Below are 57,671 nucleotides of genomic sequence, written 5' to 3'. Positions count from 1 at the left end.
GCTGGCAGGCGCCCTGTTGTACATCGCGCAGAGCGGCAATGCGGTTGAAGGTGGCCTGGTGCTATTTGTGATGGGTGTCGGGATTGGCATGCCGTTGTTGTTGCTGGTCACAGTGGGCAGCCGCTTTTTGCCCAAGCCGGGCGCCTGGATGGATCTGACCAAAGGGCTGTTTGGCTTCCTGTTCCTCGCTACGGCCCTGCTGTTGCTGCGCCCGGTGGTCAGTGAAACCCTGTGGCTGGGGTTGTGGGGGGTGTTGCTGATTATTTTTGCCAGCAGCCTGTGGCAACAAGCGCAGCACTTCGCCCGCGCCAAGCCGCTGTTTAACCCCTTGAGCCTGCTGGCCGGGATTTGGGGTGGTTTGATGCTGATAGGGGCCGCCGGTGGCGGCACCGACCTGGGGCAACCGTTGCAGGTGTACACCGCTAAAACCGTGATCGGCACTACGGTCAGCAATGACCACGGCGACTTCATTACTCTCAACGATCCGGCCAGCCTCGACCGTGAACTGGCCAGCGCCAAGGCCGAGGGGCAATGGGTGTTGCTCGACTACTACGCCGACTGGTGCGTGTCGTGCAAAGTCATGGAAAAACAGGTGTTCGCCAAACCTGAGGTGCAATCGGCTTTGCAGGGCGTGCGACTGTTGCGTCTTGATGTGACCGCCGATAATGTCGCCAGCCGCGAATTGCTCAGCCGTTACCAGGTACCCGGCCCGCCCAGTTTTGTCTGGATAGGTCCCAATGGGGTTGAGCGTCGTGGGCAGCGGATCACCGGCGAAGTCAACGCCGAGACTTTTTTGAAAAACTGGAATGCCACTCGGGAAACCCCATAAATGCTCACCCTGACCATCGGTTCGTTTGCCTTGGCAATTAACCACCTGCTGCTGATCCTGGCCCTCGCCCTGGCGACGCTGGTCGGTTGGCGGGTGGCCAAACGTGGTGGCGAGAACCCTGAGTCAGTGTTGTTTGCCCTGTTTTTGCTGGGCTTGCTCGTGGCGCGTATCGGTTTTGTGCTCGCTTTCTGGCCGCACTTCCAGAACAGCCCGTTGAAAATGCTCGATTTGCGTGACGGCGGGTTTATGGTCTGGCCCGGCCTGGTGGCCGTGGTGGCGGGTGCGGTGCTCTGGGGTTGGCGCCGTGCGGGCTTGCGCCGCCCATTAGCTTGGGGGTTGAGTACTGGCCTGACCTTCTGGATTTTGGCCAGCCTGTCTTCCAGCCTCTATGAGCAGGGTTCGCGCCTGCCTGAACTCACCTTGCGCACAGCCAATGGCGAATCGGTGCAACTGAGCAGTTACCAGGGCGGCCCGCTGGTCATCAACTTGTGGGCCACGTGGTGCCCGCCGTGCCGCCGGGAAATGCCGGTGCTGCAGAACGCGCAAAAACAGCATCAAGACGTGACGTTTTTATTCGTCAATCAGGGCGAAAGCATGCAGAGCGTCAGTACGTTCCTCGAAACCCAGGGGCTGAGCCTGAGCAACATCTTGTTCGACAGCAGCGGGCAACTGGCCCAGAAGGTCGGCTCCATGGCGCTGCCGACTACGCTCTTCTACAGCGCTGACGGGCGTTTGCTGCGCAGCCATTTGGGCGAACTGTCCGATGCCAGCCTGGCGCAGGCCATGCAAGGCTTTACCAAAGAACATTCAAAGTCGGCCCAACAGGTCGACCCTGCAAGGAATACGCAAACATGCTTAACCGCAAACTGTTAACCCTTAGCCTGACCTCTCTGTTTGGCGCTGCCCTGCTGCAGTCGCCTGTGCTGCAAGCTGAAGAACTGCCTCCAGCCATCAAGAAAATCGAAGCCAAGGGCGCGAAAATCGTCGGCAGCTTTGATGCCCCCAGCGGTTTGAAAGGCTATGCCGCGCAGTACCAGAACCGTGGCATGGCCTTGTACCTGACCGCCGACGGCAATGTGCTGGTCGGTAACCTGTATGACGCCGACGGCAAAGACCTGAGCCTGGCGCCGTTGCAAAAGCTGGTGTATGCGCCGATGGCCAAAGAGGTCTGGGCCAACATGGAGAAGAGCAACTGGATCCAGGATGGTAAAAAGGATGCGCCGCGCACCGTTTACCTGTTCAGCGACCCGAACTGCCCGTACTGCAACATGTTCTGGGAACAGGCCCGCCCGTGGGTTGACTCCGGCAAAGTGCAATTGCGCCACATCATGGTGGGCATTATCCGCGAAGACAGCCCGGGCAAGTCTGCCGCCCTGCTGTCCGCCAAAGACCCGCAGCAAGCCCTGCTGGCTCACGAAAAAGCCGGCAAGGCCAGCACCCTCAAGGCCTTGAGCAAAATCCCGGCGGACGTACAGGCCAAGCTCGATGCCAACGCCCAGCTCATGAACGACCTGGAACTGTCAGCGACCCCGGCGATTTTCTACCTGGACGACCAAGGCAACCTGCAACAACAGCAAGGTGCGCCGTCGCCAGACAAGCTGGTGCAGATTTTGGGGCCCAAGTAACTACCGCAGCCTCGTACCTCGACAGCGACTACGGGGTTAATGGCGTCAAACACCACCAGCGTGGTCGGATGTCCTCAAACGAGTGGTACAACGGCGCCAGCTCGGCGCCGTTATTGTCATCAAAACCGCCAATCAGCAATGCAATCGTCGGCTCATCATCGATTGCGCCAATCGAGCTTCCGCACGTTGGGCAAAAGGCCCTGCTGGAGTAATCCGAGGTTCTGAAGACCGAAGGAGCCCCCCCGGCCCCTACCCACTTGACCCGTTCTTGCGCAAACTCAACCCACACGACGGTCGGTGAGCCTGTATGCCGCTGACAAGTTTTGCATGAGCAGGTATGAGCGTTTTCTGCAGAGCCCAAGGCTTTATAACGGATCGAGCCACAAACGCATCCGCCACTGTAATGAGTGTGTTCCATGCACAATTCCATTGGCTTGCTGTCGAGATGCCAAGCGTAGCGAGAAGCGAACAACTTGCAACGTGCAGTTCACCCTGGAGCTGCCGCAGGCTGCGATCTGTTGATGGTTAAGATCAACAGATCGCGAGGCAAGCCCGGCTCCTACAGGGGGTGTTGTTACAGCCCTTCGAGTTCGGCCATCAGGTCGCTCAGGCGGTCGACTTTTTCCTCGTTGATTTCGCTGTTTTCCAGCCCTTCGATGTACACCGCCAACTCGGCCACGCAACTGCATTCAAACATCGCCCGTAACGGCACGTTGCGTTGCAGTACTTTCTGCACCCGCGAGGCGATTTGTGTCGCCAGCAAGGAGTGGCCGCCCAGCTCGAAGAAGTTGTCGTTGACCCCTACCCGCTCGACGCTCAGGACTTCACTCCAGATGGCCGCCAAGGTGTGTTCAAGCTCAGTGCGTGGCGCCAGGTAGTCCTCACGCTGCAACTGGCCGATGTCTACAGCAGGCAGTGCCTTGCGGTCGAGTTTGCCATTGGCGTTGAGGGGCAGTCGCTCCAGCCACAGCCAATGCAGCGGCACCATGTAGTCCGGCAGTTCAGCGCGCAGGCGCTGTTTGACCCGGTCCAGCCGCTCGCTCAGGCCGAGGGCCGTTTGCGCGGCCACCAGATAGCCGACCAGGTATTTGCCATTGGGCCCTTCCTGTACGCTGACCGCCGCATCACGCAGTTCTGGTTGCTCGTGCAGGCGCGCTTCGATTTCGCCCAGTTCGATCCGATAACCGCGAATTTTCACTTGATGGTCGATGCGCCCGACGTACTCCAGCACCCCGTCGCTGCGCCGCCGTGCCAGGTCGCCGGTGCGGTACAAACGCTCACCCGGTGCGCCGAACGGGTTCGGCACAAAGGCCAGCGCGGTGCGCAGCGGGTCACTGACATAACCCCGGCCCACGCCGGTGCCTGCCACGCACAACTCACCCACCGCGCCGAGTGCGACCAGTTGCAGCGCGTCGTCGAGCAGGTACAGACGGTTGTTGTCGGTCGGCGTGCCAATCGGCAAGTAGCTGCCTTGAGTCGCCCCATGATCAACGCGGAAGAACGCCACGTCATCCGAACATTCGGCCGGGCCATAGGCATTGACCAGGCCAATCTCGGGGTAACGCAACAGCCATTGCTGCGCCAGTTCTGGCGGCATGGCCTCGCCGGTGGGCAGCATCCAGCGTAAACCCTTCAGTTCAACAGGGGCCTCGGCCAGCATCCCTTGAATCAACGACGGCACGCTTTCCAGCACGCTGATGCCTTGGGCATTGACCTGCGCCAGCAGGGCTTGCGGGTCGTGGGCGATGGCGTCCGGAACGATCTCGACACGCGCACCGAACAAGGGGGCCGCGAGGAACTGCCACACTGAAATATCGAAGCTTTGCGAAGCAGTCTGCGCGATCACATCCGCCTTGCTCAGTTGCAGGTACGGCACTTTGCTCAACTGGTTGTTGAGCATGCCGCGTTGCTCGACCATCACGCCTTTGGGCAACCCGGTGGAACCCGAGGTGTAGATGACGTAGGCGAGGTTGTCCGGGCCGCTGTAGACCTGCGGGTTGTGATCCGCCCACGTCCCGGCTTGCACGTCTTCCCATACCAGTAGCCGTGGACGCACGGCGCAACCTGACTCATCGAGCAAGGCTTGCGCCTGCTCGCGACAGGCCTGGGTGCAGACCAGCAACGGCGTACGGCTTAATTCCAAGATGCGGCTCAGACGCGGCCCTGGCAGCGCCGGATCCAGCGGCAAATAGCCCGCACCGGCCTTGAAGCTGCCGATGATCATGCCCAGCAAGTCCAGCCCGCGCTCCGCCAGCAGCGCCACCGGCTGGTCCATACGCACACCGCCTGCGATCAAGGCATGGCCCAGGCGGTTACTGCGCTGGTTCAGCTCGCGGTAACTCCACTGCTGCTCCAGGCAACCGGCCGCGATGCGCTGCGGATGCGCTGCCACTTGGGCTTCGAACAGTTCGGCATAGCTGTGCTGCAACGGGTACTCGCGCTGACTTTGGTTGCAGCCTTTTATAAGGAACTGCTGCTCGGCCTCGCCCAGCAAGGGCAAGTCGGCCATGTCGCCATTGACGCCGTCCATCAAGGCCAGCAACAAGCGCTTGAACTCACTGAGCAGGCGCTCAACGCTGCTGCGCTCAAAAAAGCGCTGGTCGTAAGACAGGTGCAAGCCCAAGTCATCGCCGGGGTAGCACACGGCGGTGAGCGGGAAGTTGGTATGGGTGCGGCCTGAGTCCGAGGTGGCATTCAGACTCTGGGCCCGGTCCAGCACCGACATATCGACCGGCGCGTTCTCGAACACAAACAGGCTGTCGAACAACGGCTGGCCTTTGGGCAGCTCGCTGCGCTCCTGAATCGTCACCAGCGGCAAGTATTCATACTCGCGCAGCTCCATATTGTGTTCGAGCAAGGCGCTCAACCATTGCCGAACGCTCAGCACCTGACCGTCTTCGGGCATCTGCACACGCAGGGCCACACTGTTGATAAACAGCCCGACTGTCTGCTGCATTTGCGGCAGTTGCACCGGGCGCCCGGCCACGGTAACGCCAAACACCACGTCGCGCTCACCGCTTAAGCGTCGCAGCACCAACGCCCATGCCGCTTGGGCAAAGGTGTTGATGGTCAATTGGTGCTGCTGCGCCAGTTCACGCAACCGCACGCCATCTTTGACCTCAAGCCGGGTGTAGCAGTCGCCCACCAGCATGCCGCCGCTAGCGCCCGCATGCTCGCGCAGCAAAGGCCGGTCGGTGGGGATGTAAGTGGTCCGTTCAAAGCCTTGCAGGTTGCGCTGCCACCAGACGTTGGCCTGCTGCAGGTCTTGCTGTTGCAGCCAACTGATGTACTCGCGATAGCGCGGTGGCGTGGTCAGTTGCGGGGCGCGACCTTCGCCCAGCGCACTGTAGATTTCAAAAAAGTCGCTCATCAGCAGCGAACGGCACCAGGCATCGATGAGGATGTGGTGATTGCTCATCATGAACCAGTAACGCGACTCACCCACACGGATCAGGCGCAGGTGGAATGGCGCCTGATTGAGCAGATCAAAACCGGCTTCGCGCTCGCGCTTGAGCAGCGCCTGCAGACGCTCTTCATGGCTGTCTTGCGGCTCGCGACTCCAGTCGAGGTAATCAACTTCGGTGTTGCCGGGACGATGGATGATTTGCAGCATGCCTTCGCCCGCGTTCCAGCAGAACGACGCACGCAAGGCCTCATGCCGCGCCACCACTGACTGCCAGGCCTGGGCGAAACGTTGCGGGTCGAGGGCGCTGTCAATCCGGTAGCGGTCCTGCATGTAGTACAGCCCGGTGCCCGGTTCGAGCAAGGTGTGCAGCAACATGCCCTCTTGCATCGGGGTCATGGGGTACACGTCTTCAATCAGGCCTGCCGCCACCGGCAAGCTGTCGAGTTGTACCTGACTGAGTTTGGCCAGCGGGAAGTCGGATGGCGTCAAGCCGCCCGCATCGCTGCTCAGGCAGTGGGCAATCAGGCTTTCAAGCTCCGCGAGGTAATCCTGGGCCAGCGCTTCAATGGCTTGGGGCTGATAGCGCTCGACGCTGAAGGTCCAACGCAAAACCAACTCGCCGCCATACACCTGGCTGTCGATGCTCAACTCGTTGGGCAACGGCGCCTGCGGGTCGTGGGCTGCGCCGGTCGGCTCGTCCAGCGGGTGGAACAGCGCATCGCTGGCAAAGCTCTGGTCAAACTGGCCAAGGTAGTTAAAGGTGATCGGTGCCTCGGGTAGCGCGGCCAGGGTTTGCCCCGTAGCCGGGTCGCTCAGGTAGCGCAACACGCCGTAACCCAGGCCTTTGTGCGGGACGTGTCGCAGTTGCTCCTTGATGGCCTTGATCGAAGCGCCCTGCCCCAGGTGGCTGCTCGGCGTCAGGCGCAGCGGGTAAGCGCTGGTAAACCAACCCACGGTGCGACTCAAGTCGATGTCATCGAACAGGGTTTCGCGGCCGTGACCTTCAAGTTGCAACAGGGTCGACGGTTGGCCGGTCCAGCGACAGATCACCCGCGCCAGCGCGGTCAGAAGCACATCGTTGATCTGCGTGCGATAGGCGCTGGGCACCTGTTGCAGCAGTTGCTGGGTGCGTGCCTCGTCGAGCCGCACACTGAGCGTTTGCCCGTGCAGATGTTGCCGCCCGCCATGACGGTTAACGCCCGGCAGCTCCACCGCTGGCCCCTTGAGGTGCTCTTGCCACAGGCCCAGCTCTTCACGCAGCGAATCACTGCTGGCATAAGCGTGCAAACGATTGGCCCACGCCCTGAATGCGCTGGTTTTCGCGGGCAGTGGCTGTTGGCGATACAGCGCCTGTATGTCTTCCAGCAAGACCCGCCAGGACACCCCGTCGACCGCCAAATGGTGGACCGCCAGCAACAGGCGTTGCTCCCCTTGCGGGCCATCGACCAGTACCGCGCGCAGCAGCGGCCCTGCTTGCAGATCGAGGCTGCGTTGCGCGTCGTTAAACAGCCCGGCGCAGTCTTGCAGGTCCGCCACGCTGGCTCGCCAAAGCAACGGTTGCTGCGCAGCGCCCAGGTAACGCGCCTGCCATTGCCCGTTGCGGTGCTCGAAGCTTAGGCGCAAGGCGTCGTGATGCATCACCAGGGCCAGTAGCGCCCGCTCCAGCAAGGCCGGCTCAAGAGGTTCGGCAGGTTGCAACAGCACGCACTGGTTCCAGTGCCCGCGTTGCGGCATGTCGGTATCAAAGAACCACTGTTGAATCGGCGTCAGCGCCGATTCGCCAGTGAGTACGCCCTGTTCGGCGGTCAGTTGCTCGGTCTGGGTCGCAACGCTCGCCAACGCTTGCACGGTTTGATGCTGGAACAGGTCACGGGGGCTGAAGTGAATCCCCAATTGCCGGGCGCGGCTGACCACTTGAATCGACAGAATCGAGTCACCGCCCAGCTCGAAAAAGTTGTCATTGAGACCGACATGCTCAAGGTTCAGCACCTCGCCCCAAACCTTGGCCAAACTGGCTTGCAGTGCATTGCGCGGGGCCACGTAGAGTTGGCGATTGAGCTCAACATCGGGCTCTGGCAAGGCGCGGCGGTCGAGTTTGCCGTTGGCGGTCAGCGGCATGTTGTCCAGCAGCATCAAGTGCGCGGGCACCATGTAATCTGGCAGTTGCGCCTTGAGCCGGGCCTTGAGCGCTTCGCGCAACGCACCCGCCTCAGCCTGTTCATCACACACCAGCCAGGCCGCCAGTTGCTTGCCACCCGGCATGTCCAGCGCCAGCACCACGGCTTCACGTACCGCCGGATGCCCGAGCAAGTGACTTTCGATCTCGCCCAGCTCAATGCGGAAACCCCGGATTTTGACCTGATGATCGACTCGCCCCAGGTATTCCACCAGACCGTCAGCGCGCTGGCGCACCAAGTCGCCGGTGCGGTACAAGCGTCCGCCATTGCGCGCAAACGGGTCTGCCACAAAGCGTTCGGCCGTCAGCCCGGGACGCTGGTGATACCCCTGCGCCAGCCCAGCACCGCCGATGTACAGTTCGCCGGTGGCGCCTTGGGGGACCAGCGCCAGATGGCTGTCGAGAATGTAGGCCACCCGCGAACCAATGACCTCACCGATTGGCACAGAGGCGGCACCATCGGCCAGCTGTTCCGGTGCCAGGCTGGCCAGCGGCATGACCACGGTTTCGGTCGGGCCGTAGGCATTGAAAAACACGCTCGGCTGGAAGGCCGAACGGATGCGCTGCAAGTGCTCGCCGGTCAGTGCCTCGCCGCCGGTGATGCACATGCGCACCGGCAATGTCTGCCCGCGGCTGGCCAGCCACTGGGCCAATTGGCTGCCGTAGCTGGGGGTGAAGCCCAGAATACTGACCTGTTGCTCACGAATGAGTTGGCAGATTGCTTCGGCGTCCCACTGCCCTTGCGCCCGCAGCACCAGCCGCGCACCACTGAGCAGCGGCGCCAGCAAACGCTCGGTGGCAGCGTCGAAGTTAATCGAATAAAAGTGCAGTTCACAGTCATCCGCACGCATGCCAAACCGTTCAATCACCGCCTGACAATGCATGGCGATCTCGCCGTGGGACACCACCACGCCCTTGGGCTGGCCGGTGGAGCCCGAGGTGTAGATCAAATACGCCTGATGCTGTGGCAGGTTGAGGAACGGCAGTGCGCTGGACGGGTACCCGGCCAGTTGCGGGCCGTCGTCTTCGAGACTCCAGCGCACGACGCTTGAGGGCAATTCACCCAGCGCGACAAACAGACTGCGATGGCTCAATAACACGCTGATGCCGCTGTCTTCGATCATGTACTGCAAGCGTTCCAGCGGGTATTCCGGGTCGAGCGGCACATAGGCGCCGCTCGCCTTGAGGATCGCCAGCAGGCCGACGACCATGTCCAGCGAACGTTCCAGTGCCAGCCCCACCCGCACCTGCGGGCCTACGCCCAGCTCGCGCAGCTTCCAGGCCAGTTGATTGGCGCGGCCTTCAAGTTCGGCGTAGCTCAAGTGCTGCCCGCCGAAGGTCAAGGCGATGGCCTCAGGACGCATTCGGGCTTGCTCCGCAAACAGAACATGCACGCAGTGATCGAGACGCTGCTCACCCGCTACAGGTGCCAGCCCGTCCAGCAAGCGCTGTTGTTCAGCGCTATCCAACAGCGGCAACTCGCTCAGCCGTTGTTGCGGGTCGGCCAGTAGCGCTTGCAGCAGATTGCGCCAGTGCTCGGCCATGCTGGCGATGCGCGGCTCATCAAACAAATCAGTGCTGTAGGTCAGGCAGCAGCCCAAGCGGTGGTCGAGGTCAGTGACTTCCAGGTTGAGGTCGAACTTGGTCGCCCGCGCATCGTTGGGCAAAAACTCCACTGTCATGCCTGTCAGCGTCCGGCTTTGCTGGAACTCCCAACGCTGCACGTTGCACATCACTTGAAACAGCGGGTTGTAAGCGGCGCTGCGCGGGGGTTGCAGGGCTTCGACCAGATGATCGAAGGGCAAGTCCTGATGCGACTGGCCTTCGATGACGGTCTGGCGCACCTGCTCCAGCAGTTCAGCCACGCGCATGTGGCCATCCAGTTCGCAGCGCAGTACCTGGGTGTTAAGAAAAGCCCCGATCAGCCCTTCGCTTTCCGGGCGGATGCGGTTGGCCACCGGCGCGCCGATGCGCAGGTCGGTCTGGCCGCTGTAGCGGTAGAGCAGCAGCGCCAGGGTGGCGGTCATGGTCATGAACAGGGTCAGGCCGTGTTCGGCATTGAACCCTCGCAGTTTCGCGGCCAACTCGTCGCTGAGGTCAAAGCGGTACAACCCGCCCTGATGGCTCTGCACCGCAGGCCGAGGCCGGTCGCCGGGCAGTTCGAGCAGCGGATGCTCGGTGCCGAGTTTGGCGGTCCAGTAATCAAGCTGGCGCTGCCGTTCGCCCGACTCCAGCCACTGGCGTTGCCACACGCTGTAGTCGAGGTATTGCACGGCCAGCGGCAGCAACGGCGAGGCGCGATCATCCACAAACGCTTCGTACAACTCGCCCAGTTCGCGGGCAAAAATATCCATCGCCCAGCCTTCAGTGACGATGTGATGCAAGGTCAGGACAAAGTAGTGCTCGCGGTCGGCGGCCTTGACCATATGGGCGCGCAGCAACGGCCCGCGCTCCAGATCAAACGGCTGATGCGCCTCGCTGTCGGCCTGGGCCTGCAAACGCTGCTCACGGGCAGCGCAGTCCAGGGCGCTGAGATCCAGCCAGCCCAGGCTCAGGCGTGTGTCGCGGTGTACCTGTTGGCAAGGCACGCCATTGACGCTGGGAAACGTGGTGCGCAGGGTTTCGTGGCGCAGCAGCAACGCCTGCAATGCCGCCTCGAAACGCTCGACGTCCAGCAACCCGGTCAAACGCGCCATGCCGCCAACGTTATAGGCCGGGCTGTCGGGCTCCATCTGCCAGAGGAACCACATGCGCTGCTGAGAGTACGACAGCGCCACCGGCTGGCTGCGATCCGCCAAATGAATCGGCCGTTGCGTGTTGCGCTGGCCGCTGGCCTGGATTTGCGCAACCTGCTCGACAAATGCGCCCAGCTCACTGGCTTCAAACAAGATTCGCAAGGCCAGTTCAACGTCACAAGCCTGACGCACGCGGGCAACGATTTGTGTAGCCAGCAGCGAGTGCCCGCCCAGGGCGAAGAAGTCGTCATTGAGGCCAATTCGGGCCTGCCCCAGCACCTCGCGCCAGATTGCGGCGATGCGTTGTTGCAGTTCATTCTGAGGCTCGACGTGCTCGCGCACGTGCCACACCGGCTCCGGCAAGGCCCGGCGATCAAGCTTGCCACTCGGGCTCAGGGGCATGCGTTCAAGGCGCAACAACTGCGCGGGGACCATATAATCCGGCAGTTCGGCGGCCAGTGCGGCTTTAAGTTGCACGCTGTGTTCGGCCTCGGGCAGCGACCCGTCGAGCGCCGTGTAGTAGCCGATCAGTTGCGGCCCGGCCTGGGTGTCGCGAATCAATACCGCCGCCTGAGCCACCTCAGGCTGGGCCAGCAAGCGCGCTTCGATCTCTTGCGGCTCGACACGAAAGCCGCGCAGTTTGACTTGCTGATCCAGACGCCCGAGGTACTCGAGGGCGCCATCGCGGTTCCAGCGCACCTGATCACCGGTGCGGTACAGCCGTGCGCCCGGCTCGCCCAGCGGGTCGGCAATAAAGCGCTCAGCCGTCAGCCCCGGACGCTCCAGATAGCCACGCGCCAGGCCAATGCCGCCGATGCACAATTCCCCCGGCACCCCCACCGGCAGCGGGTTCAATTCGCTATCGAGCACCCGGCACACCACGTTGCCCAGTGGGCGGCCGATGGGCGAGCGCTCGCCGTCCTCAAGAGCACACTGCCAGTGGGTGACGTTGATCGCGGTCTCCGTCGGGCCGTAACGGTTATGCAGTTGCACGGCGGGTAATTGTTGCAGCACGTGATTGCGCAGTTCGGCGGGCAAGGCTTCGCCGCCACTGAAAAGCCGACGCAACGTGCGGCACTGCAAGGCCTGCGGTTCATCGACAAACAGACGCAACAACGGCGGCACAAAGTGCAACGTGGTCACCCCGAACTGCTGCACCAACTGCGCGATGCGCTGCGGGTCGCGGTGCTCTCCCGGCCCGGCCAGCACCAGACGGCAACCGGTAATCAACGGCCAGAAGCACTCCCACACTGACACGTCAAAACTGATCGGGGCCTTTTGCATCAGCACATCGTCGGCGCCCAGGCCGTAGGTGGTTTGCATCCACTGCAAACGCTCGCTGAGGGCCGCATGGGTGTTGCCGACGCCTTTGGGCTGGCCGGTCGAGCCCGAGGTGTAAATCACGTAGGCCAGGTTGTCGCCGTGCAGGTGCAGCCCCGGCGCATGGGCGGACCAGCTGTCGAGATTGAGGCCGTCCATGGCGATCACACTAAGGGCTTCAACATTGGGCAAACACGGCAGCAGATGGCTTTGGGTCAGCAACAGTGCTGCACCGCAATCCTGCAGCATGTAGGCCAGACGCTCGGGCGGGTAGTCCGGGTCCAGAGGCACATAGGCGCCGCCCGCCTTGAGAATCGCCAGCAGGCCGATCAGCAGTTGCGGCGAGCGTTCAGCGGCAATCGCCACCGGCACATCCGGGCCTACGCCTTTGTCACGCAAGTAGTTGGCCAGGCGGTTGGCGTGCCCATGCAGATGGGCGTAATCGAGGCTGCCGCCGTCCCACAACAAGGCGATGTGGTCCGGGGTGAGCTGCGCTTGCTGTTCAAGCTGCTGTGGCAGCCATTGCTGCGCGGGAGCACACGGCGCTTCGCTCCAGCGCGCCTGTTCAAGCAATTGCTGCGGGCTGAGCAGGTGCAGGTCAGCCAGGGCCTTATGGCTATCGGCGCAAACTTGGCGCAAAAGACTGACAAAATGCTCGGCCAGTTGCGCAATGGTGCTGGCCTCAAATCGCTCATCGGCATAGTCGAACGACAGTTTCAGGCGGCCCTGACGGTCTTCTTCGCTGTGCAACTGCAAGTCGAATTTGGCTTCACGGCTGTGCCATTCCAGCTCTTCGGCGAGCAAGCCCGGCAAACGCCGTAAAGCACTCAGGTCGCGTTGCTGATGGTTGAACAACACTTGGAACAATCCGTGTTCGCGGGCCTGCGGGAAGGCTTCCAGCAGTTGCTCAAAGGGCAGGTCCTGATGCGCTTGGGCATCCAGCGTGGCAAGGCGGGTTTGCTGGAGCAATTGGGCAAACGGCAGGCGCCCGTCCAGTTGCGCACGCAGCACCAGGGTATTGATGAAAAAGCCGATCAGGCCATGGGTTTCCTGACGCGGACGGTTGGCGCTCGGCACGCCAATGCGGATATCGCGCTGGCCGGTATAGCGATACAACAAGGTCTGGAACGTCGCCAACAGCAGCATGAATGGCGTGCTGTCATGGGCCTTTGCTGTCTCACGCAAGGCCTCGGCAAGCGGTGCCTCCAAGCGCACGCTGTAGCGCGACGCGCTGTGTTGCTGCGCGGCCGAACGCGGGTAATCGGTGGCCAGTTGCAAGGTCGGCTGCTCGTCGCCCAGCTGTTGTTTCCAGTAACCGAGCTGGCGCTCGGCTTCGCCCTGGGCCAGCCATTGGCGCTGCCAACTGCCGTAGTCGGCGTACTGCAAAGCCAGTGGTGCCAGCGCTAACGGTTGCTCCAGGCAGGCCGCCGCATACAGCCGCGAGAACTCGTCGATAAGCAGGTTGAGTGACCAGCCGTCCGCAATGATGTGGTGCAAGGTCAGCAGCAGTTGGTGCTCTTCGTCATCGAGCTTGACCAGGGTGACCCAGAACAGCGGGCCGCTGGTCAGGTCGAACTGGGTACGGGCTTCGTCATCGCGGATCTGCTGCGCCCGCGCTTCTCGCTCGGCGACGGGCAAATCGCTGATGTCGATGACCTGCAGGTCAAAATCCGCGGCGGCCTCAACCCGCTGCCAGGCTTGGCCATCGCGCTCATAAAAGCGCGTGCGCAGGGCTTCGTGGCGTTCGACCAAGTGCGCGAAGCTGCTGCACAGCGCAGTTTCGTTCAGCTCGCCGCGCAAGCGCAAGGCGCCGGGAATGGTGTAGGCGCTGCTCTGCGGATCGAGCTGCCACATAAACCACAAACGGTTTTGCGCCAGCGATTGCGGCAGCGCCTCATCACGGCTCAAACCGACGATGCAGCCCTGGGCCAGACCGCCATCCTGCTGCAACGCCGCGACCCGAGCCGTGAAGGCGCTCAAAGTCGGCGCCTCGAACAGCAGGCGCAGGTTGAGTTCCAGTTTCAGTTCTTCGCGCAGGCGGGCGATGGTTTGCGTGGCCAGAATCGAGTTGCCGCCCAGCAGGAAGAAATGATCGTCAGCGGCCACTTGCTCGACCTGCAAATGCTCGCACCAGATCCACGCAATCAGCGCCTCCAAGTGATGGGCTGGCTGCACTGGATCATGGTTGGCCGGCTGAGCGTCGTCACACGGGAACTGCGCGTAGCTGTCCAGGCTGCCATCGGCCAGACGGCTGCGGCAGGCCGAGCGCTGGAGTTTGCCGCTGGAGGTTTTTGGCAACGCCCCCGGATTGAGCAGTACGACCACGCTTGGTGCTTGCTGGCAGGCTTCGGCCACGGCCTGGCGAATGGCCGTGATCAGGGCGTTCGCAGGCATGATTTTTTGCACGCTGCGGCTGATTTCGGCGGCAATGCCGATCCCCTCCTCGCCTTTGACATTGACCGCGAACGCCGCCACACGGCCTTTGCGCACCACTTCGACTTCACGCTCGATGGTGGCTTCGATGTCTTGCGGGTAGAGGTTATGGCCGCGCACGATCAGCAGGTCTTTCAAGCGCCCGGTGATGTACAGCTGGCCTTCATGGATAAAACCCAGGTCGCCGGTGCGCAGCCATGTGGCGCCCTGATGTGCAACAAATGTCCGGGCGCTGGCGTGCGGGTTGCGCCAGTAGCCGTGGGCGATGCTTGGCCCGCAGGCCCAGACTTCACCGACGCGGTTATCCGCCAAGGGCTCGAACGAGTGTGGGTCGACGATTTGCACCGCATGTTGCGGCTGCTGAGTACCGCAGCTCATCACCGCGCAGCCGTCGCCCGGCACGATGCAGTTGTTGGCCAGCTCCAGTTCATTCAGGTTCAGGGCCGGGATGCCCTGCCCGCGCTGCCCGCCTGCGACAAACAACGTAGCCTCGGCCAGCCCGTAAGAGGCGAAATAGCTGGCGGAGTCAAAACCGCACGGGGCAAATTTTTCGGCAAAACGCACCAGGGTGTCCTGGCGGATCGGCTCAGAGCCTGAATAGGCCACGCGCCAGCGACTTAAGTCCAACCCGGCCAGCGCGTTTTCACTGACCCGCTCGCTGCAAAGCCGATAGGCAAAGTCCGGCCCGCCGCTGATGGTCCCGCCGTATTCGCTGATGGCTTCGAGCCAACGCAGCGGGCGGGTCAAAAAGTACGCGGGCGACATCAGGATGCACGGCACACCGCTGAAAATCGGTTGCAGCAGGCCACCGATCAAACCCATGTCGTGGTACAGCGGCAACCAGCTGACAATCACGTCGTCGGGGTTGAGGTCGATGCCAAATCCACGGCGAATCAGCAACTCGTTAGCCACCAGATTGCCGTGGGTCACTTGCACGCCCTTGGGCATGGCGGTAGAGCCTGAGGTGTATTGCAAAAAGGCGATGTCATCGGCCTGTAACACCACCGGCTGCCAGCCTTGCGCCAGGCTCGGTTCAAGGCTGTCGACACACAGCAACGCGGGCGCATCGGCGCAGGTGAGTTCGGGCAGGGCCAGCAAGGACTCGCGCAAATGGCTGCTGGTCAGGAGTACGCGCGGTTCGGCGTCGCTCATGATCGACAGCAAACGCTCCTGATGGTGGCGGCGCGACGACTCAGGCGGATACGCCGGAACGGCGATCACCCCGGCGTACAGGCAGGCAAAAAATGCCGCGACGTAGTCCGGGCCGCTGGGCAACAGCAAGACCGCGCGATCACCCACCGCGGCATTGGCCTGCAAGGCTGCGGCAAAGGCCCGCGCACGTAAATCCAGGTCAGCATAGGTCAGCACCTGGCTGGCACTCTGGTCATCGCCCAAAAAGCGTAATGCCAGTCGATCCGGGGTCTGGGCTGCACGTTGTTGCAGGGCTTGGGCCAAGGTGCCAGGGAGTTCGAACGCGTCCATCATGGGATTTCCTGCCTGAAGTCGGCTTTGCATAAATTCGGTGTGTTTGAGAGACGAGAAAGCACGGCGCCGCTTTAGCCGGGCACTCGCCGAGCCTGTTGCTGACGTCGGCGCAGCAGGTGTTCTTCGGCGTAACGACGCAGGCAACGCAACAAGGCGGTTTCTTGCTGGTGCAGAAAAAAGTGATGGCCTTCAAACATGTCCAGGGAAAACGCGCGGCTGGTGTCGGCCTGCCAATCGAGCAGTTGCTCGGCGCGCACACTGTCTTGCTTGCCACCAAACACGTGAATGGGTAGCGGCAACGGCGCCCGTCGGTCGTGCCTGAAACTGCCGCACAACAGGAAGTCGGCGCGCAGTATCGGCAGCATCAGGTGCATCAGTTCGGCATTGGCCAGCACCTCTTCGGGGGTGCCGTTGAGTTCGCGCAAGCGCTCGATAAGTTGTGCGTTGGTCTTGGCCACTGCGTACTCGCTGACATCCCGGCGGGCCGGACCGGCCGTGGCAGATGCAAACAAGGCCAGCGGCTCGGGCACTCCGCGCTCACGCAAGGCATGGGCCAGTTCAAAGGCCAACAGACCGCCCAGGCTGTGGCCAAACAACGCGTAAGGGCGGTCCAGTTCCGGGCTGATTTCATCGGCCAACTGGCGGGCCAATGCGCGTATATCGCTCTGCAAGGGCTCGTCCATGCGCATCCCGCGCCCCGGTAATTCCAGCGGCCGCACCTGCAGCCAGTCGGGCAGCAAGCGGCGCCAACGGCTGTATGCCATGGCGCTGGCGCCGGAGTAAGGCAGGCAAAACAAGCGCAACTGGATGACTTCAGTCATGGTCTGCACCACCGCCGTAAAACGCCGCCCGTGCACATGCAAACGCCATATCACCCTCCTGTGTTAACCGTTCATCGCAGGTCTGCAACACAGACCTTCGCCCCTTGTGAACGGTTGACCCGGGCAAATAATTAGCCCTCGCGATAGTGGCTTTTTGATGCAAAACACGCGGGATGTGAGGCTTATCTCAATCTCTTGAAAGGATGCGTATTAATTACCTTTCTCAATTGACAATCATTATCATTCAGCCTAGTTTGTTTCGCACTGTGACGGCGCCAACCGAGCAATGGCCCGCACGTTTTCACTAGCCACAGGTGATCTCCATGACGGAACAAATGTCCACAAGCAGGTGTGACTCACCCTTACTTCAAGCCTTTGTCGACAACCGATTAATCCTGGTCAAAATTGCAGCGCGGATCACTGGCTGCCGATCACGGGCCGAAGACGTGGTGCAGGACGCTTTCTTCCGTTTGCAGTCCGCGCCGCAGATCACCTCGTCATTCAAGGCGCAACTGAGCTATCTGTTCCAGATCGTGCGCAACCTGGCGATTGATCACTACCGCAAGCAGGCACTGGAGCAGAAATACTCGGGCACAGAAGAGGAAGGCTTGAATGTGGTGATCAATGGCGCCTCGCCAGAAACCTCGCATATCAATTTTTCGACCCTGGAAAACATCGCAGACGCCCTGACCGAGCTGCCAAGCCGCACCCGTTATGCGTTTGAGATGTACCGCTTGCACGGTGTGCAGCAAAAGGACATCGCCAAAGAGCTGGGGGTGTCGCCAACACTGGTCAACTTCATGATTCGCGACGCGCTGATTCACTGCCGCAAGGTTTCGGGCAGCCAGCCAGATACCTTTAGTCGCCGCTGAAATCAGCTTCTTTGTGCGGGGGCTCGCGATCTTTGAAGATCTAGAGAAGATCAAAAGATCGCGAGGCGAGCTCGCTCCTACAAAATGAACGTCGCTTTAGCGTTGGTTTTCGATTGTCCTTTCCAGCACCATCAAGGCCGCCCGTTTGTGCGGGAAGTCGAATTCCTTGATCCGCGCATAGCCCTGCGCCTGCATGTAACCGATCATTTTGTCGTTGTCAGCACGGGGCTCGGCCACGATGCGCCGGGTGCGCGGGTCGTCCTGCAACAGGTAATCGGTCAAAGCGGATAACCAGCTGGCAACCTTGTGCGGCCCGCGATGGGCCTGCTCCCCCACCAGCATATGAATGCCACGGTCGTAATCGTCTGCGTCGTAAAAGGGCGCGATGCGATCTTCTTTGGCCCAATAGGCTTCGAAATAGGCAAATGGCTGGTCGTCAAAGCAACCGATCAAGGTCAGGGTGTGCGGGTCGTTGGCCAGTTTTTCGAGGTACTGGCGATGGTCGTCAAGGCTGCCCCCTTCATCCCAGAAGGCCAGTACTCGCGGGGTGTTCTGCCAGCGGTTGAAGCGTTCGAGGTCAAGCTCGATGTCCAGCGTACGCAAGGAGATCCAGGCGCCAAGCTGGGGGTCGAAGCGCCGATAGACTTCGCCTTGGGGTTTAGCAGGGCGCTGCGGGTGCGAAGCGATTGCAGTCATTTTGGACTCACGATTGTCGTCAACAGTTAGGCTGTGTGACGTTGGTCGCGGGGCAAAATTTAGGACTCTGTTTCGACGAGTTCAATATTGTAAGGGGCAAAAATCGCTTTTAACTGGCCATTGTCCTTTAGCGCTTTGATCAACTTGGTCACTTCTTCGGCTTTGATCGGGCCATGGGGCCGAATGAAGGCGTAGTGATGGTAGCGCTGGTCGGCACGGTCAGATATCAGCACGCGAGATTTGTACTGCGGATTGTGTCTGAGCATGTCATTGAGGTTGGATCGCGTCATCAAGGTCATGTCTACCCGCCCGCGCAAGACCATCTGCAGGTTGCTTTCGTGGGAGTAGGTCAAGGTCGCGTCAAAGTGGTTGAGCAAGTAGCTGGGGGCAGGATTGAAGTCTGCAAAGGCGTAGTGATAGCCGGAAAAAAGCGCCAGCCGTTTTCCCTTTAAATCATCAAAGTAGGATTGGTCACGCCCCGGCTGTTGCTTGGCAATAAACACTTCCGAGTCAACAAGGCCAAGGTCGACAGCATCGTAATCGACACCCTGCCAGCCCCAGTTGGAGCTTTCAAAAAGGATCAGGTCAACGCGGCCCTGATCAAAGTCACGCACCCTGCGCGCCAGCGAGGTGGGGACGGCGGTGAATTTATAATCAGTTTGTAACTCATTCATCGCACTTAGCAATTTTTGCAGCAAGCCCGTGTCGGAGCCGCGTTCCGGGCGCACGATATACGGCGGAAAATGCGCCGCACCGACGCGAATTTCCTGCGCGGCCCACACCGGCGACATCAAGGTGACACTCAGCGCCAGCAACACACTGCGGACCATCCACATTGGCAAACACTTAAACGCTGTGCACATCGGGGACGCCCGCAACTGGAACTTATTAATGGGTACAGGACCTGAGATCGAGTACGACCGTAATTTAAGCGCGCCTAGACTAGCAAGCAAACGTGGTGTGGCCCACTACAAATTAAGTGCCCCGTGGCTGCGCATTAGCTACGCTGCATCCTCAATGCCGATGTTGTTTAAGGAAAGCTGCACATGCCTCACTGGCTGGTAATTGACCTGGAAGCCACCACCGATGACGGCGGCTGGCCTCTGGAAGAAATGGAAGTCATCGAAATCGGTGCCAGCGTGGTCACCCGTGCCGGGCGCGAAATAGACCACTTTCAGCGTTTTGTACGGCCGCAACGGCGCCCGCTGCTGACTGCTTTTTGCCGTCAATTAACCCATATCACCCAAGCCAATATTGATAACGCCAGCCCTACCGGACAGGTTTGGGAGCAGTTCGAGCGCTGGCTGGGCCAGCACCTGCCCAAACTGGAAGGCTGGGCCAGTTGGGGTGAGTACGACCGCAAGCAACTGGAACAGGAATGGCAACAAAAGCAGCTGGACAGCGCCTTGGCGCGTTTGCCGCATATGAACCTCAAGCAACAATTTGCCCAGGTCCGCCAGCTAAAACAGCCGCTGGGCCTCAACAGTGCGCTGCAACTGGCCGGTATGCAGTTCAGCGGGCAGCAGCACCGCGCCCTGGAAGATGCGCGCAATACCGCGCGTTTATTGCCTCTGGTGTTGCGGGTTTAGTGCAGCGCCGAGCCTCTACAAAAGGGCGTGACGGGATAAAACGGCTTCTGCATACTGGCCAGCCTTTTTAACCCATTCCGAGGAATCGCCATGTTTAAAGTCAACGAATACTTCGACGGCACCGTCAAGTCGATTGCGTTCACACAAGCTGAAGGCAAAGCCACTATTGGCGTCATGGCCCCGGGTAAATACGAGTTCGGCACCGCCGAGCGTGAAATCATGCACGTCGTCTCGGGCGAGCTGAAGGTCAAGCTGCCGGGCAGCAGCGAGTTTGAAACATTCAAGACAGGCAGCCAGTTCAACGTACCGGCCAACAGCAAGTTTCAGCTTGAGGTCGCAGTAGATACCGCTTACCTGTGCGAGTACCGCTGAGTTAGCCCCGCGTAGGAGCGAGCTTGTCTCGCGATCTTTTGATGTTTAAAAGATCGCGAGGCAAGCTCGCTCCTACGGTTTTAGCTATCCGCCGTGTTGAACTGCAACGCTGCCAACCGCGCATACAGCGGGTTACTGGCTATCAATTGGGCATGTGTGCCCACCGCCACCAGCTTGCCCTGATCCATCACGGCAATGCGATCGGCATTCTGCACCGTCGCCAGTCGATGGGCGATCACCAGCGTGGTACGGCCTTTCATCAGGCTGGGCAACGCTTCCTGGATCAAGTGTTCACTTTGCGCATCCAGCGCGCTGGTGGCTTCGTCCAACAGTAAAATCGGCGCATCCACCAGCAGTGCCCGGGCAATCGCCAGGCGTTGCCGCTGCCCGCCCGACAACCCCTGACCGCCATCGCCCAAGTGGGTTTTATAGCCTTGGGGCATTTGCAGGATGAAGTCGTGGGCATGGGCAATACGCGCCGCCGCCTCGACCTGGGCATCTGTTGCCTGCGGGTTGCCATAGCGGATGTTGTCTTCGACCGTGCCAAAAAACAGCGCCGGGGTCTGCGATACCAGGGCAAAGCAGCGGCGCAAGTCGTGCGGATCAAGTTGCTGGACAGGTCGCCCTTCCAGCAGGATTTGCCCTTGCTGGGGGTCATAGAAACGCAACAGCAAGTCAAACAAGGTCGATTTACCGGCCCCGGACGGCCCGACCAAGGCCAGGGTTTCGCCTGCATTGATGGTCAGGCTCAGGCCCGCAATCGCGAAGCTTTCGGGACGCGACGGGTAAGAAAAATACACATCTTCGAGACGCACGTTGCCTTCAACCCGCTCTGGCAACACTTGCAAACCGCTGTCCGGTGCAACGATCTGGCTTTTGGACTGCAGCAGTTCGCTGATCCGCTCTGCCGCGCCTGCCGCCTGTTGCAGTTCGCCAATCACTTCACTCAGGGTGCCGACGGCACTGCCGACCACCAGGCTGTAGAACACAAACGCGGCCAGTTCACCGCCCGTGATACGCCCGGCAATAACATCCATGCCGCCCACCCAGAGCATGACGCCGACCGCGCCCAGCACCAGCGAGATCACCAGGGTGATCAGCCAGGCCCGTTGCAAGATACGTTTGCGCGCCGTGGCAAAGGCCCCTTCGACAGTTTGCGCAAAGCGCTGCTGGTCTTGTTGCTGATGGTTGTAGGCCTGGACGGTTTTAATCTGGGTCAGGGCCTCGGCCACGTAGCTACCAACATCGGCGATGCGGTCCTGGCTTTGGCGCGACAAGCTGCGCACGCGACGACCAAAGATCAAGATCGGTGACAACACCAAGGGCAAGGCGACCACGACGATGCTGGTGAGCTTGGGGTTGGTGATAAACAGCAGCACCACGCCGCCAATCACCATCAGGCTGTTGCGCAAAAACAACGACAGCGACGAACCGATCACCGATTGCAGCAATGTTGTGTCGGTGGTCAGCCGCGACTGGATTTCTGAACTGCGGTTGTTCTCGTAGAAACCGGGGTGCAAACCGATCAGGTGGTTGAAAACTTGTCGACGAATGTCAGCCACCACCCGCTCGCCAATCCACGACACCAGGTAGAAACGCACGAATGTGCCCACCGCCAAGCCCAGCACCAGCAGCAAAAACAACCCAATGGACTGGTTGAGCATGTGCGGTGATTGGGTCATAAAGCCTTTGTCGACGAGCAAACGAATGCCCTGCCCCATCGACAGCGTGATCCCCGCCGTGACGATCAGGGCCAGCAAGGCGCCGACCGCATGCCAGCGGTAAGGGGCTACAAAATGAATGACCAGACGAATGGCACGGCGCTGACGGGAAGAGAGCATGGGGGTGTTCCGCAAAGGGGGTCGAGTGTTGAAAGCCGCACACAGCCTACAACGAACCGGGGTAACACTTGGTAAACCTTTCTCAGTCGTTTTGAATATGACCGGGTGCCACAAGCCCTAGGCGTTAAAGTTCTAAAGTGAGGGTAGAAGTTTCGAAGTATTTCTGTTGGACTGGGTTCCGCGGCCAAGTGTGTAACAGCTTGGTCATTTAACGGATCTAAAGTAGCGCTACACCCTGATGAGGAGACAGGCCATGGAATCAATCAACACTCAAGCACTTCCGGTAATTCGCACCCACCAGCAACCGTCGTTGGGGTGTGCTTTTATCGACGCTGAAGGTAATGAAGTTCTCATCACTGAAGAGATGATTCAGAACGCCTGCCAAGAACTGGAACAGCGTTTGGTCAAGCCTGTAAACAAAGACTGAACCTGACAACACCTTACTTGCCCGCGATCTTTTAAAAGATCAAAAGATCGCGAGGCAAGCTCGCTCCTACACCCGTACTGCGCCCAGCGCTTTAACCATCTGCGTCAAACCCTGCGACTGACCCTCTATGCGCACCTGTAGGCCTTCGATTTCGCGGCGTACCGGGTAGTGTTTGCGCAAGGCGTCAAACGCCAGCTTTTGCTCCTGAACCGTGCCCACCAGGCTGCGACGAAAGTCCGCATCGTCACGGCGCGGGTCGTAAACCCCACGGCATACCGTCGCCAGCGCCCAGGCCGGGTCGCTGTCAGCGCTCAGTTCAACCTTGGCCAGCCAAGGCGCAGGCAGTAAGTCGGCCAGTTTGATGACGGCTTCCTGCCCCAGAAAATCGCAGAACGCCTGGTAAATCTGCGCCGTGCCCCGCTGCTTGCCGTCCAGGCTGTAACCGGCAATGTGCGGCGTTGCCAGTACACACAGGTCGGCCAGTTCAACATCAACCTGCGGCTCGGCTTCCCACACATCCAGCACCGCTTGCAGGTCTTCGCGGCGGGTCAGCACTTCACGCAGGGCGTTGTTGTCGATCACCGGACCTCGGCTGGCGTTGATCAGCCAGGTGCCGTGTTTGAGCTGGTTCAAACGCTGCTGGTCGAGCAAGTGCCAGGTCGCGTTCTCTGCGGATTTATCCAGAGGCGTGTGCAGGCTGATGACATCGCAGCGCTCGATGATCTGCTCAAGGCTGACGTAGTCACCGCCCTCTGCCGCCTGACGCGGCGGGTCGCACACCTGCACGTTGAAGCCTAGGCCCTTGAGCACATTGACCAGACGCCCGCCCACTTCACCGGCACCGACCACACCGTAGGTGCGCTGATTGAGGTTAGCGCCTTCGATTTCGGCCAGTGTCAGCAAGCTGCCGAGCACGTAGTCCACCACACCGCGGGCATTGCAGCCCGGTGCGCTGGACCATTGAATGCCCTCTTGATGAAAGTAATCGAGCGCAAGGTGATCGGTGCCGATGGTGCACGTACCGACAAAACGCACGGCGCTGCCTTCAAGCAGATCGCGGTCGACCTTGGTCACCGAACGCACCAGCAAGACATCTGCATCGTGCACATCGGCCCGGGTGATCTGACGCCCCGGCAAACGGCGTATTTCACCGAATTCAGCAAAGAACGCATCGACCAACGGAATATTTTCATCAGCAACAATCAGCATGGCAGGCTCCTTTCAAGGACTGGCAGTGTAGGCGTTGTCGGCACGTTTGGGCCGATCAATCCTGCTTTTTGCGGATCCAGTACAGGTACGTGCCCGCTTCTTCGGCCTGGCCGACCAGTTCGTGGTCCAAAAATACGCAGAACTTGGGAATGTCACGGCGGGTCGACGGGTCGGTCGCGATCACTTTCAGCAAGCCACCCGGCACCAGATCGCGAATGTGTTGGTGCAGCATCATCACCGGCTCTGGGCAGTTCAGACCGCTGGCGTCCAGAGTGCCGTCAAGCGGCAGGTCAGCAAAACTCATTGGTTACTCCTGAATCAGCGGGATTTAGGCTTTTTCACGTCCAGTCGACGCAAATGGCAAGTCACTTCTTCACGGTCGTGGTACAGCTGCTTGCAGCCGATTTCAACCTGGATACCGCGCGCCTTGAAGCCGTCGGCAATGCGGTCCAACAGGCGACGCACTTCGGCGTAGCGTTGTTTCATCGGCAATTTGAGGTTGACCACCGCCTCACGGCAATGCCCTTCGCCAATCCATTCTTCGAGCATCGCCGCATTGCGCGCAGGCTTCTCGACGATGTCGCAGACCATCCAGTCCACTGGTTGTTTGGGCTTGAAGGTAAAGCCATCAGCCATCAAGTGTTGCACCAACCCGGTGTCCATCAGGCTTTCAGCCATGGGGCCGTTGTCGATGGCGATCACCAGCATGCCGCGGTTGACCAGTTGCCAGGTCCAGCCGCCGGGGGCTGCGCCGAGGTCAACACCGGTCATGTCACTGTGCAAACGGTCATCCCATTGATCACGCGGAATGAAGTGGTGCCAGGCTTCTTCCAGCTTGAGGGTCGAGCGGCTCGGGGCTTCACGCGGGAACTTGAGACGCGGAATGCCCATCGGCCACATGGCCGAGTTGTTGGACTCGGCCAGGCCGAGGAACACTTCACGGCCACTTTTGAAGGTCAGCAGCAGACGCGGTTTGTCGTCGGCGTTTTCGACCAGCTTGCCCGCCTTGAGCAGCGCCTTGCGCAAATGCCCTTCGAACTTTTTGCAGAAGTTGGACAGCTCTTTGCCGTCGTTGGTATCGACCACTTCCAGCCACAGGCTGCCACACCCCGGAAAATCGGCCATGTGTTCAAGGATGACGCTGATCCGGTCGGTTTCCGGTAGCTCGACAAAGCTGCCGCGAGCCCATTGGCGCGGGAAAATCAGCTCGGCAAAGCGCAGGCGCTGCATCAGGCGCTCAGCACCGCCTGCCTCGGTGCAGACAAACTCGGCACAGGCCGCGCTTGGCTTGGCCTTGGCGTAACCGGAAACATTAATACGGGCGGCGTGCTCGGCGATTTCTGAGCAGACTTCGCCTTCAAAACCGGGCCGGCAATGCATAAAAACGGTGTTCATTGATTTACTCCTGGGCAGCGGCAAGACATTAGACCGCTGCGCTACCTTGTCCTGGAACAAGGTCTGTCACGAAAAGGCGGGCATGATAACTGAGTTCGGAACCTTGAAGCCCTATAGACAGTCCAGTTATTAGCCAGATCACTGAATCAGGGCTAGGTTTGAAGCTCTGCTCACTGTTCTGTTCGTATCACACGATCCGTGCCGTGCGGATCAAAAGGAGTCATTTCATGTCCTCCCTCGATAGCCTGAAAACCCTTTCTACCTTAAAAGTCGACGATAAGACTTATCACTACTTCAGCCTGCCGCTCGCCGCCAAGACCCTGGGCGACCTGGGCAAGCTGCCGATGTCTCTTAAAGTGCTGCTGGAAAACCTGCTGCGCTGGGAAGACGGCAAGACCGTCACCGAACCCGACCTCAAGGCCCTTGCCGCCTGGCTCAAGGAGCGCCGCAGCGACCGTGAAATCCAGTACCGCCCGGCACGGGTGTTGATGCAGGATTTTACCGGCGTACCGGCGGTGGTCGACCTGGCCGCCATGCGCGCCGCCATGGCCAAGGCCGGGGGCGACCCGCAGCGCATCAACCCGTTGTCACCGGTTGACCTGGTGATTGACCACTCGGTGATGGTCGACAAGTTCGGCAGCACCAGCGCTTTTGAGCAAAACGTCGACATCGAAATGGAACGCAACGGCGAACGCTATGCGTTTTTGCGCTGGGGCCAGGATGCCTTCGATAATTTCAGCGTGGTACCGCCCGGCACCGGGATTTGTCACCAAGTGAACCTTGAATACTTGGGCCGCACGGTCTGGACCAAAGACGAAGACGGCCGCACTTATGCCTTCCCCGACACTCTGGTAGGCACCGACTCGCACACCACCATGATCAACGGCCTTGGCGTTTTGGGCTGGGGCGTGGGCGGGATTGAAGCCGAAGCCGCCATGCTCGGCCAGCCCGTGTCGATGCTGATCCCTGAAGTGGTGGGTTTCAAACTTAGTGGCAAGCTTAAAGAAGGCATCACCGCCACTGACCTGGTGCTGACGGTCACGCAAATGCTGCGCAGCAAGGGCGTGGTCGGCAAGTTCGTCGAGTTTTACGGCGATGGCCTGGCCGATTTACCCCTGGCAGACCGTGCCACCATTGCCAACATGGCCCCGGAATACGGCGCTACGTGCGGGTTTTTCCCGGTGGATGAGATCACCCTCGACTACCTGCGTTTATCCGGTCGCCCAGACGCCACGGTCAAGCTGGTTGAGGCTTACTGCAAAGCCCAGGGCCTGTGGCGCGAGGCAGGCCAGGAACCGATTTTCACCGATACCTTGGCGCTCGACATGGGCACCGTCGAGGCCAGCCTGGCCGGGCCAAAACGCCCGCAAGACCGGGTCGCCCTGCCCAACGTAGCGCAAGCCTTCAGCGACTTCTTGAGCCTGCAGTTCAAACCGGCCAGTAAAGAAGAAGGCCGCCTCGAAAGTGAAGGCGGTGGCGGCGTGGCCGTGGGCAGCGCAGAGTCGGTTGGCGAGGCGGATTACAGCCTCGATGGCAAAACCTGGCGCCTGAAAAACGGTGCCGTGGTGATTGCCGCCATTACCTCGTGCACCAACACCTCCAACCCCAGCGTGATGATGGCCGCCGGGCTGGTGGCGAAGAAAGCCGTGGAAAAAGGCCTGAAAAGCCAGCCTTGGGTGAAAACCTCATTGGCCCCCGGCTCCAAGGTGGTTACCGATTACTACAAGGCCGCTGGCCTCACCCCGTACCTCGATCAATTGGGCTTCGACTTGGTGGGGTATGGCTGTACCACCTGTATTGGCAACTCCGGGCCGCTGCCTGATCCCATTGAAAAAGCCATCACCCAAGCGGACCTGACCGTGGCATCTGTGCTGTCGGGCAACCGTAACTTTGAAGGCCGCGTGCACCCGCTGGTCAAAACCAACTGGCTGGCCTCGCCGCCACTGGTGGTGGCCTATGCATTGGCCGGTACGGTGCGTATCGATATCAGCAGCGAGCCACTAGGCGTGAGCAAAGACGGCCAGCCTGTGTACCTGCGCGATATCTGGCCGAGCCAGAAAGAAATCGCCGACGCCGTGGCGCAAGTCAGCACCAGCATGTTCCACAAGGAATACGCCGAAGTGTTTGCCGGTGACGAGCAATGGCAAGCCATCGAAGTGCCGCAGGCGGCGACGTATGTCTGGCAAGACAGCTCGACGTACATCCAGCACCCGCCGTTCTTCGACGACATTGACGGGCCATTGCCGGTCATCGAAGACGTCAAGGGCGCGAACATTCTGGCGCTGCTGGGGGATTCGGTGACCACCGACCACATCTCCCCTGCCGGTAATATCAAGGCCGACAGCCCGGCCGGGCGTTACCTGCGCGAGAAAGGCGTCGAGCCCAAGGACTTCAACTCCTACGGTTCGCGACGCGGCAACCATGAAGTGATGATGCGTGGCACGTTCGCCAACATCCGTATTCGCAATGAAATGCTCGGCGGTGAAGAAGGGGGCAACACCCTGTACATCCCGACCGGCGAAAAACTGGCGATCTACGACGCGGCCATGCGTTATCAGGCCACGGGCACGCCGCTGGTGGTGATTGCCGGTCAGGAATACGGCACCGGTTCGAGCCGCGACTGGGCGGCCAAAGGCACCAATCTGCTGGGCGTCAAAGCGGTGATTGCCGAGAGTTTTGAGCGTATCCACCGCTCCAACCTGGTGGGCATGGGCGTGTTGCCCTTGCAGTTCAAGCTGGATCAGAACCGCAAGAGCCTGAAGCTCACCGGCAAGGAGACCCTGGACATCCTCGGGCTGACCGGGGCCGACATTCAACCGCGGATGAACCTGACCCTGGTAATCACCCGTGAAGACGGCCAGCAGGAAAAGGTCGAGGTCCTGTGCCGGATCGACACCCTGAATGAGGTGGAATACTTCAAGGCGGGCGGGATCTTGCACTACGTGCTGCGCCAGTTGATTGCTTCGTAATAGCCAAACCTGTGGGAGCGGGCTTGCTCGCGATGGTATCGACGCGGTCTAACAGAAAAACCGCATTGCCTGCATCGCGAGCAAGCCCGCTCCCACTCCTTCATGTTCACACCATTTGCTTCATGCCGAATCGTTATACTCGTGCGCCCTTCTCCCCCTAGGATTCGCATGATCGCCCTGCCCTGGCCTTATCTCGCCCTCTTGACCCTCGGCTACGGCATTGCCCTGAGCTATGGCCAATTAGGCGTTCAAGCTGTTATTGCCCTGGCCGCCCTGGTGGTGAGCGGGTTTGCTGCCCACCAAACCCAACGCTCATGGCTGCGCTATGCCGGACACGCAGTATTTGTGTTGCTGGCCCTGGCTTTGGCCCTGCATTGGCTGCCCGGTTTTCACAACGGCCGTGCCATCAGCCCCGAGCGGCTGACCCCGGATGCCGTGCCCTTTTCGATGTACCTGAATCTGGACAAACCCCTGATCGGCTTTTGGCTGCTGCTGGTGTGCCCGTGGATAGCACCGCGCTTTAACTGGCGCGCATCAGTGGGCGCCGCATTGATGGGGCTGGTGCTGGCCGCCTTGGCCGCGCTGGGTGGCGCGCTGTTGCTGGGCATTGTGGCCTGGGCGCCGAAGTGGCCCAGCCAGGGCTGGATTTGGCTATTGAATAACTTGCTGCTGGTGACGCTGGTCGAAGAAGCGCTGTTTCGCGGCTATTTGCAGGGCGGTCTGAGCCGCTGGTTCAAACAACTGCCGTATGGGCAAACCCTGGCCTTGGTGATTGCCTCGCTGTTGTTCGGCCTGGCGCATATCGGTGCCGGTTGGCAGTGGGTACTGTTGGCCGGCATCGCCGGGCTTTGCTACGGCCTGGCCTACCGCTTTGGCGGGTTAAGTGCGGCGATTGCCACGCACTTTGGTCTTAACGTGCTGCACTTGGCGTTCTTCACCTATCCCATGCTGGCGCCTTAAGCTCGCCCCAAGACTGCGACAGCGTTGATGCACGCTGTTGCAGCAGAAATATTAATTAAACAATTCGTTGCGCGTGCCGAAAGCCTATCAAAGTCTTGCGGATTGAAACGACATGCGTAACAACCAGCCCATCACCCAGCGCGAACGCACATTCCCCGCGCAGCAACGGTTGATTTCCACTACCGATACCAAAGGCGTGATCACCTACTGCAACGACGACTTCGTCGACATCAGCGGGTTTTCCCGTGATGAGCTGGTGCGCGCACCGCATAACCTTGTGCGCCATCCGGATGTGCCTTCGGCAGTGTTCGAACATATGTGGAGCACCCTGAAAAAGGGCATGCCGTGGATGGGCATCGTCAAAAACCGCTGCAAGTCCGGCGATCACTACTGGGTGAATGCGTACGTGACCCCGGTGTTTGAAAACGAACGCGTAGTGGGTTACGAGTCGGTGCGGGTCAAGCCAACGGCCGAGCAGATCCGCCGCGCCGAAGCCTTGTACCAGCGTATTAATCGCGGCAAGCCCGCCGTACCGCGCCGCGACAAGTGGCTGCCGGTGCTGCAGGACTGGCTGCCGTTCATTCTGGTCAGCCAACTGAGTTTTGTTATTGGTGCGCTGTTCAACTCCAGCTGGGGTTTTGCCTTGGCCGCGCTGTTGTCGATTCCGTTGGGACTGCTGGGCCTGACCTGGCAGCAACGCGGGATCAAGCGCTTGCTGCGCCTGGCCGAACAGACCACTTCTGACCCTCTGATTGCCCAGATGTACACCGACAGCCGTGGCCCGCAAGCGCGTCTGGAAATGTCCATCCTGAGCCAGGAAGCGCGTCTTAAAACCTGCCTGACCCGTCTGCAAGACACCGCCGAGCACCTCAGCGAGCAAGCCCGTCAATCAGACGTGCTGGCGCACAAGAGCTCCACCGGGCTGGAGCGCCAGCGGGTTGAAACCGAACAGGTTGCCACCGCCGTTAACCAGATGGCCGCGACGACCCAAGAGGTCGCCAGCCATGTGCAGCGCACTGCCGATGCCACGCAAGAAGCCAATCGCCTGACCAGCCGCGGCCGCGACATTGCCGGTGAAACCCGCGAGGCCATTGAGCGCCTGTCGGTGGTCGTCGGTGAAACCGGCGCGACGGTGACCCAACTGGCGAAAGACAGTGACGAGATTGGCGGTGTCGTCGACGTGATCAAGGGCATTGCCGACCAGACCAACCTGTTGGCCTTGAACGCAGCCATTGAAGCGGCACGTGCCGGTGAAATGGGCCGGGGTTTTGCTGTTGTGGCCGATGAAGTACGCCAACTGGCGCAACGCACCAGCACCTCGACCGGCCAGATTCACGGCTTGATTGCCAAGCTGCAACAAACCGCCGCCACAGCCGTACAAACCATGGACGCCGGCCACCGCCAGGCACAAGAAGGCGTGGCACGGGTGCTGGAAGCCGACGCGGCACTGATCGGGATCAGCGAAGCGGTGGCCAATATCACCGATATGACCACCCAAATTGCCGCCGCCACCGAAGAGCAAAGTGCCGTGGCCGAAGAAGTCAGCCGTAACATCAGCACCATTGCCGACCTTGCCGACCAAACCTCGGAGCAAGCGCAGCATTCCGCCCTGCTCAGTGAGGAACTGGCCCAGACCGTAAATATTCAATATTCGCTGGTGGAGCGGTTCAACCGCTGAAACTAAAAAGCCAGAGCATTCGCTCTGGTTTTTTTTTAATCATGCTTCAGTCAAATGCGTATCGCACCCCGACATTGGCCCCCCAAGGTTGTTCGATACCTTGGCCGTTCATGTAGTCGAAGTCTGCGTGCAATTGCAGGTTACTGGACAATGACAGCGCCAGACCGGCCCCCAATTCAGCACGGGTGCCGTACAGATCATTGTTGAAGCGATGCCCGTTGACCTCGACGTCATTGTCCCGGGCAAACTCTTGAGCCAGTGCGACTTTGATGTAAGGGCTTAGCCATTGATTGCGATGTTCAAGGGTCATGCCCACTTTACCGAGCAGGGAGTGGGTGGCCGCGTTATCGGCCTTCAGCTCTGAGTCCAGACTGAACGACTTTCCTTGCACTGCCACCGCAGACACCTGAGCGAAAGGCTCGATGAACAGGTGTTCGGTGAGCTGGATCTGCCGACCGGCTTCCAGCGAAGCACCCAGCCCATAGTTGCTGTAGCTGCCTTTGGCCTTACTGAAATCGCTCATCAAGACGTCCGCGCGATTCTGGAACTGGTTGAGCTTAAGCACGCCATCCACGTAATAACCGTTGTTGTTCATCCAGGTCCCGTAAGTCCCGACATAAAAGCTGTCGACAGTGCCTGAGGAACCGCGTGACTGAGACAGGTCAGATTTGCTGTAACCGCCGAGCAAACCCACCAGCAGCACACCGTCAGTGAGGGCCAGCGGCGCGTCCACGCCCAGCGAAAAACCGCTCTGCTGTTGCTCAAAGCCCAGGCCATCGCGCCCTGCAACCCGGTACTGGTTACCGTAGCTGCGCATCCAGGCACCGCCCTGCCCGCTGCTTCTGACCTCGCCCATACGGCTGCGCAAGGTACTCATCTCGCCATACCAGACGGTCGGCGCACTGTTAAACAGCGCCTGAACACTGCGGGTGGCCGGGCTTACCTCACGGTCTTCGCCAGTCAAAAACCAATCGTCGCCCTGACGTTCCAGCCCATACGAATAAGCCCCGAGGTCGACACGCTCGCCCAGCACGCTGAACTGCGCATCGCCGCCACCGGTGTGAACCACCTGCAAAGGATCAAAGCCTGATTCAGGCTCGGCACCGCTGTTCTGAATGCTCAACACATGATTGCCCGTCGCCTGGCCTTCTATGTTGAGAAAGTCGACTTGCTGGTTGTCCATGTCCAGCTTCAGCCCAAAGGAGCCATTGCCGGACAACTCGCCCATGGACAGCTGATGAAACCCCTCAGCTTTGGCAAAGTCGATGCTCCCGCCATTGAGCACCAAGGACTCGACATTGCTGTCACCCATAATGTCCCAGCCGACGCCTGCATCAAGTTGCAGGTTTTTGACGTCGCTCATCTGCCCGGTAAAACGTGTTCCATTCTGCAAACGCACATTCACCAGGCCGCCCTCAGGGATGGTCAGGTTGCCGTGCAAATAGCTGCCATCGACGACAAGGTCCAGCACGCTGTCAGACTGCACGTCGAGCAATTCGCCCCGACCATTGCCAGCAGACAGCGTGGAACCATTACTGACCGTAATGGTTGCCTGTGCGCCGCCTTCAACTTTTATGGCCGGCCCCTCAACACTGCCGATATAAGCGTTATCGATGGCCACTGTGTTGCCTTGGCCACTGATATTGATCGCTGCCGCGGTTTGCGATTGAATCGAGCCACCGTTGACGGCCAGAGTGCCACCGTTCAGTTGCGCACCGACCGCACCGGCGCCATTGGCTTTAACGTGGGAATTGTTGAGTTCTACCCGGCCGCCGGATTGGGTCACAACGCCTGCTGAACCTTCGCCAAAGGTTTCGATGGAACTGTCGTTCAGTGTCACCAAGCTGCTGTTGCCGATAGAAACCACACCATGGGACTCTCGGCCACGGGTAACAATCGACGAGCCCTGGCTCAATTCAATCGAAGCACCGCTCTCAGCACCTGCACCGGAGGACTGATCCCCTTCAGTGACAATTGAACTGCCTTGCAAATCAATGACTGCACCACTGTGCCCTTCAACACCCAACGAGCGGTAGCCTTCAGTGCGGATCTGCAGGTTGGCCGCTTCCACGGAACTGAGCTGCCACCCCAAAATCCCTGCGCTGTGGTCTCCTGTGGTGGTGACGCTGCCGCCGCCCAGTTGGATAGCCCCGTCACTGAACGCATAAATACCGGCAGCGGCATTGCCGGTGGTAACAACGGTGACTTTCTCCACATCGGCTACAGCACCAACGCCTACGCGCAGGCCCGTGGCGCCTTCACCTGAAGTCTCGATCTGAAGCTCCCCGGTGGATTGGAATGTGCTGCCCTGACCGTTAACCAGCACGCCGTAAGCGTCTTTACCAGACGTTGCGACAGCCATGTCAGCGGACTTGATTTTTCCGCCACTGGAGGCATGCATTCCATACACGCCAGCGCTGACTGTTTCGATCTTGCGATCACTGACGCTGACTTCTTCTCCGTCCCGGGCTGACACCTGGTCCTCATCAGCAGCGAATGCCTGAACACTTGAGAACAACAATGTCTGACTGATCGCTATGGCAAGAATGGACTGACGCGGGAAAAGGAACTGGGGCATGAGGATTGTTTTCTCTTGTGTTGAGTTCTCGTACGGAGCTCAACGACATTGCCGAGCGCACCTACGTACGAGGGCGCCAAGAATGAAAATAATCGTCAGAACAAAACATCGGGAATTTCCTTGATTACTGTAGGACTTAACGCATCAAGCATGTAGAGAAGCTCAAGCACCCTGTCGCAAATCCACTCGCCCGGCATCAAACCATCATCTTCTTTTGAGCCATCCTGCAAGGCTATCCGCGGCCCGTTCCAAGTGTTGATCATGAGTGAACCCTGAAACCTTGAGCGGCTTGAGGTCATGGTCGGCGGCGGCCAGCCACACCAGTTCGAGCGTCGGCGCCAATGGGTAAGTTTCAACGGTCAGCCGATTACCCAGCGCGTCGCGCTCACCCTGCACAATCAGGGTCGGCGTGTGCAGTTCAGCCAGATGCGCGACCCGAGGTTTTTCCGGCTTGCCCACGGCATAGAACGGGTAACCCAGGCACACCAGCCGATCAACGCCCAGCTCATCAGCCACCAGGCTGGCCATGCGCCCGCCCATGGACTTGCCGCCGATGGCTAATGGCCCAGTGACATGCCGTCGCACCTCGCTGTAAACCTCACGCCAGCATTCCAGCAATTTAGCCTGTGGATTGGGCGGCCTTTTGCCGCCATCCAGGCGCCGTTGCGCCATATACGGGAACTCGAAGCGCAGCACGTTGATCCCGCGTGCAGCAAGGCGTTCAGCCATGCCGGTCATCCAGTCACTGTCCATTGGCGCACCTGCGCCGTGAGCCAGAATCAAGGTTGGCGATAAGGGTGTTTTTGCAGCGTTCCATAGCCAGCCCCGCGTCTGCAGGCACTTCGCCCATTGATCCTCGTCAATACCCACTTTGCTGCCTACGCCCATGCTTGCCTCGCTTTTAGTCTGCCTATAACTCCAGGCGTGCGTTGAACTCGCCTGATCCGTGGATGGGGAACTATGAACACTTCTATCAGTACCGCCTACAACTATAAGGTGGTCCGCCAATTTTCCATTATGACGGTGGTTTGGGGCATCGTCGGTATGGGGCTCGGCGTCTTGCTCGCCGCGCAATTGGTCTGGCCCGAACTTAACTTCGATTTGCCCTGGACCAGCTTTGGGCGGTTGCGCCCGCTGCACACCAACGCGGTGATTTTCGCCTTTGGCGGTTGCGCCTTATTTGCGTCCTCGTTCTACTCGGTGCAACGCACCTGCCAAACCACGCTGTTCGCGCCCAAAATCGCTGCCTTTACCTTTTGGGGCTGGCAACTGGTGATTCTGCTGGCGGCCATCAGCTTGCCACTGGGTTACACCAGTTCCAAGGAATACGCTGAACTGGAATGGCCGATCGACATTTTGATCACCATTGTCTGGGTCGCTTACGCCATCGTGTTCTTTGGCACGATCATGAAGCGTAAGACCAAGCACATTTATGTGGGCAACTGGTTCTTCGGCGCGTTTATCGTGACCGTGGCGATTTTGCACATCGTTAACAACCTGGAGATTCCGGTCAGTTTCACCAAGTCCTACTCGCTGTACGGTGGCGCAACTGACGCCATGGTGCAGTGGTGGTACGGCCACAACGCTGTGGGCTTCTTCCTGACGGCGGGCTTTTTGGGGATGATGTATTACTTCGTGCCCAAGCAGGCCGAACGCCCGATCTATTCCTATCGCCTGTCCATCGTGCACTTCTGGGCGCTGATCACCCTGTACATCTGGGCCGGTCCGCACCACTTGCACTACACCGCATTGCCGGACTGGGCGCAGTCGCTGGGCATGGTGATGTCGCTGATTCTGCTGGCACCGAGCTGGGGCGGGATGATCAACGGCATGATGACGCTCTCGGGCGCCTGGCATAAGTTGCGCAGCGACCCGATCCTGCGCTTTTTGGTGGTGTCGCTGGCGTTCTACGGCATGTCGACCTTCGAAGGCCCGATGATGGCCATCAAGACCGTCAACGCCCTCTCCCACTACACCGACTGGACCATCGGCCACGTACACGCCGGCGCGCTGGGCTGGGTAGCGATGATTTCCATCGGCGCGATGTACCACATGATCCCTAAAGTCTTCGGCCGCCCGCAGATGTACAGCATCGGCCTGATCAACGCGCACTTCTGGCTGGCGACCATCGGCACCGTGCTGTACATCGCTTCGATGTGGGTCAACGGCATCGCCCAGGGCCTGATGTGGCGCGCGGTCAATGCCGACGGCACGCTGACGTACTCCTTCGTCGAAACCCTGGTGGCCAGCCATCCGGGCTACGTCGTGCGGTTGATCGGCGGGGCGATTTTCCTGAGTGGCATGTTGCTGATGGCTTACAACACGTGGCGCACGGTGCGTAATGCCGAGCCCGCTGAAGTTGTCGCCGCTGCGCAGATGGCCTGAGGAGTCCGCCATGAAACACGAAATCATTGAAAAAAATATCGGCCTGATGCTCTTGCTGATGATTCTGTGCGTGAGCGTCGGCGGTCTGACGCAGATCGTCCCGCTGTTTTTCGAAGACGTGACCAACACCCCGGTAGAAGGCATGAAGCCCTACACCGCGTTGCAACTGGAAGGCCGCGACGTGTACATCCGCGAAGGCTGCGTGGGCTGCCACTCGCAAATGATCCGCCCGTTCCGCGCCGAGACCGAGCGTTATGGCCACTATTCGGTAGCGGGTGAAAGCGTGTGGGATCACCCGTTCCTGTGGGGCTCCAAACGTACCGGGCCGGACCTGGCCCGAGTGGGCGGGCGTTACTCGGATGACTGGCACCGCGCGCACTTGTACAACCCGCGCAACGTTGTGCCTGAATCGAAAATGCCCGCTTATCCATGGTTGGTATCAACACCCGTAGACAGCAGCCATACCGAGAAGAAACTCGAAGTGATGCGCACGCTGGGTGTGCCTTACACCGACGAAGACATCGCCAATGCCAAGCAGTCGGTCAAGGGTAAAACCGAAATGGACGCGCTGGTCGCCTACCTGCAAGTGCTCGGCACTGCCATCAAGAGCAAGAGGTGAGCCATGGTGTTTGACATGAGTAGTGGAATGATTCGCGGGCTGGGCACTGTGGTGGTTGCAGTGGCTTTTATCGGTCTGGCGCTGTGGGTGTTCAGCCCGCGGCGCAAGGCAGAGTTCGACGATGCGACCTTGCTGCCGTTCAAGGACGACCCCGAGGCCATCAAACACGTCGAGCAAGAGCAAGCGTCCAGGAGTAAAAAGAATGTCTGAGTTCTGGAGTATTTACGTCAGCGTACTGACTATTGGCACGCTGATCGGTCTGACCTGGCTGTTGTTCGGTACGCGCAAGGGCGAGAAAAAAAGCGAAACCACCGAAACCATGGGCCACAGTTTCGATGGCATCGAAGAGTACGACAACCCGCTGCCACGCTGGTGGTTCATGCTGTTCATCGGCACGCTGGTGTTCGGGGTCGGCTATTTGATCCTTTACCCTGGCCTGGGCAACTGGAAAGGCCTGCTGCCAGGTTATGAGGATGGCTGGACCGGCGTTCACGAGTGGGAAAAGGAGATGAACAAGGCCGATGCCAAATTCGGTCCCATTTTCGCCAAATACGCAGCCATGCCGGTGCAGCAAGTGGCGCAAGACCCGGCAGCCCTGAAAATGGGTGGCCGCCTGTTTGCCTCCAACTGCTCGGTGTGCCACGGCTCGGACGCCAAGGGCGCGTTTGGCTTCCCCAACCTGACGGACGCGTCCTGGCGCTGGGGCGGCGATGCCGACACCATCAAGGCGACGATCATGGGCGGACGCATCGGCATGATGCCGGCCTGGGGCGAGGTGCTGGGCGAGGAAGGCGTGAAGAACGTCTCGGCTTATGTTCGCCACGACCTGGCGGGGTTGCCGCTACCAAAAGGCGCCGCGTTCAATCTGGAGGCCGGCAAACAGGCGTATGCCACCACTTGCGTGGCGTGCCACGGGCCTGAAGGTAAAGGCAACCCGCTACTGGGCGCACCGGACCTGACGGCACCGACAGCCTTTATTTACGGCACCAGCCTGGCCCAATTGCAGCAAACCATTCGCCATGGTCGCCAAGGCCATATGCCCGCGCAAAACGAATTGCTGGGCAACGACAAAGTGCAATTGGTCGCAGCCTACGTCTACAGCTTGTCCCAAGGCACGCCAGAGGAGAAAACCGCCAAGTAACCCCTATTCTTTACAGGAGCGACGGCGAGCCGCTCTTGTAAAGATGTATACAACTTTGTGAACAATATCTGGACATTCCTCGCCGCCTCTTTTACTTTCTCCCCCAGAGTCACCTCGCCAAAGCCCTTTGCGACAGCCTTCCACAGGGCGTTTTTTAACGGCCATTTTGACCTTGCTTAGCCTGTGGAAAAGCCGGAAAACAAGCGCTGAAGGGCATTGACTGAGGGCTGGCTTCGTTGCATTAGCCCTATGCTTTATCCATACTTGCGACCGTTTTTGCCTCTAATAACTATAAAACCGTGGAACCTTGCGATGAGCACAGCAATCAATCCGACTGCTTATAACTATAAGGTCGTCCGCCAGTTCGCCATCATGACGGTGGTCTGGGGGATCCTTGGCATGGGACTCGGGGTTTTTATCGCGTCACAACTTGTGTGGCCCGAACTTAACCTGGGTCTTGAATGGACAACCTTCGGTCGTCTGCGCCCCCTGCACACCAACCTTGTGATTTTTGCCTTCGGTGGCTGCGCCTTGTTTGGTACGTCTTACTACGTGGTGCAACGTACCTGCCAGACACGGCTGATTTCCGACAGCCTGGCCTCGTTCACCTTCTGGGGCTGGCAAGCCGTCATCCTCGGCGCAATCATCACCCTGCCGCTGGGCTACACCACCACCAAGGAATACGCCGAACTGGAATGGCCGCTGGCTATCCTGCTGGCCATCGTCTGGGTGGTCTACGGCATTGTCTTCTTCGGCACCATTACCCGGCGTAAAACCAAACACATCTATGTGGGCAACTGGTTCTATGGCGCGTTTATCGTGGTTACGGCGATGCTGCACATCGTCAACCACGCGTCTCTGCCGGTGAGTTTTTTCAAGTCTTACTCGGCGTATGCGGGTGCGACCGACGCCATGATCCAGTGGTGGTACGGCCATAACGCGGTCGGGTTTTTCCTGACCACGGGCTTTTTGGGGATGATGTATTACTTCGTGCCCAAGCAAGCCGAACGCCCGATTTACTCCTATCGCCTGTCCATCGTGCACTTCTGGGCGCTGATCACCCTGTACATCTGGGCCGGCCCGCACCACTTGCACTACACCGCATTGCCGGACTGGGCGCAGTCGCTGGGCATGGCCATGTCAATCATTCTGCTAGCACCGAGCTGGGGCGGCATGATCAACGGCATGATGACCCTCTCGGGCGCCTGGCATAAATTGCGCACCGACCCGATCCTGCGCTTTTTGGTGGTGTCTTTGGCGTTCTACGGCATGTCGACCTTTGAAGGCCCGATGATGGCCATCAAGACTGTCAACGCCCTCTCCCACTACACCGACTGGACCATCGGCCACGTACACGCCGGGGCACTGGGCTGGGTAGCGATGATTTCCATCGGTTCGATGTACCACATGATCCCGCGCCTCTATGGCCAAAAGCAGATGTACAGCGTTGGCCTGATCAACGTCCACTTCTGGCTGGCGACCATCGGTACCGTGCTGTACATCGCCTCGATGTGGGTCAACGGCATCACCCAGGGCCTGATGTGGCGCGCCATCAATGACGACGGCACGCTGACCTATTCGTTCGTTGAATCGCTACAAGCCAGCCACCCCGGCTTTATTGTCCGCGCCATCGGCGGGGCCATTTTCGCCAGCGGCATGCTGTTTATGGCCTACAACGTGTGGCGCACCATTCGCGCCTCGAACCCGGCAGAAGCTGAAGCCGCAAGCACGATTGCAGTCGCGGGGGCCCACTGATGATCAAGCACGACAGTATTGAAAAGAACATCGGCCTGATGGCCTTCTTCATGGTCATCGCCGTGAGTATCGGTGGCCTGACACAAATCGTTCCGCTGTTTTTTCAGGACGTGACCAACAACCCGGTCGAGGGCATGAAACCGCGCAACGCGCTGGAACTTGAAGGCCGCGACGTCTATATCGCCAACGGCTGCGTGGGCTGCCACTCGCAAATGATCCGACCGTTCCGCGCCGAAACCGAGCGTTATGGCCACTATTCGGTGGCCGGTGAAAGCGTGTGGGACCACCCCTTCCTGTGGGGCTCCAAACGCACCGGCCCGGACCTGGCCCGCGTGGGTGGGCGTTACTCGGATGACTGGCACCGCGCGCACTTGTACAACCCGCGCAACGTGGTGCCGGAGTCGATCATGCCGGCTTACCCCTTCCTCGTTGAGCGCAAGCTCGACGGCAAGGAAACAGCCAAGAAGATGGAAGTCTTGCGCACCTTGGGCGTGCCTTACACCGATGCAGACATTGCCGGTGCCAAGGATGCCGTGAAGGGCAAGACAGAAATGGACGCACTGGTGGCTTACCTCCAGGGCTTGGGCACACTCATCAAGAGCAAACGGTGATCTGAATGGATATCGGGATGATTCGTGGCCTGGGCACCTTGCTGGTGATGGTGGCTTTTATCGGTTTGGCCTTGTGGGTGTTCAGCCCCAAGCGCAAGTCCGAGTTTGACGACGCAACGATGTTGCCGTTCAAGGACGACCCCGAAGCCATCAAGCACGTTGAGCAAGAACAAGCGTCCAGGAGTAAACATAAATGACCGAGTTCTGGAGTCTGTACGTCACTGTCCTCACCCTGGGCACCATCTTCGCCCTGACCTGGCTGCTGTTTGCCACACGCAAGGGCCAACGCAGCGAGCAGACCGACGAAAAAGTCGGCCACGCCTACGACGGCATCGAAGAGTACGACAACCCCCTGCCCCGCTGGTGGTTCATGCTGTTTGTCGGCACCATCATCTTTGCCTTGGGCTATTTGGTGCTGTACCCAGGTTTGGGTAACTGGCGTGGCCTGCTGCCGGGCTATGAGTACCTGGACACCAAAGATAAAACCCCTTTTGCCAATGGCCAGACCGGCTGGACGGGCGTGCATGAATGGGAAAAGGAAATGGCCAAATCGGATGCCCGCTTTGGGCCTATTTTCGCCAAGTTCGCCGCCATGCCCATCGAAGAAGTGGCCAAAGACCCGCAAGCACTGAAAATGGGCGGCCGCCTGTTTGCCTCCAACTGCTCGGTGTGCCACGGCTCTGATGCCAAGGGCGCTTATGGCTTTCCGAACCTGACCGATGCCGACTGGCGCTGGGGCGGTACGCCAACCGACATCAAGAACAGCATCATGGCGGGACGACATGCGGTGATGCCGGGTTGGGGCGAAATCATCGGCGAGCAAGGTGTCAGTGACGTGGCAGCGTACGTGCTGACCCGCCTTGACGGGCGCAAATTGCCGGACACGGCAAAGGCCGACCCACTCAAGGGTCAGGCCATCTACGCCACCAACTGCGCGGTCTGCCACGGCCCGGAAGGCAAAGGCAACCCGTTGATGGGCGCCCCCAACCTGACCCAACCCGGCGCGTTTATCTACGGCTCGAGCTTTGCCCAGTTGCAGCAGACCATCCGCTACGGCCGTCAGGGCCAGATGCCTGCCCAGGCCGAGCTGCAAGGTAACGACAAAGTCCACCTGCTGGCCGCCTACGTGTACAGCCTGTCGCACCCTGATGAGGTCAAGCCTGCGGAGTAAACCCGCTGCCTCGGCACGACACAAAATGGCCCCCGCCAGCGCAGGTTGGCGGCGGCGTTTTGTTTCATCGTATTTTTGAGATGGTTAGCTTGCGCTTTAAGTAGTAACGTTACTACATTCGTTTTTTGGGGAGGAACCACTCCATGACCATCACCACTATTTCAAGCCGCGAATTCAATCAAGACACAAGCGGTGCCAAAAAAGCATCGCAACAAGGGCCTGTTTACATCACCGACCGTGGCCGCCCCGCCCATGTACTGCTATGCATGGAGGAGTACCAAAGACTGACCGGCCAAAACACCAGCATCGTCGACCTGCTCGTCATGCCCGACACACCACCGGTTGAATTCGAACCCGAACGCGCAATCATCGCGCCGCGCCCAGTGGACCTCTAATGTTCCTGCTCGATACCAACGTGGTTTCAGAACTTCGCAAACCCCAGGCACACCCTGCCGTGGTGGCTTGGGCCGGCAGCATACCGGCTTACAAACTGTATATTTCGGCCATTACCCTGCTTGAAATTGAGACCGGCATTTTGCGGCTGGAACGCCAGGACCCCAGGCAGGCCGCGCCGTTGCGCAACTGGCTTGAGGCGCACGTAGTACCGGCATTTGCCGGGCGCGTACTGTCCATTGACGGCACCGTAGCCAGGCGCTGCGCGCGCCTGCATGTACCTGACCGCAGCAATGAGTGCGATGCTCTGATCGCCGCGACAGCTCTGGTCCATGGCATGACCATCGTGACCCGCAATACCCAGGATTTTGCGTTAAGCGGAGCCCCTTTACTCAACCCGTGGGAGCCCTGATTCATGGTTTTGACACCGTAGTCAGCGGCTTAAGTCAATTGATCCACATCATGATTCAACGCAACTCCTATACCAAGTTTCAGATTTTCGGAACGCGACCAAAGGTCGCACCCTTGCGCTAGAGTCTCAGGGGTATCATTGCGCCATTGCAACACCTTCTGACCGCGGTTGGCACGTACTGGCCGTGGCACTTCACTGCCGTGGTAAGCCCTTATGAGCGATAAGATCCCAGTCCAAAACGTCACGCCGCCTGCCTCAAAAAACACTGAAAGCATCGACCTTTACGCGGCGCGAGAAAAAATCTACACCCGCGCTTTCCACGGGTTTTTCCGCAATGTGCGCATGGTCGGTGGTGCCCTGCTGTTCTTGCTGTATTTCGGCACCGTCTGGCTCAATTGGGGCGGACATCAAGCCGTGTGGTGGAACCTGCCTGAACGCAAATTCTTTATTTTTGGCGCCACCTTCTGGCCACAGGATTTCATCCTGCTCTCGGGCCTGCTGATCGTTGCGGCCTTCGGCCTGTTTTTTATTACCGTGTACGCAGGCCGCGTATGGTGCGGTTACACCTGCCCGCAAAGCGTCTGGACCTGGGTGTTCATGTGGTGCGAAAAAATCACCGAAGGTGATCGCAACCAGCGCATCAAGCTCGACAAGGCACCGATGAGCGCCAACAAGTTTGTGCGCAAATTCAGCAAGCACACGCTGTGGCTGCTAATTGGATTTGTCACCGGCCTGACCTTTGTTGGCTACTTCGCCCCGATCCGCGAACTGGTGGTGGATTTCTTCACCGGCCAGGCCGATGGCTGGGCTTACTTCTGGGTAGGCTTTTTCACCCTCGCCACCTACGGCAACGCGGGTTGGCTGCGCGAGCAAGTGTGCATTTACATGTGCCCTTACGCGCGTTTCCAGAGCGTGATGTTCGATAAGGACACGCTGATTGTTTCGTACGATCCGCGTCGTGGCGAAGTGCGCGGCCCGCGCAAAAAAGACAGCGACTACAAGGCCCAGGGCCTCGGTGACTGTATCGACTGCACGATGTGCGTTCAGGTCTGCCCCACCGGCATCGACATTCGTGACGGCTTGCAGATTGAATGCATTGGCTGCGCAGCCTGTATCGACGCCTGCGACGACATCATGGACAAGATGCACTACCCGCGCGGCTTGATCAGCTACACCACTGAGCACAACTTGTCGGGCCAGAAAACCCACACCCTGCGCCCGCGCCTGATTGGCTATGCCCTGGTGCTGCTGACCATGATGGGCCTGCTGGCGGCTGCTTTCTTCACGCGCTCGCTGGTGGGCTTCGACGTCAGCAAAGACCGCGTGCTGTATCGCGAAAATGCCGAGGGCCGGATCGAAAACGTGTACAGCCTGAAGATCATGAACAAGGACCAGCACGACCATACCTACGTGCTGCAAGCCAGCGGTTTGCCAGACTTGCAGCTGCAAGGCAAACGCGAAATCAGCGTCGCGGCAGGCGATATTGTCAGCCTGCCGGTCGAGTTGTCGGTTGACCCGGAACAACTGCCGTCCAGCACCAACGAGGTGTATTTCATTCTTCAAGATGCCGACAACAACGACATCACCGTTAAAGCCAAGAGCCGATTCATCGGCCCTCATATTCGTTAAGAGAAACTGTCCATGCCCGCAGCAAACGCCTACAGCCCTTGGTACAAACACATTTGGCCATGGATCATCATTGCCATTCTCACCTGCTCGGTGACGCTGACCCTGTCGATGGTAACCATTGCGGTGAAGAACCCGGACAACCTGGTTAACGACAATTACTACGAGGCGGGCAAGGGCATAAACCGCTCGCTGGACCGCGAACTGCTGGGGCAAGCCCTGCAACTGAAGGCCAAGTTGCGGCTGGACGAGTTGACCGGCGAAGTGGTGCTGCTGCTCGAAGGCAACAGCCAGCCGAAAACTCTGGAGCTAAACCTTATATCGCCGACCCAACCTGAAAAGGACCGCGGCCTTATCCTGGTCCAAAGCCCGTCTGAGCCTGGGCGCTATACCGGCCAACTGGATGACAAGGTAGAAGGTCGGCGCTTTGTGGAATTGTTGGGGGTGGAAGATGGCAAGACCTGGCGCCTGTTTGAAGAAGAGCTGGTTGACCATGACAAAGACCTGATGCTGGGCGACGAGCCGATTCCAGGCGCGGAAGATCGCAAGCAGTAAAAGGTATACCCCATGATCACTCCCACGCCTTGCTACCACTGCGCCCTGCCCGTTCCGCCCGGCAGCCGCTTTACCGCCGATGTTCTGGGCAAGAGCCATGAGTTCTGCTGTCCGGGCTGTCAGGCGGTGGCGCAGGCCATCGTGGCCGGCGGGCTGGATCACTACTATCAGCACCGCAGCGAGGCCTCGGCCAACCCGCAGGCGTTACCGGTGCAACTGGCCGAAGAGCTGGCCCTGTATGACCGCCCCGATGTGCAAAAACCGTTTGTTCGCCATGAGGGTGAGCAGGCTGAAACCACACTGCTGATCGAGGGCATCAGTTGCGCCGCCTGTGGCTGGCTGATCGAGAAACACCTGCTGCACCTGCCCGCCGTCAGTGAGGCACGGCTGAACTTGTCCAACCACCGCTTGCACATCCGCTGGGCAGACAGCCAGTTGCCCTTGAGTGACGTGTTGAGCGAGTTGCGCCATATCGGCTACGCCGCCCACCCGTATCAAGCCGATAAAGCGGCAGAGCAATTGGCCAGCGAAAACCGCCTGGCTTTGCGCCAGTTGGGAGTGGCCGGCTTGCTGTGGTTTCAGGCGATGATGGCAACCATGGCCACTTGGCCGGAATTCAATATCGACCTCAGCCCCGAGATGCACACCATCCTGCGCTGGGTCGCGCTGTTTCTGACCACTCCCATCGTGTTTTACAGCTGCGCGCCGTTTTTCAAAGGCGCAATGCGTGACCTGCGCACTCGCCACCTGACCATGGATGTCTCGGTATCGCTGGCCATTGGCGGTGCCTATGTGGCCGGTATCTGGACCGCGATCACCGGCGATGGCGAGCTGTATTTCGATGCAGTCGGCATGTTTGCCCTGTTCTTGCTGGCCGGGCGCTACCTGGAACGCCGCGCCCGCGAACGCACAGCGGCGGCCACTGCGCAACTGGTCAACGTGTTACCCGCTTCGTGCTTGCGCCTGGGCGAAAACGGCCAAAGCGAACGCATTCTGCTGAACGAGTTGAAGGTCGGCGACAAGGTGCTGGTTCACCCCGGCGCCGTGCTCCCGGCCGACGGCAAGATTCTCGACGGCCAATCGAGCATTGATGAGTCCTTGCTGACCGGCGAGTACCTGCCGCAGCCTCGCACCGTGGGCGATGCAGTGACCGCTGGGACCTTGAACGTCGAGGGCGCACTGACGGTGCAGGTGCTGGCTCTGGGCCAGGACACGCGCCTGTCGGCCATCGTGCGTTTATTGGAGCGCGCCCAAAGCGAAAAGCCACGGCTGGCCGAAATTGCCGACAAGGCTGCGCAATGGTTCTTGCTGTTCTCTTTGATTGCGGCAGTAGCGATTGGCCTGCTGTGGTGGCAGCTCGACCCGTCGCGAGCGTTCTGGATCGTGTTGGCGATGCTGGTGGCGACCTGCCCTTGCGCGCTGTCGCTGGCCACCCCGACCGCCTTGACCGCCGCCACCGGCACCTTGCACAAGCTGGGCTTGCTGCTCACCCGTGGCCACGTGCTCGAAGGGCTGAATCAAATCGACACGGTGATTTTCGACAAAACCGGCACCCTGACCGAAGGCCGCCTCGCGTTACGTGCCATTCGCCCGCTGCGCGATCTGGACCCTGACCAGTGCCTGGCCCTGGCTGCTGCGCTCGAAAACCGCTCTGAACACCCGATTGCCCGCGCCTTTGGCCGCGCCCCGAACGCCGCCGAAGATGTGCAGAGTACGCCGGGGCTGGGCCTTGAGGGCGTGGTGGGCAAGCAACGCTTGCGCATCGGTCAGCCAGGCTTTGTCTGCGCGCTCAGCCACTGCGCAACTCCGGACCTGCCGGATGAACCCGGCCAATGGTTGCTGCTGGGGGATACCGAAGGCGCGCTGGCCTGGCTGGTACTCGACGACCGCCTGCGCACTGACGCTGCGGCGCTGGTTGCTGCGTGCAAGGCGCGCGGCTGGCGTACGCTGCTGTTGTCCGGTGACAGCTCGCCAATGGTTGCCAGTGTGGCTGCAGAGTTGAACATTGACGAGGCCAGGGCCGGCTTGCGCCCGGATGACAAACTGCGGGTGCTGCAAGACCTGCACGCCCAAGGGCGCAAAGTGTTAATGCTGGGTGACGGGGTCAATGACGTGCCGGTGCTGGCGGCGGCCGACATCAGTGTGGCGATGGGCTCGGCCACCGACTTGGCCAAAACCAGCGCCGATGCGGTGCTTCTGTCCAATCGTCTGGACGCTTTGGTACAAGCGTTCAGTCTGGCCCGGCGAACCCGCCGGGTGATCATCGAAAACCTGCTGTGGGCCGGTTTGTACAATGGCCTTATGCTGCCTTTTGCGGCGTTGGGCTGGATCACACCGATCTGGGCCGCGATCGGCATGTCGATCAGTTCGCTGACCGTGGTGCTTAACGCCCTGCGTCTGACCCGCATGCCGCGTCAGACGCCTGCCCCGCCCACGTCAGACCTTCGCCTGCTACCGGCCTGAGCCGGTCGCCTGGAGCCTTTATGCCAGCGCTTTACATCATGATTCCCGCGGCGTTGCTGATTGTTGGCATCGCCATTTTTATCTTCTTCTGGGCCGTGGACAGCGGCCAGTACGACGATCTGGACAGCCCTGCGCACAGCATTCTGTTCGACGACCAGGATCCGCAGCACACCGCCGCCGTGGAAGAGGCCAAAGGCTCTAACGGGCATGCTGTGGATAAACCCGATCAGCACGTGCCACCCCATGCTTGAGTTGGCACCACTGCTGGTCTCGGCGTTCATATTGGGCGTGCTGGGCGGCGGGCATTGTCTGGGCATGTGCGGCGGCCTGATGGGCGCGCTGACATTCGCCATTCCCAAAGAGCAACGCAGCCGACGCTTCAAGCTGTTACTGGCCTACAACCTGGGGCGAATTCTCAGCTATGCCACGGCGGGTTTGCTGCTGGGATTGGCAGGCTGGGCGGTCGCCAACAGCCCGGCCGCCATGCTGATGCGGATACTGGCCGGGGTGTTGCTGATCATGATGGGCGCGTACCTGGCAGGCTGGTGGAGCGGCCTGATCCGCATCGAAAGCCTGGGGCGCGGGCTGTGGCGGCATATCCAGCCGCTGGCAAGCCGCCTGTTGCCGGTATCGAGCCTGCCCCGCGCCATGCTGTTGGGCGCCCTGTGGGGCTGGTTGCCGTGCGGATTGGTTTACAGCACTTTGATCTGGTCAGCCAGCCAGGGCAGCGCCCTGACTAGCGCTTTGCTGATGCTGGCTTTCGGCCTGGGAACATGGCCCGTGTTACTGGCCACGGGCCTCGCGGCTGAACGCATGACCGCCGTGTTGCGCAGGCGCAGCGTACGCATGGCCGGCGGGTTGCTGGTGATGCTGTTCGGCCTCTGGACCCTGCCCGGCCCGCATCAGCATTGGTTGATGGGGCATTGAACCGTTAGAGCCTGGCGAAGCTAACGCATGAGCTGAGCCAGAGCTGGCGTTGATGCAAATCAAGGTGCGACAAATTCGCAGCCCCTAGACTCCTGAGCATTGCCAGCCATCCCAGGGGAATGCCCGCATGCTCGACGCCATTCGTTGGGACTCCGATTTAATTCGTCGTTACGACCTCGCCGGACCGCGCTACACCTCGTACCCCACGGCGATGCAGTTTCATGATCAGATCAGTCCATTCGACTTTCTGCACGCCCTGCGCGACAGCCGCAAAGCCATGCGCCCGCTGTCGCTGTATGTGCACGTGCCGTTTTGCGCCAATATTTGCTACTACTGCGCCTGCAACAAAGTCATCACCAAAGACCGTGGTCGCGCCCAGCCGTATTTGAAACGCCTGGAACAGGAAATCAGTCTGGTCGCCTGCCACCTTGATCCCAAGCAAAAAGTTGAGCAGTTGCATTTTGGCGGCGGCACACCGACGTTTTTAAGCCACGACGAACTGCGCCAGCTAATGGGCCACCTGCGCGAGCACTTCAATCTGCTGGACGATGACTCCGGCGATTACGGTATCGAGATCGACCCACGCGAAGCCGACTGGTCGACCATGGGCTTGTTGCGCGAGCTGGGCTTTAACCGCGTGAGTATCGGCCTGCAAGACCTCGACCCCGCCGTGCAACGAGCGGTCAACCGCCTGCAAAGCCTGGAAGAGACCCGCGCGGTGATTGATGCGGCGCGTACTTTGCAGTTTCGCTCGATCAACATCGACCTGATCTACGGCTTGCCCAAGCAAACCCCGATGGCTTTCGCGCGCACCGTTGAGGAAGTAATCAGCCTGCAGCCGGATCGTTTATCGGTGTTTAACTACGCGCACTTGCCGGAGCGCTTCAAGCCGCAACGGCGGATTAATACCAGTGATTTGCCTTCGCCTGCCGACAAACTGCAGATGCTTGAGCACACCATCGAGCAACTGACTGGCGCGGGTTATCGCTATATCGGCATGGACCACTTCGCCTTGCCCGACGATGAGCTGGCGATTGCCCAGGAAGAGTCCACCTTGCAGCGCAACTTTCAGGGTTATACCACCCACGGCCATTGCGACCTGATCGGCCTGGGCGTGTCGGCCATCAGCCAGATCGGCGAGCTGTACTGCCAGAACAACAGCGACATTGCCCTCTACCAGCACACGCTGGCCAGCGAGCAACTGGCGACCAGCCGTGGCTTGCTGTGCAATCAGGACGACCGGATTCGCCGCGAAGTCATCCAGCAGATCATCTGCAATTTGCACCTGCCGTTCGCGCGCATCGAACAGGCCTTCAACATCGATTTCAGGGGCTATTTTTCTGCGCAATGGCCTGAGCTGGAGGCGATGGCGGCTGATGGCCTGATTGCACTGAACAACGAGCAACTGACGGTCCTGCCCGCAGGGCGGTTGCTGGTGCGCTCGGTGTGCATGGCGTTCGACGCATATCTGGCACAGCAGCCCCGGCAACGCTTCTCGCGGGTGATCTAAACCCGCGTCATCACTTCATGGCCAGGGACGCGGCTTTGACGATGCTGTCACTGCTCGCCCCGGACTCTTGCAGCGCCTTGTTCAAGCTGTTGTTGGCCGAGGTCAACGATGCGTTCAAACCGGCCACTTCGGCCTGCAACGCCATCGACTGAGACCGGGCCTGTTCCGGGCTCAGGCTGCGGTTGGTCATGATCGCTTGCAGCTTGGCCATTTGTTCAGCGATCTTCTTTTTGATAGCGCGGATCATCTTCAGAATGCTCTGAATGTTCTCCGGCAAACCACTGTCTTCAATATCGCTGTTTTCATTCTTGCTGGCGCTGGCCGCCTTCAGGGCAGCCCCGGAGATGGTCACCTTGACCCCTTCAGCCCGTGGCGGCGCCTCTTCTTTATCGGCCTTGGCCCCCTTGTTGGCTGCGGCCCCCTCTTGGGTGTTTTTGGCAGGTTCAATACTGGGTGGTATGCCAGTTTGACCAAACGTCATTGCACCTATCGACGACATGAATTCGCTCACAATGGATATCTATTACCACGCTATCGACCGTGCGTTTTGCAACTTGAGGCCGACTCGCGACCCGGTGCGCCCTAGCCTCACCCATCGTGCTGAGTTACCCTTGCATCTTATGTGTGTTTTCCCACAAGGATTGAAGAAATGTCCGAGCCAGTAAAACTGCGCGCTCATAACCAGGCTCACTGCAAGGATTGCAGTCTTGCCCCTCTCTGTTTGCCACTTTCGTTGAATTTGGAAGACATGGATGCGTTAGAGGAAATCGTCAAGCGCGGTCGGCCACTGAAGAAAGGCGAGTTTCTGTTTCGCCAGGGCGACACCTTTGGTTCGGTCTACGCCGTACGTTCCGGAGCACTCAAAACATTCAGCCTGAGTGACAGCGGCGAAGAACAAATTACCGGCTTTCACTTGCCGAGCGAATTGGTCGGCCTGTCAGGCATGGACACTGAAACGTATCCGGTTTCGGCTCAGGCACTGGAAACCACCCCTGTTTGCGAAATCCCTTTCGAACGTCTGGACGAACTGTCTGTGCAACTGCCGCAATTGCGCCGGCAGTTGATGCGCATCATGAGCCGCGAAATTCGCGACGATCAGCAAATGATGTTGCTGCTGTCGAAAAAGACCGCCGATGAGCGCATCGCCACCTTCCTCGTCAACCTGTCTGCACGCTTTCGTGCCCGCGGCTTCTCGGCCAACCAGTTCCGCCTGAGCATGTCGCGCAACGAGATCGGCAACTACTTGGGCCTGGCCGTGGAAACCGTCTCCCGGGTGTTTACCCGGCTGCAAGAAAACCAGTTGATCACCGCAGAAGGCAAAGAAGTGCACATTCTTGACCCAATCAAGCTGTGCGCGCTGGCCGGTGGTTCGCTGGAGGCCTGATCAGGCCGCATGAGGGGTATACTGGCGGCTCCGAAGCCCGCCAGGACACCCACCCCCATGGTCAACGACTTCTGCCTCAAATCCCTGATCCGTCCGGTGCTTGATTTCCCCAAGCCCGGCGTGATCTTTCGTGACATCACCCCGCTTTACCAGTCGCCCCGCGCCATGCGCGTGATCGCCGACGCCTTTATCGAGCGTTACGTCGAAGTTGAATTCAGCCATATCGGCGCCATGGACGCCCGTGGTTTTCTGATTGGCTCAGTGCTTGCGCATCAACTGAACAAACCGTTGATTCTGTTTCGCAAGCAAGGCAAGTTGCCCGCTGACGTATTGGCTGAAGGCTACCAGACGGAATATGGCGAAGCGTTTCTGGAGGTGCATGCCGACAGTTTGTGCGAAGGTGATTCGCTGCTGCTGGTCGACGACTTGATCGCCACAGGCGGGACGCTGGTGGCGGCGGTGAACCTGGTGCGCCGCATGGGCGCACAGGTGTTTGAAGCGGCGTCAATTATTGACTTGCCCGAATTGGGCGGCTCAGCGCGCTTGCAGGAAGTGGGTGTGCCGACGTTTTGTCTGACTGAGTTTTCGTTGACTGAATAAATCAAGAACCCTCACCCTAGCCCTCTCCCGGAGGGAGAAGGAACTGATTGGGGGATACTTTAGATTTTCTGCTATCTAAATGCCTTGCGCTGAACCTGAGAACACCTCGGTAAAGCCCCCTCTCCCTCTGGGAGAGGGTTGGGGTGAGGGTGGCGTTTAAAACGTCACAAAGCGATCGGTTTACGCCCGGCAAACGAATGCGCCAGGGTGCCGCCGTCGACCAGCTCCAGCTCGCCACCCAGCGGGACGCCGTGGGCGATGCGCGACGCGATCAGGCCTTTGCTGCTCAGCAACTGGGCAATGTAGTGCGCAGTGGCTTCACCTTCCACGGTCGGGTTGGTCGCCAGGATCACTTCCTTGAAAGTGCCCTGCTCGGCGATGCGCGTCATCAGTTGCGGAATCCCGATGGCCTCAGGCCCAAGGCCATCCAGGGGCGACAAATGCCCCTTGAGCACAAAATAACGTCCGCGATAGCCGGTCTGTTCGATGGCGTAGACGTCCATCGGCCCTTCCACCACGCAGAGCAAGGTGTCATCGCGGCGCACGTCGGCGCACTGCGGGCACAAGTCATCTTCGGTCAGGGTTCTGCACTGGCGGCAATGACCCACACCGTCCATCGCCTGACTCAAGGCCAGCGCCAAACGCGAACCGCCACTGCGATCACGCTCGAGCAGTTGCAGGGCCATGCGCTGTGCGGTCTTTTGGCCGACACCGGGCAACGTGCGCAAGGCATCGATCAGTTGGCGAATAAGGGGGCTGAAGCTCATAGAGAAAGGTCCGACAAAACAACGAGAGGCGGTTTATACCCGTGGTCCGGGCCAGCGTCAAATGCCAACCCGCAGGCAAAAAAATGCCGGGCGCTGGGCCCGGCATTTTTAAGCGCCTTAGAACGGCAGCTTCATGCCCGGTGGCAGTTGCATGCCAGCGGTTACGCCGGACATTTTGTCCTGGCTGTTGGCTTCGATCTTGCGCACGGCGTCGTTGACTGCAGCGGCGAACAAGTCTTCCAGCACTTCGCGGTCATCTTCGCTCACGCCTTCAAGCAGGCTTGGGTCAATGTTCACACGCTTGAGGTCGTGACGGCCGGTCATGACCACCGTCACCATGTCGCCACCGGCCTTACCGGTGACTTCAGCGTTGGCCAGTTCTTCCTGCATCTTGGCCATTTTTTCCTGCATCTGCTGCGCCTGCTTCATCAGGCCGGCCATGCCACCTTTCATCATGGGAATCACCTCAAACGTTATTTGCACAATGCACCCGCAGTCACAATGACTGCGGGCTGTCAGTATCTAGCCGGTGTTACGAGGCCTGCGCCTCAATAACATCGACAGGTTGAATCGTATCGTCACGCACGGCTGCACCGAACTGCTCAATCATTTGCTGGACCAACGGGTCTGCGTAGATGGACTCTTCAGCCAGGCGCTGACGCTCTGCACGCAAGCGCGAAGCGGCCTGGGCCGGGGTTTCCTGCTCAGGCTTGACCAGCTCAATGGTCACTTTGAGTGTGCGCTGATGAAACTGGTTCAACGCATCATTCAAGCGGCGCTGCTGGGTCGAGTTAAACAGGGCGCTATGGGCCGGGTCCAGGTGCAGAAGCCAGTCATCGCCATCAACCGCAATCAAGGTGCAGTTGGCACCAATACTGGCCGTCATCCCTGATACCGGTAATTGGGGGAACATGTTCAGCCATTCAAGGGCCAAGCCCGTGGCAGGCATGGCTGCCGGTAATGGTTCGGGCTCGGGTTGCGGCTCGACGGCATGTTCGCTGGCCAACTCGTCCAGGTAACTATAGGCCGCAGAATCCATGTCCGGCTCAATGTAGTCTTCGTCCAGCGGCGGTTCATCGTCGCGGTCCATACCGGACAGCGCGGCGTCGACTTGCTCGGGCGTTGGCTCGTGAACAGGTTCGGCAACCCACTCCGGCGCGTCAGGCACCACGCTGTCCGGGGTCGGCAGCGGCATGGGCGGTAAATCCGGCTGCTCACTGACAGTCTCGAGCACAGGCTCTGGCGTGATCTCGTCTTCGATCACCGGCGCCGGGCGCTCATTCCAGGGCAAGTCGATTTCGACTGCAGGCGGTGCTTCAGGAGCCACTACAGGGGCCACCACTTCAGGTGCAGGAGCCACGACTTCAGGAACCGGCGCAGCCACTGCCACCGGAGCGGGTTCTGTGCGCGGTGTAACAGCCGTCGAGCCCGCCACGGTGTTGGCGGAATCAACTGTGGCCTGGCTGATCCCCACTGGCTTTAGCGGCTGACTCGGCGCATCGCCGGTGTCCGCCGGGCGGAAGGCCAGCATTCGCAGCAAGACCATTTCAAAGCCGCCACGCGGGTCTGGCGCCAACGGCAGATCGCGTCGGCCGATCAGGCCCATCTGGTAATAAAACTGAACGTCTTCGGCAGGCATCGCTTGCGCCAGCGCCAGCACCCGGTCGCGGTCGCCGTGACCGTTGTCGACGCCTTCAGGCAACGCCTGGGCAATCGCCACGCGGTGGAAAACGTTAAGGATCTCGGAAAGCACACCATTCCAGTCCGGGCCCTGCTCGGCCAAGTGCCGCACAGCCTCCAGCAGTGCCCGTGCATCACCCTGGATCAAGGCGTGCAACAGATCAAATACCTGGCCGTGATCCAGCGTGCCGAGCATCGCCCGCACATCCGTCGCCAACACTTTGCCCTCACCGAAGGCAATCGCCTGGTCGGTCAGGCTCATGGCGTCACGCATCGAACCATCTGCGGCACGGCCCAGCAGCCACAGTGCATCGTCTTCGAACGGCACGTTCTCGACACTCAACACATGGGTCAAATGCTCGACAACGCGCTCGGGGGTCATGTTTTTAAGCGAGAACTGCAGGCAGCGAGACAGAATCGTCGCCGGCAGCTTTTGCGGATCGGTGGTCGCCAAAATGAATTTGACGTAGGGCGGCGGCTCTTCAAGGGTTTTCAACAGCGCATTGAAGGAATGGCTGGAAAGCATGTGCACTTCGTCGATCAGATAGACCTTGAAGCGCCCACGGCTTGGAGCGTACTGCACGTTGTCGAGCAGCTCTCGCGTGTCCTCGACCTTGGTCCGGCTCGCGGCGTCGATCTCGATCAGGTCGACAAAACGCCCCTCATCGATCTCACGGCACACCGAACACGTCCCACACGGCGTCGAGGTGATACCTGTTTCACAGTTCAGGCATTTGGCGATGATCCGCGCAATGGTGGTCTTGCCGACGCCGCGCGTACCGGTAAACAGATAGGCGTGGTGCAGGCGCTGACTGTCCAGAGCGTTGATCAGAGCCTTGAGCACATGGGTCTGGCCGACCATTTCGCGGAACGAGCGCGGACGCCATTTACGTGCAAGAACCTGATAACTCATTGATAACCGTCGCGTCTGAAAAGCGGAAGGGGCTAATGCTAGCGGAGCAGGGGCAAAATTGCATCCGGTGCGCGCTTTTAACTGCTCAGGCGCTCATGGCCGGGCATTTCAAGCAGACATGAAAATACGTCGACCAAGCATTCAGCCGTCGAGATTTATAGAGGAGAAGATTTTGTTTTGGACTAAAAACCCTGCCAATTGAGGATTCTTAAAATGGAGGCAACCCCACCAGCCACACCCCGGCACACAATGTTCCCGCTGTGGCTGCTGCCTTCCGGCTCTGACCATGTAGCATGCAAGCATGCTCGGTAATCGTTGCAAGCCATATGGGGTAAGGGTTTCAGGCTTTTGAGGTTGCTTCCAAGCACCCGTACCGACACACCGTACGGGGAGTCATAAATCTGGGGTGCAGTCAGCATTGTTCCACTCGACTGTTCCACTTTGGTGTTCCACTTATGGCCTACATCGTCCGCCGCAACTCCGTTTACTACATGAATCTGCGGCTGCCCAAGCACCTATTCCCTAATCGGCAAACCCTACGCTTCAGCCTCAACCTGCGTGAGCGTCAGTCCGCGTTATTCACTGCAAGCCACATTGCTCAGAAGGTGCACGAGCATTTACTTGAACACCCTCTAGCAGACCTTCAGGCGCTCCGTACGCTGTGTACTAGGTGGCGAGACGCTACGCCTGCACCAGCAATTCAATCTGTCGTACGGAGCTCCTCAGTCATTTCACCCAAGCAAGTAAACGTCAGCACCAGCCCTACCCTTGGCACCTTATCCAAGAGATACATCGAAGAAGGTAAACGGGGAGGCACATGGCGTGAAGTGAGCACACACGAAGTAGAACGCTCACTGCGAGACTTATTTGAATTGATGGGCGATATGCCTATTGCTGCATTTGATGTAAATCAAGCACGCCTGCTTAAAGATCGCTTGAGCCGTTGCCCTCAATACTTCGGACTACGACCTGAGTTCAAAGGCAAGACGTTGCTACAGGTGGTTGAGTCTGGTAGCTCCTACAAAGCTGTCACCGCAGTTACGGTGAACAATCGTTTGCGCAAACTCTCAGCATTTATGAACTGGTGCAAAACCAACGGATACATGCAAGACAACCCGTTGACCGGACTCAAGATGATGACGGGTTCAGCAAAGGAAGCACGCTTATCATTTGAACAGCGTGACCTGACCGCCCTTCTCGACCTGAATGCACTCAAAACTGAAGCTCGAAAACATCCTTGGCGCTACTGGATACCATTGCTGGGCCGCTACACAGGCGCCCGACTGGAAGAGTTGTGTCAGCTACGTGTCGATGACTTTGTTGAGCAACAAGGCATTCAATGCATCCGCGTAGATGACAGCAGCGAAGGTCAGAATCTAAAGAACACAAGCAGCCGACGCATGCTGCCAGTACACCCGCTTCTGGTTGAGGAGGGGTTACTACGGCATGTTGAGTCAGCCAGAAACAGTGGAACCCATAGATTATTTCCTGAGCTTGAACCAGTGCGTGGAAAGTTGGGTCATGCGCCCTCCAAGTGGTTTGGGAGGTACAAGGTGAAGCGCGGGATTGATGACAACAAGAAGACGTTCCACAGCTTCCGACACACACTGATCGATGACCTGCGGGACGCTGGCGTACAAGACTCGCTGATCAAGAGAATTGTTGGGCATGAGGATAGCGCTGTCACTTTTGGTGTGTATGGCAGCAGGACTCCACTGAAAGCCATGCTTGAGGCTCTCCAACACATCAAATAATCTTTAAAAATTAGTTGCACAAAAAGCAACAGCAAGATATATTTATCGGCTGACCAATGCTAGTCAGCAGACATTCCAGAACCTCCCCCGCGACCACTGCGTAAACAGTGCCTTGCAGATGGAGGTTTTTTTGCGTCCGCGATTTACCAATACCAACCGGCAGAACTCGAGAGATTGCCTATGAACTGAACTTGAAAAGGAGAAAGAAGAGAATGATTTATGTCGCCCCAAACAAAGTGATCCACACCGCAGTATCTGAGCCTGATATTCGCTCCATACTTACCAAACACCGCACCACTACCATTGACGGTTTTGTCTTCGACAAGGCTACAGGCGAGCTGCTGGGCTGCTACATCTTCTCTGAGTATGCCCCCGAATCAATTGATTACCCAGCACCATCCAGAAAGGAAGCAGCTAACTACGTTTCTGACGAGGACGGCACTCCAATCGTGCTTTTCACTCCGGCAGCGAAAAGCGGACACATAGCAACAGTCTCCACTCTACCCACAACCAAGGCTCGACCGCACCCCAAGACAAAAAGCACAAAAGGCCGTAAACAACCGGTCGTTGAGAATCCTTTGTATGCTGTAATTTTGGCAGCCAAAGTGGAAGAGAAACCGACACCATGGTTGGACGATTATATCCATGGAGCTATCAATACAGGGCCAGGAGTGATTAATGGCAGGTACAGCGTGTCTCCTGCTGACGTTGCTAAGCTACTCAGACTGTCAGAGATTTCCGTGGCTAGCGCTTCAAAATGCTTACTAAATTACGACCATGAGCCGATGAGCCTGAGACAACTTCAGCGGGTCGTCGAAGCCGCAAGAGTTGCACTGCGAGGTATTGCACTACACTTGGAACGCCACCCAAAAATACTTGCAATGCTTGATGTTGATATTGACTTCACTTCGTTTTGGACAAGCAATTCTACAGAGAAAAAAAATCAAGGACGGAAGGAACACCCGCAGCGACAGGAGGTTTTACGATTACTGGGGCAAGGTGAAGCAGTGAAGACGATTGCACGACAAACAGGCGTATCCAAGACCACTATCAAGAAATGGCAATTAGAGTTGCTTGCTGCCTGCCCACTTGATAGTGACTGCCATGGGGGGGGGTCAGTAACTTGAATTAACGACAGATATATAAGAGAAGCGTACTGCCTCAATTGTGCAATGAAAGTGTGCATCTATATTCACTGCTATAGCAGTGGCTACTATTTCTATCATGGCTACGCCATAGTCGGCCTTTGATCTTGATCTTTCGATCTACCAACCACCACCGACCTCACAGTCGAACACCACATCAATTATTAGTCAACACAAATCAAAGCTATCGCTTTAGACCTTGACTTTATTTATGTGGTTACCACATGAACAGCTAGACACTAAAAGAAAAGATCAAAAACTTAAAACCTTTCTGATCTGTATCGACAGTTTAACTGTAAAGCGTAGGAACTTAAGAGCAGTGAATCGCCCCGGGTTTCCTAGACACTCTCCAGGCTCGCTGCGTAACGCTTTTCAAACTCTACCGGTGACAGCTGATTGTTGAAACTGTGGCGTCGTTTTGGGTTGTAAAACATCTCGATGTAA

General features: G+C 59.2%; 44 protein-coding genes and 1 pseudogene (1 of these 45 running past the window's edge). 30 read left to right on the top strand and 15 right to left on the bottom strand.

Going from position 1 to position 57,671, the window contains the following annotated elements; genetic code table 11:
- The 3 genes in view from dsbD to dsbG are tightly spaced (each overlapping or abutting the next) and all read left to right on the top strand, a layout consistent with a single transcriptional unit that may run on beyond the window.
- Positions 1 to 829 carry the end of a protein-disulfide reductase DsbD gene (gene dsbD / locus TU84_RS09720; RefSeq protein ID WP_048368850.1) on the top strand. The gene continues 914 nt to the left of window position 1, outside the view, so 829 of the gene's 1,743 nt are visible here — the last part of the coding sequence; the start codon falls outside the window, past its left edge; it ends in the stop codon at positions 827 to 829.
- Positions 830 to 1,702, top strand: coding sequence for a TlpA family protein disulfide reductase (locus TU84_RS09715; RefSeq protein ID WP_048368849.1), 873 nt, complete (start codon positions 830 to 832; stop codon positions 1,700 to 1,702).
- Positions 1,681 to 2,454: a thiol:disulfide interchange protein DsbG gene (gene dsbG, locus TU84_RS09710; RefSeq protein WP_048368848.1), complete on the top strand. Its 774-nt coding sequence runs from the start codon at positions 1,681 to 1,683 to the stop codon at positions 2,452 to 2,454. Before TU84_RS09715 ends, dsbG begins: the two co-directional genes overlap by 22 nt.
- A gap of 28 nt (positions 2,455 to 2,482) precedes the next feature.
- Here dsbG and TU84_RS25510 read toward each other — a convergent pair whose 3' ends face one another.
- From TU84_RS25510 to TU84_RS09700, 3 genes are all read right to left on the bottom strand, one after another.
- Positions 2,483 to 2,872 carry a GFA family protein gene (locus tag TU84_RS25510; RefSeq protein WP_082148657.1) on the bottom strand — a complete coding sequence of 130 codons (390 nt, stop codon included), beginning with the start codon at positions 2,870 to 2,872 and terminating at the stop codon, positions 2,483 to 2,485.
- 156 nt (positions 2,873 to 3,028) lie between these two features.
- Positions 3,029 to 16,009: a non-ribosomal peptide synthetase gene (locus TU84_RS09705; RefSeq protein ID WP_048368847.1), complete on the bottom strand. Its 12,981-nt coding sequence runs from the start codon at positions 16,007 to 16,009 to the stop codon at positions 3,029 to 3,031.
- Between the two features lie 71 nt (positions 16,010 to 16,080).
- A complete protein-coding gene (locus TU84_RS09700) occupies positions 16,081 to 16,830 on the bottom strand; it encodes a thioesterase II family protein (protein WP_048369084.1) in 750 nt (249 codons plus the stop codon).
- Positions 16,831 to 17,153: 323 nt separating this feature from the next.
- Here TU84_RS09700 and TU84_RS09695 point away from each other — a divergent pair, with 323 nt between their 5' ends.
- The gene (locus TU84_RS09695; RefSeq protein ID WP_048368846.1) at positions 17,154 to 17,702 is read left to right on the top strand and encodes an RNA polymerase factor sigma-70; all 549 of its coding nucleotides are present in this window, start codon (positions 17,154 to 17,156) and stop codon (positions 17,700 to 17,702) included.
- Positions 17,703 to 17,798: 96 nt separating this feature from the next.
- Here TU84_RS09695 and TU84_RS09690 read toward each other — a convergent pair.
- A pseudogene (locus tag TU84_RS09690) lies at positions 17,799 to 18,380 on the bottom strand (GNAT family N-acetyltransferase); the annotation flags it as partial.
- Positions 18,381 to 18,457: 77 nt separating this feature from the next.
- Positions 18,458 to 19,234, bottom strand: a complete 777-nt coding sequence (locus TU84_RS09685; RefSeq protein ID WP_048368845.1) for a substrate-binding periplasmic protein — start codon at positions 19,232 to 19,234, stop codon at positions 18,458 to 18,460.
- 210 nt (positions 19,235 to 19,444) lie between these two features.
- Here TU84_RS09685 and TU84_RS09680 point away from each other — a divergent pair, with 210 nt between their 5' ends.
- Positions 19,445 to 19,987, top strand: coding sequence for an exonuclease domain-containing protein (locus TU84_RS09680; RefSeq protein WP_048368844.1), 543 nt, complete (start codon positions 19,445 to 19,447; stop codon positions 19,985 to 19,987).
- A gap of 90 nt (positions 19,988 to 20,077) precedes the next feature.
- Positions 20,078 to 20,359: a pyrimidine/purine nucleoside phosphorylase gene (gene ppnP, locus TU84_RS09675; RefSeq protein WP_048368843.1), complete on the top strand. Its 282-nt coding sequence runs from the start codon at positions 20,078 to 20,080 to the stop codon at positions 20,357 to 20,359.
- 80 nt (positions 20,360 to 20,439) lie between these two features.
- Here ppnP and TU84_RS09670 read toward each other — a convergent pair whose 3' ends face one another.
- Positions 20,440 to 22,200, bottom strand: coding sequence for an ABC transporter transmembrane domain-containing protein (locus TU84_RS09670; protein WP_048368842.1), 1,761 nt, complete (start codon positions 22,198 to 22,200; stop codon positions 20,440 to 20,442).
- Positions 22,201 to 22,453: 253 nt separating this feature from the next.
- On the opposite strand from TU84_RS09670, the gene TU84_RS26270 reads away from it, so the two are divergent.
- Positions 22,454 to 22,627, top strand: a complete 174-nt coding sequence (locus tag TU84_RS26270; protein WP_048368841.1) for a PA1571 family protein — start codon at positions 22,454 to 22,456, stop codon at positions 22,625 to 22,627.
- Between the two features lie 66 nt (positions 22,628 to 22,693).
- Here the strand turns inward: TU84_RS26270 and pdxB are convergent, their stop codons facing one another.
- The 3 genes from pdxB to rlmM are packed head-to-tail and all read right to left on the bottom strand — an operon-like array spanning position 22,694 to position 25,231.
- Positions 22,694 to 23,836 (bottom strand): 4-phosphoerythronate dehydrogenase PdxB, encoded by a 1,143-nt coding sequence (pdxB, locus tag TU84_RS09660; protein WP_048368840.1) that lies wholly within the window; start codon positions 23,834 to 23,836, stop codon positions 22,694 to 22,696.
- Between the two features lie 55 nt (positions 23,837 to 23,891).
- Positions 23,892 to 24,140 carry a sulfurtransferase TusA gene (gene tusA, locus TU84_RS09655; protein ID WP_048368839.1) on the bottom strand — a complete coding sequence of 83 codons (249 nt, stop codon included), beginning with the start codon at positions 24,138 to 24,140 and terminating at the stop codon, positions 23,892 to 23,894.
- A 14-nt stretch (positions 24,141 to 24,154) separates the two neighbouring features.
- Entirely contained in the window at positions 24,155 to 25,231 is a 1,077-nt protein-coding gene (rlmM, locus tag TU84_RS09650; protein ID WP_048368838.1) for a 23S rRNA (cytidine(2498)-2'-O)-methyltransferase RlmM, read from the bottom strand.
- A gap of 227 nt (positions 25,232 to 25,458) precedes the next feature.
- Here rlmM and acnA point away from each other — a divergent pair, with 227 nt between their 5' ends.
- The 3 genes from acnA to TU84_RS09635 all read left to right on the top strand — a co-directional run bounded on the left by acnA (position 25,459) and on the right by TU84_RS09635 (position 30,838).
- Complete coding sequence (gene acnA / locus TU84_RS09645) at positions 25,459 to 28,200, top strand: aconitate hydratase AcnA (RefSeq protein ID WP_048368837.1); 2,742 nt, start codon at positions 25,459 to 25,461, stop codon at positions 28,198 to 28,200.
- Between the two features lie 168 nt (positions 28,201 to 28,368).
- Positions 28,369 to 29,160, top strand: a complete 792-nt coding sequence (locus tag TU84_RS09640) for a CPBP family intramembrane glutamic endopeptidase (RefSeq protein WP_048368836.1) — start codon at positions 28,369 to 28,371, stop codon at positions 29,158 to 29,160.
- Positions 29,161 to 29,272: 112 nt separating this feature from the next.
- Complete coding sequence (locus tag TU84_RS09635; RefSeq protein WP_048368835.1) at positions 29,273 to 30,838, top strand: methyl-accepting chemotaxis protein; 1,566 nt, start codon at positions 29,273 to 29,275, stop codon at positions 30,836 to 30,838.
- Positions 30,839 to 30,884: 46 nt separating this feature from the next.
- On the opposite strand, the gene TU84_RS26375 is transcribed toward TU84_RS09635, so the two are convergent.
- Entirely contained in the window at positions 30,885 to 33,416 is a 2,532-nt protein-coding gene (locus TU84_RS26375; protein WP_206541193.1) for an autotransporter outer membrane beta-barrel domain-containing protein, read from the bottom strand.
- Positions 33,417 to 33,620: 204 nt separating this feature from the next.
- The gene (locus TU84_RS09625; protein WP_048368834.1) at positions 33,621 to 34,304 is read right to left on the bottom strand and encodes an alpha/beta family hydrolase; all 684 of its coding nucleotides are present in this window, start codon (positions 34,302 to 34,304) and stop codon (positions 33,621 to 33,623) included.
- Between the two features lie 72 nt (positions 34,305 to 34,376).
- Between TU84_RS09625 and ccoN (TU84_RS09620) the strand changes: the two genes are divergently transcribed.
- The 16 genes from ccoN (TU84_RS09620) to hemN all read left to right on the top strand — a co-directional run bounded on the left by ccoN (TU84_RS09620) (position 34,377) and on the right by hemN (position 48,984).
- On the top strand, positions 34,377 to 35,801 hold the full coding sequence (gene ccoN / locus TU84_RS09620) for a cytochrome-c oxidase, cbb3-type subunit I (RefSeq protein ID WP_048368833.1): 1,425 nt from the start codon (positions 34,377 to 34,379) through the stop codon (positions 35,799 to 35,801).
- A 10-nt stretch (positions 35,802 to 35,811) separates the two neighbouring features.
- Positions 35,812 to 36,420 carry a cytochrome-c oxidase, cbb3-type subunit II gene (gene ccoO / locus TU84_RS09615; protein ID WP_048368832.1) on the top strand — a complete coding sequence of 203 codons (609 nt, stop codon included), beginning with the start codon at positions 35,812 to 35,814 and terminating at the stop codon, positions 36,418 to 36,420.
- A 15-nt stretch (positions 36,421 to 36,435) separates the two neighbouring features.
- Positions 36,436 to 36,630 (top strand): CcoQ/FixQ family Cbb3-type cytochrome c oxidase assembly chaperone, encoded by a 195-nt coding sequence (locus TU84_RS09610; RefSeq protein WP_048369081.1) that lies wholly within the window; start codon positions 36,436 to 36,438, stop codon positions 36,628 to 36,630.
- Positions 36,623 to 37,561 carry a cytochrome-c oxidase, cbb3-type subunit III gene (ccoP, locus tag TU84_RS09605; RefSeq protein ID WP_048368831.1) on the top strand — a complete coding sequence of 313 codons (939 nt, stop codon included), beginning with the start codon at positions 36,623 to 36,625 and terminating at the stop codon, positions 37,559 to 37,561. Before TU84_RS09610 ends, ccoP (TU84_RS09605) begins: the two co-directional genes overlap by 8 nt.
- 312 nt (positions 37,562 to 37,873) lie before the next feature.
- Positions 37,874 to 39,316 carry a cytochrome-c oxidase, cbb3-type subunit I gene (ccoN, locus tag TU84_RS09600; RefSeq protein WP_048368830.1) on the top strand — a complete coding sequence of 481 codons (1,443 nt, stop codon included), beginning with the start codon at positions 37,874 to 37,876 and terminating at the stop codon, positions 39,314 to 39,316.
- 2 nt (positions 39,317 to 39,318) lie between these two features.
- On the top strand, positions 39,319 to 39,927 hold the full coding sequence (ccoO, locus tag TU84_RS09595) for a cytochrome-c oxidase, cbb3-type subunit II (RefSeq protein ID WP_048369080.1): 609 nt from the start codon (positions 39,319 to 39,321) through the stop codon (positions 39,925 to 39,927).
- A gap of 5 nt (positions 39,928 to 39,932) precedes the next feature.
- Positions 39,933 to 40,124 carry a CcoQ/FixQ family Cbb3-type cytochrome c oxidase assembly chaperone gene (locus tag TU84_RS09590; protein WP_048368829.1) on the top strand — a complete coding sequence of 64 codons (192 nt, stop codon included), beginning with the start codon at positions 39,933 to 39,935 and terminating at the stop codon, positions 40,122 to 40,124.
- A complete protein-coding gene (gene ccoP, locus TU84_RS09585) occupies positions 40,121 to 41,098 on the top strand; it encodes a cytochrome-c oxidase, cbb3-type subunit III (protein ID WP_048368828.1) in 978 nt (325 codons plus the stop codon). The genes TU84_RS09590 and ccoP (TU84_RS09585) overlap by 4 nt, the downstream gene beginning before the upstream one ends.
- 143 nt (positions 41,099 to 41,241) lie before the next feature.
- Entirely contained in the window at positions 41,242 to 41,493 is a 252-nt protein-coding gene (locus tag TU84_RS09580; protein WP_048368827.1) for a type II toxin-antitoxin system prevent-host-death family antitoxin, read from the top strand.
- The gene (locus TU84_RS09575) at positions 41,493 to 41,903 is read left to right on the top strand and encodes a type II toxin-antitoxin system VapC family toxin (protein ID WP_048368826.1); all 411 of its coding nucleotides are present in this window, start codon (positions 41,493 to 41,495) and stop codon (positions 41,901 to 41,903) included. Before TU84_RS09580 ends, TU84_RS09575 begins: the two co-directional genes overlap by 1 nt.
- Before the next feature lie 213 nt (positions 41,904 to 42,116).
- Positions 42,117 to 43,532, top strand: a complete 1,416-nt coding sequence (gene ccoG / locus TU84_RS09570; RefSeq protein ID WP_048368825.1) for a cytochrome c oxidase accessory protein CcoG — start codon at positions 42,117 to 42,119, stop codon at positions 43,530 to 43,532.
- 12 nt (positions 43,533 to 43,544) lie between these two features.
- Positions 43,545 to 44,084, top strand: coding sequence for a FixH family protein (locus TU84_RS09565; protein WP_048368824.1), 540 nt, complete (start codon positions 43,545 to 43,547; stop codon positions 44,082 to 44,084).
- A gap of 12 nt (positions 44,085 to 44,096) precedes the next feature.
- The gene (locus tag TU84_RS09560) at positions 44,097 to 46,547 is read left to right on the top strand and encodes a heavy metal translocating P-type ATPase (RefSeq protein ID WP_048368823.1); all 2,451 of its coding nucleotides are present in this window, start codon (positions 44,097 to 44,099) and stop codon (positions 46,545 to 46,547) included.
- Between the two features lie 20 nt (positions 46,548 to 46,567).
- Positions 46,568 to 46,798, top strand: a complete 231-nt coding sequence (ccoS, locus tag TU84_RS09555) for a cbb3-type cytochrome oxidase assembly protein CcoS (protein WP_048368822.1) — start codon at positions 46,568 to 46,570, stop codon at positions 46,796 to 46,798.
- A complete protein-coding gene (locus TU84_RS09550) occupies positions 46,791 to 47,474 on the top strand; it encodes a sulfite exporter TauE/SafE family protein (RefSeq protein WP_048368821.1) in 684 nt (227 codons plus the stop codon). The genes ccoS and TU84_RS09550 overlap by 8 nt, the downstream gene beginning before the upstream one ends.
- Before the next feature lie 127 nt (positions 47,475 to 47,601).
- Entirely contained in the window at positions 47,602 to 48,984 is a 1,383-nt protein-coding gene (gene hemN, locus TU84_RS09545; RefSeq protein WP_048368820.1) for an oxygen-independent coproporphyrinogen III oxidase, read from the top strand.
- A gap of 10 nt (positions 48,985 to 48,994) precedes the next feature.
- Here the strand turns inward: hemN and TU84_RS09540 are convergent, their stop codons facing one another.
- The gene (locus TU84_RS09540) at positions 48,995 to 49,465 is read right to left on the bottom strand and encodes a hypothetical protein (RefSeq protein ID WP_241486395.1); all 471 of its coding nucleotides are present in this window, start codon (positions 49,463 to 49,465) and stop codon (positions 48,995 to 48,997) included.
- A 168-nt stretch (positions 49,466 to 49,633) separates the two neighbouring features.
- Between TU84_RS09540 and fnr the strand changes: the two genes are divergently transcribed.
- Together fnr and TU84_RS09530 are read left to right on the top strand one after the other, a co-directional pair.
- Positions 49,634 to 50,368 (top strand): fumarate/nitrate reduction transcriptional regulator Fnr, encoded by a 735-nt coding sequence (fnr, locus tag TU84_RS09535; protein ID WP_048368819.1) that lies wholly within the window; start codon positions 49,634 to 49,636, stop codon positions 50,366 to 50,368.
- Between the two features lie 57 nt (positions 50,369 to 50,425).
- Positions 50,426 to 50,968 carry an adenine phosphoribosyltransferase gene (locus tag TU84_RS09530; RefSeq protein ID WP_048368818.1) on the top strand — a complete coding sequence of 181 codons (543 nt, stop codon included), beginning with the start codon at positions 50,426 to 50,428 and terminating at the stop codon, positions 50,966 to 50,968.
- A 164-nt stretch (positions 50,969 to 51,132) separates the two neighbouring features.
- On the opposite strand, the gene recR is transcribed toward TU84_RS09530, so the two are convergent.
- The 3 genes from recR to dnaX form a co-directional block, all read right to left on the bottom strand.
- Positions 51,133 to 51,735, bottom strand: coding sequence for a recombination mediator RecR (gene recR / locus TU84_RS09525; RefSeq protein WP_048368817.1), 603 nt, complete (start codon positions 51,733 to 51,735; stop codon positions 51,133 to 51,135).
- Positions 51,736 to 51,852: 117 nt separating this feature from the next.
- Positions 51,853 to 52,191 carry a YbaB/EbfC family nucleoid-associated protein gene (locus TU84_RS09520; RefSeq protein WP_048368816.1) on the bottom strand — a complete coding sequence of 113 codons (339 nt, stop codon included), beginning with the start codon at positions 52,189 to 52,191 and terminating at the stop codon, positions 51,853 to 51,855.
- Between the two features lie 76 nt (positions 52,192 to 52,267).
- Entirely contained in the window at positions 52,268 to 54,328 is a 2,061-nt protein-coding gene (gene dnaX / locus TU84_RS09515) for a DNA polymerase III subunit gamma/tau (protein ID WP_048368815.1), read from the bottom strand.
- Positions 54,329 to 54,783: 455 nt separating this feature from the next.
- Between dnaX and TU84_RS09510 the strand changes: the two genes are divergently transcribed.
- On the top strand, positions 54,784 to 56,082 hold the full coding sequence (locus TU84_RS09510; RefSeq protein ID WP_048368814.1) for a site-specific integrase: 1,299 nt from the start codon (positions 54,784 to 54,786) through the stop codon (positions 56,080 to 56,082).
- 212 nt (positions 56,083 to 56,294) lie between these two features.
- Entirely contained in the window at positions 56,295 to 57,209 is a 915-nt protein-coding gene (locus TU84_RS09505) for a helix-turn-helix domain-containing protein (RefSeq protein WP_048368813.1), read from the top strand.
- Positions 57,210 to 57,671: the final 462 nt, after the last annotated feature.

The sequence above is a fragment of the Pseudomonas helleri genome, from assembly GCF_001043025.1.
Lineage (GTDB): Bacteria > Pseudomonadota > Gammaproteobacteria > Pseudomonadales > Pseudomonadaceae > Aquipseudomonas > Aquipseudomonas helleri.
The sequence above is the reverse complement of the archived record's forward strand: the minus strand, read 5'-3'. Positions and strand labels throughout refer to the sequence as shown.

Excerpts from the sequence above, each read along its gene's own strand:
- TU84_RS09715 (WP_048368849.1), top strand. The coding sequence starts at position 830 with ATGCTCACCCTGACCATCGGTTCGTTTGCCTTGGCAATTAACCACCTG.
- dsbG (WP_048368848.1), top strand. The coding sequence starts at position 1,681 with ATGCTTAACCGCAAACTGTTAACCCTTAGCCTGACCTCTCTGTTTGGC.
- TU84_RS25510 (WP_082148657.1), bottom strand. The coding sequence starts at position 2,872 with ATGGAACACACTCATTACAGTGGCGGATGCGTTTGTGGCTCGATCCGT.
- TU84_RS09705 (WP_048368847.1), bottom strand. The coding sequence starts at position 16,009 with ATGATGGACGCGTTCGAACTCCCTGGCACCTTGGCCCAAGCCCTGCAA.
- TU84_RS09700 (WP_048369084.1), bottom strand. The coding sequence starts at position 16,830 with ATGACTGAAGTCATCCAGTTGCGCTTGTTTTGCCTGCCTTACTCCGGC.
- TU84_RS09695 (WP_048368846.1), top strand. The coding sequence starts at position 17,154 with ATGACGGAACAAATGTCCACAAGCAGGTGTGACTCACCCTTACTTCAA.
- TU84_RS09685 (WP_048368845.1), bottom strand. The coding sequence starts at position 19,234 with ATGTGGATGGTCCGCAGTGTGTTGCTGGCGCTGAGTGTCACCTTGATG.
- TU84_RS09680 (WP_048368844.1), top strand. The coding sequence starts at position 19,445 with ATGCCTCACTGGCTGGTAATTGACCTGGAAGCCACCACCGATGACGGC.
- ppnP (WP_048368843.1), top strand. The coding sequence starts at position 20,078 with ATGTTTAAAGTCAACGAATACTTCGACGGCACCGTCAAGTCGATTGCG.
- TU84_RS09670 (WP_048368842.1), bottom strand. The coding sequence starts at position 22,200 with ATGCTCTCTTCCCGTCAGCGCCGTGCCATTCGTCTGGTCATTCATTTT.
- TU84_RS26270 (WP_048368841.1), top strand. The coding sequence starts at position 22,454 with ATGGAATCAATCAACACTCAAGCACTTCCGGTAATTCGCACCCACCAG.
- pdxB (WP_048368840.1), bottom strand. The coding sequence starts at position 23,836 with ATGCTGATTGTTGCTGATGAAAATATTCCGTTGGTCGATGCGTTCTTT.
- tusA (WP_048368839.1), bottom strand. The coding sequence starts at position 24,140 with ATGAGTTTTGCTGACCTGCCGCTTGACGGCACTCTGGACGCCAGCGGT.
- rlmM (WP_048368838.1), bottom strand. The coding sequence starts at position 25,231 with ATGAACACCGTTTTTATGCATTGCCGGCCCGGTTTTGAAGGCGAAGTC.
- acnA (WP_048368837.1), top strand. The coding sequence starts at position 25,459 with ATGTCCTCCCTCGATAGCCTGAAAACCCTTTCTACCTTAAAAGTCGAC.
- TU84_RS09640 (WP_048368836.1), top strand. The coding sequence starts at position 28,369 with ATGATCGCCCTGCCCTGGCCTTATCTCGCCCTCTTGACCCTCGGCTAC.
- TU84_RS09635 (WP_048368835.1), top strand. The coding sequence starts at position 29,273 with ATGCGTAACAACCAGCCCATCACCCAGCGCGAACGCACATTCCCCGCG.
- TU84_RS26375 (WP_206541193.1), bottom strand. The coding sequence starts at position 33,416 with ATGCCCCAGTTCCTTTTCCCGCGTCAGTCCATTCTTGCCATAGCGATC.
- TU84_RS09625 (WP_048368834.1), bottom strand. The coding sequence starts at position 34,304 with ATGGGCGTAGGCAGCAAAGTGGGTATTGACGAGGATCAATGGGCGAAG.
- ccoN (WP_048368833.1), top strand. The coding sequence starts at position 34,377 with ATGAACACTTCTATCAGTACCGCCTACAACTATAAGGTGGTCCGCCAA.
- ccoO (WP_048368832.1), top strand. The coding sequence starts at position 35,812 with ATGAAACACGAAATCATTGAAAAAAATATCGGCCTGATGCTCTTGCTG.
- TU84_RS09610 (WP_048369081.1), top strand. The coding sequence starts at position 36,436 with ATGAGTAGTGGAATGATTCGCGGGCTGGGCACTGTGGTGGTTGCAGTG.
- ccoP (WP_048368831.1), top strand. The coding sequence starts at position 36,623 with ATGTCTGAGTTCTGGAGTATTTACGTCAGCGTACTGACTATTGGCACG.
- ccoN (WP_048368830.1), top strand. The coding sequence starts at position 37,874 with ATGAGCACAGCAATCAATCCGACTGCTTATAACTATAAGGTCGTCCGC.
- TU84_RS09590 (WP_048368829.1), top strand. The coding sequence starts at position 39,933 with ATGGATATCGGGATGATTCGTGGCCTGGGCACCTTGCTGGTGATGGTG.
- ccoP (WP_048368828.1), top strand. The coding sequence starts at position 40,121 with ATGACCGAGTTCTGGAGTCTGTACGTCACTGTCCTCACCCTGGGCACC.
- TU84_RS09580 (WP_048368827.1), top strand. The coding sequence starts at position 41,242 with ATGACCATCACCACTATTTCAAGCCGCGAATTCAATCAAGACACAAGC.
- TU84_RS09575 (WP_048368826.1), top strand. The coding sequence starts at position 41,493 with ATGTTCCTGCTCGATACCAACGTGGTTTCAGAACTTCGCAAACCCCAG.
- ccoG (WP_048368825.1), top strand. The coding sequence starts at position 42,117 with ATGAGCGATAAGATCCCAGTCCAAAACGTCACGCCGCCTGCCTCAAAA.
- TU84_RS09565 (WP_048368824.1), top strand. The coding sequence starts at position 43,545 with ATGCCCGCAGCAAACGCCTACAGCCCTTGGTACAAACACATTTGGCCA.
- TU84_RS09560 (WP_048368823.1), top strand. The coding sequence starts at position 44,097 with ATGATCACTCCCACGCCTTGCTACCACTGCGCCCTGCCCGTTCCGCCC.
- ccoS (WP_048368822.1), top strand. The coding sequence starts at position 46,568 with ATGCCAGCGCTTTACATCATGATTCCCGCGGCGTTGCTGATTGTTGGC.
- TU84_RS09550 (WP_048368821.1), top strand. The coding sequence starts at position 46,791 with ATGCTTGAGTTGGCACCACTGCTGGTCTCGGCGTTCATATTGGGCGTG.
- hemN (WP_048368820.1), top strand. The coding sequence starts at position 47,602 with ATGCTCGACGCCATTCGTTGGGACTCCGATTTAATTCGTCGTTACGAC.
- TU84_RS09540 (WP_241486395.1), bottom strand. The coding sequence starts at position 49,465 with ATGACGTTTGGTCAAACTGGCATACCACCCAGTATTGAACCTGCCAAA.
- fnr (WP_048368819.1), top strand. The coding sequence starts at position 49,634 with ATGTCCGAGCCAGTAAAACTGCGCGCTCATAACCAGGCTCACTGCAAG.
- TU84_RS09530 (WP_048368818.1), top strand. The coding sequence starts at position 50,426 with ATGGTCAACGACTTCTGCCTCAAATCCCTGATCCGTCCGGTGCTTGAT.
- recR (WP_048368817.1), bottom strand. The coding sequence starts at position 51,735 with ATGAGCTTCAGCCCCCTTATTCGCCAACTGATCGATGCCTTGCGCACG.
- TU84_RS09520 (WP_048368816.1), bottom strand. The coding sequence starts at position 52,191 with ATGATGAAAGGTGGCATGGCCGGCCTGATGAAGCAGGCGCAGCAGATG.
- dnaX (WP_048368815.1), bottom strand. The coding sequence starts at position 54,328 with ATGAGTTATCAGGTTCTTGCACGTAAATGGCGTCCGCGCTCGTTCCGC.
- TU84_RS09510 (WP_048368814.1), top strand. The coding sequence starts at position 54,784 with ATGGCCTACATCGTCCGCCGCAACTCCGTTTACTACATGAATCTGCGG.
- TU84_RS09505 (WP_048368813.1), top strand. The coding sequence starts at position 56,295 with ATGATTTATGTCGCCCCAAACAAAGTGATCCACACCGCAGTATCTGAG.